Raw genomic sequence first — 55,024 nt, forward strand, 5'->3', positions numbered from 1 at the left:
CGTTGTCGATCTCCACGCCCGCCGCTTCGGCCAGGGCCGTGCCCGGCGCGATACCGACACCCACGATCACGAAATCCACATCAAGCGTGCTGCCATCCGACAATTCGGCCCCCGTCACAGCCGCCTCGCCCGTCAGGCGCGACAGGCCAATGCACTCGCGGATGTCCACGCCATGATCCGTATGCAGCGCGCGGAAGTAATCGCTGGTCTCTGGCGCAGCGACCCGTTGCAGGATGCGGTCCGCCATCTCGACCAGCACAACGTCCAGCCCCAGCTTGGACGCGACCGAGGCCGCTTCGAGCCCGATGTAACCGCCCCCCACGATCAGCACCCGCGCGCCTTTGACAAAACGCGGGGCCATCGCATCCACGTCCGCCAGATCGCGTACGACAAACACGCCGTCCAGATCACCGCCAATGGCGGCAGGCAGGTGGCGCGGGACAGAGCCTGTGGCAAAGACGAGATCGCTGTACTCCAGCACCTCATCGCCCACCGTCACGCTCTGCGCGCCTGTGTCCACCGCGCTCACCTCGACGCCAAGGCGCAGATCGATGTCATGCTCAGCATAAAAACTCTCGGGGCGCAGGAACAGACGCTCAAGCGGCATGTCCCCCATCAGGTACGCCTTGGACAAGGGCGGGCGCTGGTATGGCGGCGCAGGTTCGGCCCCGATCAGCGTCACACGCCCCGCAAACCCACCATTGCGCAGCTTGGCCACACAGGAGGACCCCGCCTGCCCTGCGCCGATAACCACCACGTGACTCATCTGAATTGACCTTTGTTCTCGCCCTTTGCCAAAGCAAAGCCTATATCGCAGGGCAAGGCGCATGCAATTCCAAGAAAGGCCCAATCACATGGCAATTTCCCAAGGCGACACCCTTCCCGACGCAACCCTGTCCTATCTCGGCGACGAGGGCCCCGCGACCGTCAAGCTGAGCGACAAGACAAACGGGCGCAAGGTCGTGATCTTTGCCCTGCCCGGCGCCTATACCGGCACATGCAGCACGGCCCACGTGCCCAGCTTTATCCGCACCAAGGATCAGTTCGCCGAAAAGGGCGTGGACGAGATCATCTGCGTCTCGGTCAACGACCCGTTCGTGATGGGCGCCTGGGGTGAGGCGACGGGCGCAACGGCGGCAGGCATCACCATGCTGGGCGATCCAGAGGCGGCGTTCACCAAGGCGATGGGCCGCGCATTCTCCGCCCCACCCGCAGGCCTGATCGACCGCTCCACCCGCTACGCGATGGTGGTCGAGGACGGCAAGGTCACGCTGCTGCAGGAAGAGGAAAACCCCGGCGTCTGCGACGTTTCCGGCGGTGAGGGTCTGCTCGCCTCGATGTGAGGCACGCGCCAAATCAAGAATGTCGTAAAAGGCCCCCGTGTTCGGGGGCCTTTTTCCGTTGGATCAGTCCGTGGCCTGAACAATGGTGCGGGTCGGGAACGGGATATCGACGCCCGCCGCATCCAACGCTTCCTTCACCTTACGCTTCATGTCCGCCTGGTACTGGAAATAGACGCTGCTGTCGCACCACACGCGCACTAGGAAATCCACCGAACTGTCGCCCAGATTGTTGACCTGGATGAACGGCTCTGGGTCCGATTTTGACCGTTCGTCCGCCATGATCGTGTCCAGAATCACCCCCTCGGCCTGTTTCAGGTTCACACCGTACCCGACGCCAAAGGTCCATTCGGCCCGGCGGGTGGGGTAGACCGAGTAATTCTCGATCACGTTGCCCCAGACCTCGGAATTGGGGATGATCACCTGCACATTGCCGACGCTCGCCAGCTCGGTGAAGTTCAGCGTGATGTCCTTGACCGTGCCCATCTTGCCCCCGACATCCACGAAATCCCCGATCTTGAGGGGGCGGAACAGGATCAGCATCACGCCCGCCGCCACATTCGACAGCGTGCCCTGCAACGCAAGGCCAATGGCCAGACCCGCCGCACCGATAGCCGCCACGACAGACGTTGTCTGCACACCAAAGGTGTTCAGCACGATCAAAACGGTAAAGGCCAGAATGGTGTAGCGGACAATCGAGCCGAGGAAGTTGAACAGCGTGTCGTCCAGATGCTTGTGGTTCAGCCCGATCCGCTTGACCCGGCGGCCCAGCCAGGCGGCGATCATCCAGCCGATGAACAGGATCGCGATGGCCGCCAGCACCGACCCGACAAAGGTCGCCATCAACTCGAGCGACAGAAAATCGCTCAAAGGTTTTCCCTGCCACACGGGGGCGGCCATAATGTCTTGAAAGAAGTCCATGGTTCAGTCCGCCAGGCTGTCCATCTTGCGCGCCAGTTTGGCGTCCAGCGTGCTCAGCCCGCCCACATCATGGGTTGTCAGCGTCACGTCCACAGTCTTGTAGACGTTGAACCATTCGGGGTGGTGGTCCCATTTCTCGGCCCAGATCGCAACGCGCGTCATCCAGCCGAAAGCCTCGACAAAGTTGGCGAATTGGAAGGACTTGTGGATCGCGTCCCGCCCTTCGGTCATGGCCCATCCGGTTTGGAAAAGCGGTTCCAGCAGGGTGTCCCGTGTCTCGTCGCTCAAGCGTTCAGTCATTCCTGTTCCTCGATCTGGACCCGTTTGAAGGGTCCGTAATCCGTGAGAATTTCAATCTCCTCTTCCACCGCCTCACGTTCGGCTTGGAGGTAGTTGGCGATCGCATCGGCAAAGCCCGCGTCGCCCACCCAGTGCAGGCTGTGGATCTGCGTCGGCAGGTATCCCCGCGCCAGCTTGTGTTCGCCCTGCGCCCCCGCCTCGACCCGGTCCAGCCCTTGGGCGATGGCGATGTCGATGGCCCTGTAATAGCACAGCTCGAAATGCAGGCACGGATGATGCTCGATGCAGCCCCAGTATCGGCCATACAACGCCTGCGCACCCATAAAGTTCAACGCGCCCGCAACATAACGTCCGTCCCGTTCCGCCAGAACGAGGGCCATGTCATCGCGCAGTGTCTCCTGGGCGATGCGAAAGAACTTGCGGGTGAGGTAGGGTGTGCCCCATTTGCGCGCGCCGGTGTCCTGGTAGAACTCCCAGAACGCATCCCAATGCTCGGGCCGCAGATCGTCACCTGTGAACGTGTGGATCGTCCCGCCAAAATCCTGCGCCCGACTGCGTTCCTTGCGGATGTTCTTGCGCTTGCGGCTGCTGAGTGTGGCAAGGAAATCGTCAAAGCTGGCATAACCGTCGTTCAGCCAGTGAAACTGCTGCGTGGTGCGCGGCATCAGGCCCAGCGCCGCGCCCGCTTCGCGTTCGTCTTCGGTGCAAAAGGTCACGTGCAGCGAACTGAGCTTGTTGTTTGCGCCCAGTTGCACCGCACCCTGCACCAATGCGGACAGGCCCGTTTCGGTGAAATCGGGATGGGTCAGGAACCGCCGCCCGGTGGCAGGCGTGTGCGGCACCGCGATTTGCAGCTTGGGGTAATACCGCCCCCCGCCCGCTCGTAGGCGTGGGCCCAGTTGTGATCAAAGATGTATTCGCCCTGGCTGTGCCCCTTGGCGTACATGGGCGCGACCCCGATGGTGGTGCCGTTCAGGGTCGCTTGCAGATATTGCGGCTGCCAGCCCGTGCCCGGCCCGACCGAGTTGCTGTCTTCCAGCGCCTTCAGGAACCGGTAGGTGGTAAAGGGATCGTTGGGCCGCCCGCCTGTTGCCGCTTCGGGGCAGGCACAGGCATCCCACGTCTCGGCGTCGATCTCGCTGAGGCTGGGCAGCACACGGATTTCGATTTCTTGCTCGGACACGCGGCCTTCCCTTGGGTTGCGGTGATGAATGTGTGGCGCGATGGCCCGGCTTCAACCGGGATGGGCGGCCAGATAGCCCTCAAAGGTCACATTCTCGGCAACCTTGCGTGCCTCTGCCTCCGCTTCAGGCGACTTGACCGTCCAGCACAGGATATGCGCGCCCGCCGCCTTGAGGTCCGCCACCCGGGCACGCCCGAGGTCTGCGGCCTCGTGACTGATAAAGGACGCCCCCACCCGGTCATAGTCGGGTATGTCGCGCAGGTGCGCGCAGGTCTGTGCATTCAGCGGCCAGTGGGCGGGGTCATAGGCGCTGGTCACCAGCCCGCGCGGGATGTCGGGGCACAGCTCCGCCATGCGGGCGATGGCATGGGGGTTGAAGGACATGCAGGCAACCGGGCCCTTGTAACTGCTCAGCGCCGCCGCCGTCGCCGCCTCAAGCGGGCCAATGGCCGGGCCCATGCCGCCATCCTGATCCTTGATCTCGATCAGCAGGGGGACTTGCCCGGCGACCAGATCCAGCACCTCATCTAGTGTCGGGATACCTTCATCCCCGCCAAGTAACGGTGTGCGCACAAGTGTCCCCGCGGGGACAGCCCGCACAGGGCCGGTGCCATCGGCCAGCCGGTCCAGCGCATAGTCGTGAAACACCATGGCCTGATCGTCAGCGCTCAGTTGCACATCAATCTCGATCCCGTAGCCATGGGCGATGGCCGCGCGGATCGCAGCGCGGCTGTTTTCCGGGCGCCCGTCCGTCACATCGTGCAGGGCGCGATGGGCCAGCGGGGCCTTCAGGAACACATCAGGCAGGCGCGGGGTCATTTGATCTGAAAGATACCTTCGATCTCGACCGCCACGCCAAGGGGAAGGGCGGCGGCAGACACGGCCGAGCGGCTGTGGCGACCTGCATCGCCCAGCGCTTCGACCAGAAAGTCGGAGGCGCCGTTGATGACCTGCGGCTGGTTGGTGAAATCGGCGGTGGAGTTCACAAAACCGGTCAGCTTTACCACCCGCACGAGGCGGTCGATGTCGCCGCCACAGGCGGCCTTGACTTGAGCCAGAAGGCTGATGGCGCAGGTCTTGGCCGCTGCCGCACCGGCCTCGACCTCCATGTCCTGCCCCAGCTTGCCGGTGATCAGCCCGTCGAGGCCGTTCGAGATCTGGCCAGAGACGTAGACGATGTCGCCCACCTGCACGAAGGGCACGTAGTTGGCCGCAGGCGCGGGGGCATCGGGCAGGGTGACACCCAGTTCGGCAAGACGGGATTCGATGGACATGGCGCTACTCCTGTTCGGCTGGGTTTGCGCGAACGCTAGACCGCCCGCGCGCGCGGCGAAAGGGCCAAGATCAGGATTCGCGGAACGCCCGGTTGAAATAGTCCGCCATGGGTTTGATCAGATATGCCATGGGCGAGCGGTCGGCGGTGCGAATGAACGCCTCGACCGGCATGCCGGGGATCAACACCTGATCGTCAGCCAGCTTGTCCAGCTCACCGGGGTTCAGCACGATCTCTGCCCGGTAATAGCTGGCGCCGAGCGACTCGTCCTCGAACGCATCCGCCGACACAAGCGCCACCTCTCCGATCAGTTCCGGCGTCGTCCGCTGGTCGAGCGCGGAAAAGCGCAGGTTCACCTGCTGGCCCGCCACGATCTGGTCGATGTGGATGGGATCAACGCGCGCCGCGATCACCAGGGGGCGGTCCTGCGGGATCAGGAACAACACAGGATCCGCGCCACGAATGACCGACCGCATGGTCTGAACCCGCATGTTGTAAACAATGCCCGAGACAGGCGCGCGGATTTCCATCCGCTCGATATCCGTCAGCAGGGCCAGACGCTGTTCGATCAACTCCAACTCGCGCGCACGCAGATCGCGCAGACGGCTGATCGCCTCTTCGCGGCGGGTCGAGGTCAGGCGCAGCACCTCGATCTCGATCTCGGTGATGCGCTGTTCGGATTGCGCCTTGGATGCCGCCAACTCGCCCAACTGGCCGTCCAGCGATGCGGACTGGCGCTGCAGGGCAAGCACGCCAGAGGCCTGGGTCAGGCCCCGGTCCAGCAGGCTTTGCTGGGCTTCGAGTTCGGATTCGATCAGCTCGAGCTGACGCGCGAGAGAGCGTTCCTGCGCCTCGATCCCGATGATCTGGTTCTGGGTCTGCCCCGAACGTTTTTCCAGCTGTTCGGTCTGACGGTCGACGGAATCGCGGCGGGCGTAGAACAGGTTGCGCTGCCCCTCGACCAGTTCCATGATTTCCGGGCGGTCCTGCGCGATCAGCAGCAGTTCTTCTTCGAAGGTGATGGTGTCGTTTTCATCCCGCTCGGCCTCAAGTCGACCACGGCGGGCCATGAATTCATAAAGCTGACTTTCGACAATGGCGAGGCTGGATTCCATCTGCTGGACGTCCAGTTGCAACAGCAGATCACCGGCGAGTACGGAATCCCCTTCCTTGACCGCGATGTCGGTTACGACGCCACCCGTCGGGTGCTGGACAATCTGGCGGTTCTGATCCACCTCGATCCGCCCGGATGCGATGATCGCGCCTGCGATCTCCGAGTAGACCGCCCAGGCAAGGAACCCGCCCAGAAGGCCGAACAGGCCGAAGAAGCCAAAGATTACCGGCTTGGTTGCCGACCAACGCTTGTCGCTCATGTCACACCTCCTGCGCCTGCGGGCGCGTTCTGGATTTGCTCGTGGTTCTTGACCATGGATTTCATCACCTCGTCCTTCGGTCCAAAGGCGGTGCGCACACCGCCATCCACGACCAAAAGCAGGTCACATTCCTGAATGGCCGCCGGTCGGTGCGCCATGATGATGACGGACCGCCCCTCGGCCTTGGCCGCACGGATGGCCTGGTTGAGGGCCATGTTCCCCTCGTTGTCGAGGTTCGAGTTGGGTTCGTCGAGCACCAGAATGACCGGATCGTCATAAAGCGCGCGGGCCAGGCCGATCCGCTGGATCTGTCCGCCCGACAGGCGCTGCTGGCCCGAATTGATCCGCGTGTCATACCCTTCGGGCAGTTCGAGGATCATCTTGTGGGCATCGGCCTTTTGCGCGGCAGCCACGACCTTTTTGGCGTCGGGCTGGGCCGACAGGCGGGCGATGTTTTCGGCGATGGTGCCATCAAACAATTGCACGCGCTGCGGCAGATAGCCGATGTGCTGGCCCAGAACGTCGGGCGCATATTGGTCAAGGGCCGCCGCATCAAGCCGGATGGAGCCGCCCGCAGGACGCCACACGCCCGTCAGACAGCGGGCCAGCGTCGACTTGCCCGCCCCCGAGGGCCCGATGACCCCCATGGCGTGACCGGGTGGCAGTTCAAAGCTGAGACCGCGCAGCGCCGCCGTCTTGTCGCCCGGCGGCACCACGGTCAGCGATTTTGCGATCAGTTGCGCCTTGGGCTTGGGCAGGGCCGTGCGTTCAGGTTCGGGCGGGACCGCGCCCAGCAGTTCGGACAGTGCGCCCCAGCCCTTGCTGGCGCGCTGTACGGTGGGCCACTGGGTCAGCATCAGTTCAATCGGGGCGAGGGCGCGACCCAAAAGGATGGACCCCGCGATCATCGCACCCGCCGTCATCTCGTTTTGCAGCACCATGTAGGCGCCAAGGCCCAGCATCGCGCTTTGCAGAAACAGGCGCAGAGTTTTGGTGAGCGACGAGAAACCGCCCCCCACATCCGTCGCCTTGATCTGTTCCTCGAGCGCGGAGCCGCGCGCGGTTTGCCACCTGTCAAAGGCGGCACCACGCATGCCCATGGCCTGCACCATCTCGGCCTCGATCCGCAACTGGTCGGACATGCCCGCCGCCACCTGGCCAGCGCGCCCGGCCCGCAATTGCGGCTGGCGCGACAACAGCTGGTTGGCCAGCGCGATCAGGATCAACACGGCGCCACCGCCCACAGCCAGCCAGCCCAGCATCGGGTGGAAGATAAAGATCCCGGCGATAAAGATCGGAGTCCAGGGCAGGTCGAAAAAGGCCATCAGAACGGGCGATGTCATGAACCGCTGCACCGATTCCAGATCGGCAAGGCCCGACTGCGTGCGCAAATCGGGGGCAACGGCGGATTTGCGCACAACCGCGTCAAAGACCCGCCGATCCATGGCCGATTGGAACCGCGCCCCGACGCGCGCCATGATGCGGCCGCGTGTGAAATCGAGAATGCCCATGACACCGTAAAGGAACACGACCAGCAGGGAGAGCGCGATCAGCGTCTCTTCGCTGCGGCTGCCCAGAACCCGGTCGTAGACCTGCAACATGTACATCGGTCCGGTCAACATCAATAGGTTTGCAAACAGGCTGAACAGGCCGACTGTCCAGTAGAGCCCACGGCTTTGGGCGCGCGCGGCGCGCAGCTCGGCCAACCCAACTTTTGTAATATCGTTTTGCATCGGCACCTTTTCGCTTGCTCGCTCGAGCTTATCTGGGTTTCTCGCAGCTATGGCGTACTTTGCGTGTCACGCAAGTGCCACATGCCGCCAATTGAATTACTTAGACTATGGGCATTTTGAACTTACACATTAGGTACTTGATACGTATACTGACCGGAGAATTCTATTGTCACTTTCTGCCCGCTTGCAACGTGCTGCATTTTTGTTGTGTGCCGTGCTTACCGTGTCGGCTTGTGCCGGCGGCAACACGAGCGGGCTGACACCGGATGGTGTGAACGACCCCTATGAAAAACAGAACCGCAAGGTGCACGCGTTCAACCGTGGCCTTGACCGCGCCGTCGTGCGCCCGGCGGCCATCGGCTACACCACCATCCTGCCGGACGAGATCGAAACCAGCATCGGGCATTTTGCCAGCAACCTTGGCGAACCCTCTGTTGCGGTGAACAGCGTCTTGCAGGGCGATTTGCGTGGGGCGGGCATTTCCACCGTGCGCTTTCTGACCAACTCGGTTCTGGGCCTGTTTGGCCTGTTCGATGCGGCATCGGACTTTGGCATCCCGGATCATGACACGGATTTCGGCGAGACGCTGTATGTCTGGGGTGTGGGCGAAGGCGCCTACCTCGAATTGCCCGTGCTTGGCCCCTCGACCCAGCGCAACACCGCCGGGAAGGTGGTCGATCTGTTCACGAACCCGCTGAGCTACACGCTCGACAGCCCGGAATCCTACTATGGCACCGTGGCTGGCGTTGCCTCTGGCTTGGGGACGCGGGGACGCTTTTCTGATACGGTGGACTCAATTCTCTATGAAAGCGCCGACAGCTATGCGCAGGCGCGGCTTATCTACCTGCAGAACCGCAGGTTTGAACTTGGATATGGCGAGGCAGAGGCGGAAATCGATCCCTTTGCGCTCGATACGGAGGGTTTTTGATCATGCAACGTCGTCACTTTCTTGCGGCTGCCGGTGCGGCGGCGCTTATGCCTGCATTGCCGGCCTTTGCCCTGACTGAGTCTTCGGCAGAGCGGCTGGTGAGCGCCCTTGTCGGCGACATCAACTCAGTCATTGCCTCGGGCAAGGGCGAGAACGCGATGTTCCGCGATTTCGAGCGTATCTTTGCGCGCTACAGCGACACGTCCTACATCGCGGCCTACACGATGGGTGTGGATGGCCGCCGTGCATCGGGGGCGCAAAAGCGTGCGTTCAGCGACGCGTTCCAGGGCTACATCTCGCGCAAATACGGCAAGCGGTTCCGCGAATTCATCGGCGGCCGTCTTGAGGTCAAGCGCGTGCGGCAGGTCAAGAACTGGTACGAGGTCGAAACCACGGCGTTCCTGCGCAACGAGGCCCCGTTCACCGTCACTTTCCATGTGTCGGACCGGTCGGGCAAGGACCTGTTTTTCAACATGTTCATCGAAGGTGTGAACCTGCTGTTGACCGAGCGCACCGAGGTCGGTGCCCTGATTGACCGCAATGGTGGCAACATCGACGCGATGATTTCCGACCTCAAGAAAGCCGGGTAACACCGGCTAGCGGTCTGACTCGGGCGGCTTTTGGCGGGTCGATGGCTGGCCGCCGCCCAGGATGTCCTTGATCAGCATTTCGATCAGACCCTCGGTCGTGCGGGGCACGTCGCGCTGGCGTTGTTGCGGCTGTGGCGCGGGCTGCGGTTGCGGCGCTGCCGGGGCCACCATCGGCAAGGGCCGCGCGGGCACGCCCTCGTGCACACGCACCATCGTTTCGCGCCAAATTTCCGCAGGAAGCCCACCGCCGGTGACACCTGTCAGCGGTGTGTTATCGTCATAGCCCATCCAGACACCGGCCACATAATCGGCCGTGAACCCGATGAACCACGCATCGCGCGCCGCCTGGGTCGTGCCCGTCTTGCCCGCGATTTCGCGCCCGCCGAACTGCGCGCGCTGACCGGTGCCCTGGCTCACGACTTTCTCCATCATCCAGATCAACTGCGCCGCCGCACCGTCCTGGATCACCCGCTCGCGGATACCGCCCCCGGTGCCCATCAGCGGCTCCTGATCGCCCTGCAACCGCAGGTCTATCAGCCCGTAGGGCGTAACAGAGGAGCCGCCGTTGAGGATGCCCGCATAGGCGCCGGTCATTTCCAGCAGCGTGCTTTCGGACGCCCCGAGCGCAAGGGCCGGACCGGCGGCGAGATCGCTGTCGATGCCAAAGTCGCTGGCCACGCGGCGCACCAGATCGCGCCCCACGCTTTCGGACACTTTCACCGCCGGGATGTTCAGCGATTGCGCCAGCGCCTCGGTCAACGTCACCCGGCCGCGGTACTTGTTGTCGTAGTTGCGCGGTGACCATGGGCCGGACCCGGGGATGTCGATGGTCATCGGCGCGTCGTCGACCGAGTCATAGGGCGAATAGCCGAGTTCGAGCGCGGCAGCATAGGCGAAGGGTTTGAAGGCCGACCCGGTTTGCCGTTCGGCCTGAATGGCGCGGTTGAACACGCCGGAGACACGGGTTTCCCGCCCGCCGACCATGGCGCGGACGGCACCATCGGCCCCCATCACCACAATGGCGGCCTGCGCCTTGGACCCTTCGCGCACCTTGTTTTCAAACACGAATTGCAACGCTTCTTCGGCGGCGCGTTGCAGGCGTTGATCAAGCGTGGTGCGAATGATGACGTCTTCGGTCGTGTTGCGGGTAAAGAATTCGGGGCCCGTCGACATGACCCAATCGGCAAAGTAGCCCCCCGCCTTGCGCCGGGCTGCGGGCGACAGCGTGGCCGGGTTCTGCTGCCACTTGGCGACCTCTGCGTTGCTGAGATACCCCTGTTCGCCCATCAGGCGCAGCACGGTGGCGGCCCGGTCTTGGGAGCGTTGCAGATCAGAGGTGGGAGCCATGCGCGACGGGGCCGTCAGAAGGCCCGCGATCATCGCGCCCTCGGACGGGTTCAGCTCGGTCGCGGATTTGCCGAAATAACGCTGTGCCGCCGCCTCGGCCCCGTAGGCACCGCCGCCCATATAGGCGCGGTTCATGTAGATCGACAGGATCTCGTCCTTGGAATACTTGGTCTCCATCGCGAGGGCATAGATCGCCTCTTTGGCCTTGCGCTGGAGCGAGCCACGGCGGCAGTCGGCCACATAGGCGGCTTCGGATTCCCATTCATTCGGGTCATAGATAACGCCCAGGCACAGCAGTTTGGCCGTTTGCTGCGTGATGGTTGATCCACCATGGCCCTGCAACGCACCGCGCCCTTCGGTCAGGTTGATCCGCACGGCGCTGGCGATGCCCCGCGGGCTGACGCCGAAATGGCGGTAGAACCGCTTGTCCTCGGTCGCAACGACCGCGTTCTTGAGGGCAGGAGACACGGTTTGCGCGGTTACCACGCCCCCGAATTGATCGCCGCGCCAGGCAAACACCTTGCCCTCTTGATCAAGCAGGGTGACAGAGCCGCGCGCACGCCCGTCCAGCAATGTTTCCAGGTCGGGCAACGTGGTCCAGGTGTATCCGACGGCCAGAGCCAGCACGAGGCAGGCCACGGCGGTCACACGCCACGTGATTGTCCACACCAGCCGCAAGACCCAGCGCAAGGCGCGGGTCAGAATATTGCCTTTGGCCTTGGGTTTGGCCCGTTTGCGACGCACCGGCTTTGCCTTTTTCGGCGCCGCCTTGGTCGGCTTTTTCGGATAGCGTCGGTCCGCCACCAAAGGCCGTTTGCCTTTTCTTGAATCACTCATTTACGACCCCTGCCCGGCCTTTTGTTTGAGGCTATCATATCGGCTTTGACTGGGTTTGCCATGTGTTGAGAGACCGCACGCACGATTCATATTTGATTAATTTTTAGACAGACTGGGCAAATTGCGCATTTTTTATGCACAGGCCAGCATCCCAAGTCGGTGAATCCAACACCCATTCTTTGCCCCACCGGCACGATACTTTCTGTTGCCCGTCATATCGCAGGGCGACCTGCCAAACGAAGGGGACATGTGGTGAAACTCATCATTGCAACGATCAAGCCGTTCAAGCTGGAGGAGGTGCGCGAAGCGCTGACCGAAGCCGGTGTGCGCGGTATGATGGTCACGGAAATCAAGGGCTTCGGCTCTCAATCCGGGCACACGGAAATCTATCGCGGCGCGGAATACGCGGTGAATTTCGTGCCCAAGGTCAAAATCGAGATCGTGGTCGCCGAAGGCATGGCCGACCAGATCGTGCAGACCATCACCAAAACCGCCCAGACGGGCAAGATCGGCGACGGCAAGATTTTTGTCCTCGACGTCGAACAGGCCGTGCGCGTGCGCACCGGCGAAACCAACGAAGACGCCATCTAAGCGCACCAACATAGGGAAAACACGGACAATGAAACTCAAGAACTCTCTGCTCGTTGGCGCGGCTCTGACCGTCTTGCCGACGTTTGCACTGGCGCAGGATGCTGCGCCGGGCTTCGATGAAATCGGGCCCTATATCATGACCACCCTGCTGTTCTGTATGGCTGGGTTTCTCGTCTTTTTCATGGCCGCAGGCTTTGCGATGCTCGAGGGCGGCCTTGTGCGGTCCAAGAACGTCACGATGCAGATGACCAAGAACATCGCGCTCTTCTCGATCGCGGCGATCATGTACTGGCTGATCGGCTTCAACCTGATGTATCCGGGCGATTTCAACGGCTATGTCGGCGGCTTCTTCAACGTCACCGTTCTGGATCCCGTCGGTGTTGCCGCCGCGGACGCAGCGCTTGATTACGCGTCGGTCGGCTCGGACTTCTTCTTCCAGCTGGTGTTTGTCGCCGCCACCGCGTCCATCGTGTCCGGTGCTGTCGCAGAGCGCATCAAACTGTGGCCCTTCCTGATATTCGTCGTTGTCCTGACCGGTGTTATGTACCCGATTTCAGGGTCTTGGCAGTGGGGCGGCGGCTGGCTGTCCGAAGCCGGCTTCTCCGACTTTGCCGGTTCGACAGTCGTGCACTCCGTGGGTGGCTGGGCCGCTCTGGCCGGTGTCATCGTGCTGGGCCCGCGTCTGGGCAAGTATAAGGACGGCAACGTCAACCCGATGCCCGGTTCGAACCTGGCCCTCGCCACACTGGGGACATTCATCCTGTGGCTGGGTTGGTTCGGCTTTAACGGTGGTTCGCAGCTGGCGATGGGCACCGTGGGTGACGTTTCCGACGTGAGCCGCATCTTTGCCAACACCAACATGGCGGCGGCAGCCGGTGCTGTGACAGCGCTGATCCTGACGCAGATCATGTACAAGAAGCCTGACCTGACCATGGTGCTGAACGGCGCGCTGGCGGGCCTCGTGTCGATCACGGCCGAACCCCTTGCCCCCTCGCTGTTCGGTGCACTGTGGATCGGTGCCGTGGGCGGTATCATCGTGGTCCTGACCGTGCCGATGCTGGACAAGTTCAAGCTGGACGACGTTGTCGGCGCCATCCCGGTTCACCTGTTTGCAGGCATCTGGGGCACCATCGCGGTGGCTATCCACACACGCACTGAGATCAGTGAAGGCGTTGACCGTACGTTTGGTCAGCAACTCGGCGTACAGTTCACAGGTATCATCGCCTACGGTGTGTTCACCTTTGTCGCCTCGCTGATCGTGTGGTTCATCCTCAAGGCTGTCATGGGCATCCGTGTCAGCGAAGAGGACGAGATCAACGGCCTCGATATGTCCGAACTGGGCATGGAAGCCTATCCGGAATTCTCGAAAGGCTGAGCATCTCCTTCCTCTCAGTTAGAGAACCGACTGACCGGGCGTTCGCGCCCGGTCTTTTTGTTTTGTGAACCTGGCGTGCGCTGCGTTTACCGGTGCTCCGCAACACCCGGATGCAGCGCCCTTGCCCCACCCAAATGTGCAGATAAGCATCGAAACTGTACGTTTTCCGGCACCCGATTCAGCCCAAAGCCGAGCCCGTTTTGAAAGATTGCGCAGATTTCCCCGCAAACTGTACGTTTTGCATCCGAGCCCTGCGAGGTCAGATTAACGGCGTGCAAAAAGCCTGAATTTTCAGCGTGCTTTACCATTTGGCAAGGGACAGAGCCGGAACACCGCCCCCCTACGTCTATATGTCGTCAGATACGTTTGATGTTCACGCCGCAAACGGACCTGGGATGGAAAACGGGATATCTGGGCAGGTCGCGGCGAATGGCGGGTTTGAGCCCATACCTACCAAGTTGCTGCGAGATAGCGAAGGTCCGCTACCGCCGCCTTGCCAATTCTCGATAAAGCGCGGGCGGCGAAACACCGATCTGATCTGCGATTGTGATCCATTCCCCTTTTTTCGGTTCCCCATACAACTCAAGCCATGCGTCGAGCCGATCAGACACCCGACGTAGCCGCAGTATCTCAATTCGCGCCCTTTGCGCCTGAACGGTTTTGGCATGAGTTTCGATCAGGCTGATGGCCGCGTTAGATCGTTGTCTGAGGGCTTGGGCGAATGCGGGTCGCGACAAGAAAGCGACAAAAGCGTTGGAACGCGCGACGGCGTCGCAATGGTAGTGTTCTGCGAACAAAGATGCCTCGGCCAGCGCCGTGCCCGAGGTCGCAACATGCAGGGCCAGATACCCGCCATCTGCAAGCGAACGCTCCATTGCCACTTCACCTGATCTGACCAAGAACATCGATTGCACGGGGTCGTCGCGCCGAAACAGAATATCTCCCTTCGCCAGTTCACAAATAGGGGCATCCTCGAAAATCTGTATCCACTCCGACATGATAGAAATCATACAGTGGAATATCGTTGCTTGATAGGTTCCCGATACAAAAGGGGAGATAACATGCGACTTGGTATCGGTATCGCTGTTCTTGTGCTGGTCGGTGCAGGAGCTAACGCGATTGCTCAAACGGATCATTCTAGGCACGGTGATGGAATGGATCACAATATGCATAATCAAACGAACAACATGGCTGTGACGGCGCTGGTTGAGCCGGGGCAAGGTGCGTTCGCCGCGCTTGCCGAGGTGGTGCGCGTGCTGGAGACGGACCCGAACACGGATTGGTCAAGTGTCGATCTGGCTGGCCTCAGAGCGCATCTGGTCGATATGGACAGGTTGGTAACGTCTGCTGTCATAACACAAGATGTCTTGCCGACTGGTATAGTGGCCATGGCTACTGGTGATGCGGTGACGGTCGCGGCGCTGCAAAGGATGGTTCCCGCCCACGCCGCTCAACTCGCGCAAGATGACCGCTGGCAGGTCGTGGCGTCCAATACAGACGAGGGCGTGACCCTACATGTGACCAGTGACGACCCAGCAGTTGCTCGGCGCATCCGTGGTCTTGGCTTCTTCGGGCTGATGGCGAGCCAGGATCACCATCGCGAACATCATCTTATGATGGCGCTTGGAAAGGATGCCCATGCGCATTGAGGCCTCACACTAGCGGACATTGGCGCAGGCGCAGCGAATTGGTGCTTTGTCCACCTCACTAGCGATGATCCACGCAGACGCGCGGGTCTGAGCCGGGTCAGCAATCCGCGATCTTTGGGTCAGCGCGTCGGTGACATCTGTTCAATTCTCATCGGCAATCCATGATGTCAGAGCGCCGAGTGTAGGGTGGGCAATACTGCCCACCGATGATCAGACCCCGGCGGCCACGATTGCATCCGCAAGCACCGGCACCGTTTGTGCGTTGAGGCCTGCGATGTTCATGCGGCTGTCGCCCACCATGTAGATGCCGTGATCGTCCCGCATTTTCTTGACCAGTTCGGGCGTGGTGCCGAGCCGGGAGAACATGCCGCGATGTTCGGCGAGAAAGCCGAAGCGGTTGGAGCCCGAGCGCGCCTGCAATTCCTGTGCGAGTTGTTCGCGTAAGGACAGCATGGACAGCCGCACCTCTTCCAGTTCGGCCTGCCAGTCGGTGCGCAGGGCGTCGTCGTTCAGGATCATCGTGACCAGCCGTGCGCCGTGATCAGGCGGGAAGGAAAAGTTCTGCCGGTTGAGGAAGGCGAGCGTGCCCTGGGCGATGCCTTTGTCGGTGCCGTTGGCCACCATCATCAGGATGCCGGTGCGTTCGCGGTAGATGCCGAAGTTTTTCGAGCAGGAGGCCGCGATCAGGCATTCGGGCATGGCGGATGCTACCGCGCGTGTGCCTGCGGCGTCCGCTTCCAGCCCGTCGCCAAAGCCCTGATAGGCGATATCGATCATCGGGGTCGCGCCGGTGTCTTGCAGCACTTTGATGACCTCGTGCCATTGCGGCAGGGTCAGGTTGGCGCCGGTGGGGTTGTGGCAGCAGCCATGCAGCAGAACCACGTCGCCCTTTTGCGCGGTCTTGAGGTCCGTGATCATGCCGTCGAAATCGACGCCGCGCGTGTCGTCATCGAAATAGCGGTAGAGCACTTTTTCCATGCCCAGGTAGTCGAGGATCGACAGGTGGTTGGGCCATGTCGGGTTGGACACGAATACCCGCGCGTTCGGGTTGGACAGCCGGATCAGCTCGAACGCCTGGCGCACGGCACCGGTGCCGCCCGGTGTGGCTGCCGCCGCGACCTTGTCACGCGCCACCGCATCGCCCAGCACCAGTTTGATCATCGCGTCGGAAAATCCGGGATCACCCGCCAGTCCCACATAGGTCTTGGTCGTTTCGGCCTGCCAGAGCTGCTGTTCCGCCGCCTTGATCGCGCGCATCACGGGCGTGTTGCCCGTTGCGTCCTTGTAGACGCCGACGCCGAGGTCGACCTTTTGGTCGCGCGGGTCGTCGCGGAACATCTGCACCAGTTGCAGGATGGCATCGGGTCTTTGAGCTTGGAGGGTTTCGAACATCAGGCGTCTCCTGTGGCGATGGGCACGGTGGGGAACATCCCCCATTCCACCCAGCTTCCGTCGTAAAGGGACCAGCTGTCGTGGCCCATGCGGTCGAGCGCGAGGGCGAGGACGGCGGCGGTTACGCCGGATCCGCAGCTGGTGATGATGGGTTTGGCGAGGTCAACGCCCGCGGCCTCGAAGATGGCCTTGGTCTCGGCGGGCGATTTCATGGTCTGGTCGTCGTTCAGCAGGGTGCCAAAGGGCACGTTGCGCGCCCCCGGGATGTGACCGGCGCGCAGCCCTTCGCGCGGTTCGGGCGCATCGCCACGGAACCGGGCAGCGGCGCGGGCATCCACGATCTGGGTTTGCCCGAGTTTGGAGGCCTGGCTGACTTGGGTCACGTCCCGCACGAGGTGATTTTGGAAGCGCACTGTCAAGTGACGATCCTTGATCACGGGCGCGAGGTCTTCGACTGGGCGGGATTCGGCCTGCCATTTGAGGAAACCGCCATCCAGCACGGCAACATCACGGTGCCCCATCAGACGAAACAGCCACCACACGCGCGCGGCACTGAACAGGCCCGCGCCGTCATAGACCACGATCTGGTGCCCGTCGCCCACGCCCATCGCGCGCATCCGCGACATGAACTTTTCCACCGGGGGCGCCATATGGGGCAAGTCCGAGCGGGCATCGCTGATCTCGTCGATGTCAAAGAAGCGCGCGCCGGGGATGTGGGCCGCGTCATATTCCGCGCGCCCGTTCCGGCCCGCGTCGGGCAGATACCAGGACGCATCCAGCACCCGCAGGTCGGGATCCTTGAGATGCGTGGCAAGCCAGTCGGTGGACACAAGCGTTTTGGGATCGTCAGACATGGGGTGCACTCCCTCCGGGCGGCGACAAAAACGCCTTTGACTAACGCCGGAGGGCCGGTGTTGGCAAGGGTGTCCATGTGCTGGCGTAGGGCGCGGTCAGCCTTGTTTGAGCAGCCGCTGTTTCTGGCGACCCCAGTCGCGTTTGGCGGATGTGTCGCGCTTGTCGTGCAGCTTTTTGCCCTTGGCGATGCCCAGCTTGAGCTTGGCCATCCCCTTGTGGTTGAAATAGAGCACGATGGGCACAAGCGTCATGCCCTTGCGCTGCGTCTCGTTCCAGAGGTTGGACAGCTGTTTGCGACTGACCAGCAGCTTGCGCTTGCGCCGTTCCTCATGCTTGAACGATTTGGCCTGATCGTAGGGCGCGATGTAGGAGTTCACGAGCCACAACTCGCCATCCTCGACCGCCGCATAGCTTTCGGCGATGTTTGCCCCGCCCGCGCGCAGCGCCTTGACCTCGGACCCTTCGAGCATGATGCCGCATTCGAGGTCATCCTCGATCGCATAGTCAAACCGCGCCCGCCGATTTTCGGCAGCGATCTTGTAGTTGGGATCTGATTTACCTTGGGCCATGGGATGGGGATGTAGGCGGTGGCGCGGGCCCGTGCAAGGGGCGGCAATTTTCATAGAATTGCCAATGTTGTGGTTCAGACTGGGCCGAACGCGACTCGAGGGGATACGCAAAATGCGGGTTTGGATGGTTTTGCTGGCAGCATGGTTCGTCGTCGGCTGTATTGAAACGGCGCCACGGGATGGCAAGGCGCGCATCCTTGCGATGGGCGACAGCATGTTCGCCGTGCATGGTGCCACGGGCCGGTCGATGTCCCACCAGCTTGAGGCGCGTCTGAAGCGGTCCATCGTGGACCGGTCTGTTCTGGGGGCGCGGTTTCTTTATCCCCTGCCCGTCTCGGGCAGCCTGGGCCTGCGCATCGGCAGCCAGTACGTAGAGCGCGACTGGGACTGGGTGATCCTGAATGGCGGCGGCAACGATCTGTGGCTGGCGTGTGGTTGTCTGCGCTGTGATGCCAAGCTGGATCGGCTGGTGTCGGCAGATGGCACGGAGGGTGCGATCGTCGATGTGGTGAACCGCGCGCGGGCGGGCGGGGCGCGCGTGCTGTTTGTCGGGTATCTGCGCAGCCCGGGTGTTCCGTCGCTGATCGATCATTGCGCGGCTTACGGAGATGCGCTTGAGGATCGTTTGATCCGCATGGCAGAGCGGGACAGCGGTGTGTCCTACCTGTCGCTGAAGGATCTGGTGCCTGAAGGGGATCGCAGCTTTCATGCCCCCGACCTTATTCATCCGTCCTACAAGGGCAGTGCCGCCATTGCGGCGCGGGTCGCCAAGGTGATGGCAGAAGACGGATAAGGCGTACCTGAGGTACGCCTTACGACAGATGGATCAGCGCGCTGAGCGGCCATACCTGTGTGGCGCAGGACACCTGCGCCTTACGCGTTGATGTAAGGCGCAGCTTGGTGCGCCTGCGCTGTCAGAGGTCAGTCGCCCAGTTTCTTGTGCACTTCATCCAGGTCGATCTCGGCGATGGGCATCTTGTTGCCCGGATTCTCGAAATCGTATTTGAACAGGTCAAAGTCGCGTTTGTAGATCTCGCGCACCAGGTGCATCGACAGATCGTCAAAGTAATCCTCAACCGGATGTGCCCGCTTGGGCCCGTGCCCTTCGCTTTCGTTGAAGCGGGGGATGTCGGTGATGTTGACCGCATGCTGCGTGTCAATCGCCTGCATCACGTCTTCCATCCCCTCGTTGAACTTTTCGGTCCATATGATCTTGTCATAGCGCCCGCCGTTGACGATGAACGTGGACACGTGGCCCGACATGGCCGACCAGTGAATGTCAGGCTCCATCGGGCGGCGCCAGCGAATGGTGTCGCGTGCAAACAGCAGAAAGCGGCGGAACGACTGGATCTGGTCGAACTCCTGCTTGCCATCGTCGCCCCCGACTTCGATCCCGTATTTCTGGATCAACAGCGGGACGAGGTTGCCCCGATACCGCTTGCCGTTGCGCTGGATGCCGCAAATCTTGTCAAAGAAGGACGACAGGATGCGGGTGTAGGGATTGCGCACGCAGGTGAAGGCGTAGCTGTTATGCGATTTGACGTTGTCGGTGATGATGGGCTGGCTGGTTTCGAGCGCCCATTTGTGAATCCCGCCCTGTGCATCGTGGATATCGCCATCGAAAAACTCGCCATGGTCGGAGTAGAACATGATCTGACCGATCGTCGAACAGGCGCACTTGGGCACCACGCGATAGACCACGCTCTCGCTTTCCGTCATCCAGGTGCCGGGAAACCCCATACCACTCGTCCCTCATATCTGCGCGGCATTATTATGCACCGCGTTACCGATGAACAAAAAAGCAAAGAAATCTTGTTTATTCAATCACTCCTTAGCTCTATCTACGTAAACAATCACCGGTAAAGAGGCAGTTAAGTTTCCAGAATGGCAAAAATCGCCTACATTCTACTGTGCCACAAGGATCCGAACGCCATCATCAAACAGGCGGAACGGCTGACGGCTGCTGGCGATTACATGTCCATCCACTTTGATGCGCGCGCCAACCCGGCACATTTTGCCCAGATTCGCGCCGCCCTGAAGGACAACCCCAACGTCACCTATGCCCATCGCCGGATCAAATGCGGCTGGGGCGAGTGGAGCCTGGTTCAGGCCACCCTTTATGCCGTCGAGTCCGCAGTCGAGGCGTTTCCGCGCGCCACGCATTTCTACATGCTGTCGGGCGACTGCATGGCCATCAAATCGGCCGAGTACACGCACCGGTTCCTCGATGAAAACGACGCGGATTTCATCGAAAGCTTTGACTATTTCGAAAGCGACTGGATCAAGACCGGGATGAAGGAAGAGCGGCTGATCTACCGCCATTTCTTTAACGAACGCACCCAGAAGCGGCGGTTTTACACCAGCTACCATTTGCAACAACGCTTTGGTATCACACGCGAAATTCCGGCAGACATCCAGGTACAGATCGGCAGCCAGTGGTGGTGCCTGCGCCGCCGCACGATCGAGTGGGTTCTGGATTTCACCCGCCAGCGCAAGGACGTGATGCGCTTCTTTCGCACCACATGGATTCCGGACGAGACATTCTTTCAGACCGTCGTGCGCCATGTCGTGCCCGAAGACGAAATCCGCACCCGCACGCTGACCTTCCTGATGTTCACCGACTACGGCATGCCGGTGACCTTTTATGACGACCACTATGACCTGTTGCTGAGCCAGGATTTCCTGTTTGCCCGCAAGATCAGTGCCGAGGCCAAGGACCTCAAGCGCCGTTTGGGTCTGCTTTACGCCGCCGAGAACGTACCGTTCCAGATTTCGAACGAGGGGGCGAGCCTGTTCAAGTTCCTGACTGGCCGCGGCCGGATTGGCCGCCGGTTCGCGACCCGGTTCTGGGAAACCGAAAGCACGCTGGGCCGCAACCGCGAGCTGCTGATCATCGTGTGCAAGAAGTGGCATGTGGCCAAGCGCCTGCTGGAGCGTATCCGCGTGCTGACCAATGTGCCGGCCATCGAGTATCTGTTCAACGAAGAGCACACGCCCCTGCCCGATCTGGGCGGCATCCAGAACACGCTGGAAAAACGCACGCGCCACCGTCGTGCCCTGATGCGCATGCTGTTTGACTATTATGAGACCGACCGGTTGATCGTGTGCATGGACCCCGGCAACCTCGACCTGTTGCAGGACTTTGCGGGCGACCGGTCGATCACCCGGATGCTGGAAATCCAGTGCGAGTTTACGGATGACTACATGGTCGGCCATGCCATGCGCGTGGGCCTCGCGGGGGAGCAGACCGCGCCCGAAACGCTGGAGCGTCTGCTGCCCACCATTCGCAATGATATGACGTTCGAATCCGACCGCATTCGCGATGCGGAATTCGAGCATCTGGACCGCATCCGCGAGGCCGCCGACCTGGACGACAACGCCCGTGCCTTGGCGAGGTTTCTCACCGTCCCCGAAGACAAGGCGCGCGAGATCGCGTCCATCGACTACCTGTTTGCGGACTGAGGGCGGCGCGCGCCGCTGATCGAGGGTATTTCACTGGTGCCACCCGAACATCTGGACCCGCGCACGGCCTGGCTGCCCTTTCTGGTTGCGGCGGGCCTTGTGCTGAGCGTGGCCTTTGTGCTGATCAATCCGGCCAGTGCGGCGACGCTGCCTGTCTGGCCCCGCACCCTGTTTTGGGCCCTGCACATCTTTCCCGCGTTGCTGTTCCTGCAAGCGGCGCAAACCGGTCTGACCCATGTACCCGGCTATGGGCGCCCGTCGATCTGGGTTTGGGTGGCGGGGGCCGGATTGCTGGGCGCGGCCCTGTTCACCCCTTGGGCGCTGTGGCTCGATGCGGCCTTTGGCCTGGACACCTTCGATCTGGATGAGGGCGCGCCGGAAGAGGGCCTGTTATCGGAATTCGCCAACCTGGCCCCGATCCTCGTGATCCTGTGGCTGGCCCTGAATGCGGGCCGGGTGTTGCGCCTGCAGCCGCCGCCCCAACCGCAGAACGGCACAGCCCCCGACCGGCCCGCCCCCGCCATCTGGGGCCGGGTGCCCGCGGCCCTGGGTCGGGACCTGATCGCCCTGTCGGCCGAGTTGCATTACGTGCGGGTGCGCACCACGCGCGGCTCTGACCTGATCCTATATCCTTTCGGGACGGCGCTGACCGATCTGGCAGTGCTGGACGGGATGCAGGTCCACCGCTCGCATTGGGTCGTGCTGCGCCATGTGGTGCAGGTTGAACGGATTGGTCAGCGCGCCCAGTGCCACCTGTCGGATGGCAGCAGCGTGCCGGTCAGCCGGTCCTATCGCGCGGCGCTGGAGCGCGCCGTGGCCGATCAAGGGTCAACTCGTGCATAGCCTGGGTTCATTCGTGCATCCGCACTGGCCCGGATAGGCCGCGCATCGCAGGTGTGGGCCGACAATCCACACCCTGACGAGGCACATCATGACCCGACCCCACATTCCCGTTCTTTGCATCGCCATGACACTGGCCGCCCCCGCATTGGCGGATGGCGATGTCTACTTCAAGGCCTTTGGCGGCCTGTCCGACCTGCGCAGCGACAGCCTGACATTCGGCGGCGCTGGCAGCACCGCAGACTACGACACCGGTGCCATTTTCGGCGGCGCCCTGGGCTATGACTATGCGGGCAGCCCTTGGCGCAGCGAGATCGAGTTTGCCTATCGCTCGTCAGATGCCACGCTTGGCGCGACCCTTGGCACGGGGGGCGATTTCGCCTCGACCTCGGTCATGATCAACGGGATTTATGCCTTTCCCACCGCAGGCGCGCTTGCACCTTATGTCGGTGTCGGCCTTGGCGTGATGACCGAGGTTGATTTCGACATCGATGCCGGGCCTGCTGCGGGCGAGTATAACGACACCGGCGTTTTTGCCGCGCAACTGATGGTCGGTGCGGACTATGCCGTGTCCGAGCGGGTCGGGCTGTTTGGCGAGTTGCGCTATTTCACCGCCGGGGCCCAAACGCTGGAGGCTCCGGGCGGCGCAGTGCTGGACGCGGACTATGACAGCATCGACGCGCTTGTCGGCCTCTCGATCCGCTTCTAGGGGCGCAAAAACCGCTCGAACCCCGGGCGGGGACACTTTATGCACGGGCAATGCCTGTTGATCCTGCCCTGACCCTGTTTGCCATCACCTTGCCCGGCCTCGAAACCGCCCTGGCCGACGAGGCGCGCGAGGCGGGTTTTGATGTTACCGACGTTCAGCCCGGTGGCGTGAGCATGGCGGGTAACTGGGCAGAGGTGTACCGCGCCAACCTTGAGTTGCGCGGGGCCACGCGGGTGCTGGTGCGGATCGGCACGTTCATGGCCTTTCATCTCGCCCAGTTGGATAAACGCGCGCGCAAGTTTCCCTGGGGCGAGGTGCTGCGCCCCGATGTGCCTGTGCGGGTGGACGTGGCCACCTCGCGCAAGTCCAAGATCTACCATGCAGGTGCTGCGACCAAGCGGATCGAGGCCGCATTGATCGAAAGCGCGGGCATGACCGTCGCGGCGGATGCCCCTGTCATCCTCAAGGTGCGCATCGACGACAACCGCGTCACGATCAGCGTCGATACTTCGGGGGAGATGCTGCACAAACGAGGCCACAAGGTGGCCGTGGGCAAAGCCCCGATGCGCGAAACGCTGGCCGCCCTATTCCTGCGCCAGTGCGGATTTGACGGCACCCAGCCCGTATTCGACCCGATGTGCGGGTCGGGCACCTTCGTGATCGAAGCGGCAGAGATTGCGGCGGGCCTGCAAGCGGGGCGCGACCGTCCTTTCGCATTCGAACAGCTGGCCGGGTTCGATGCAGACTGTGCCGCCAACCTGCGCACCGACGCACGGCGGCGCGCACCGCAGGTGCGTCTGACCGGGTCAGACCGGGATCGCGGCGTGATCGAGATGGCAGTGGCCAATGCCACGCGTGCTGGCGTTGCGGACATCTGCGATTTTGCGCAAGCCAATGCGGGCGATGTCACGCCGCCGGACGGCCCTGCCGGTATCGTGATCGTGAACCCGCCCTATGGGGCCCGGATCGGTGACAAAAAGGCGCTCTATCCCGTTTATGGCCGTCTGGGCGAGGTGCTACGCACTCGTTTTGCCGGGTGGCGCGTGGGGATCGTCACCAGCGAGGGGGGTCTCGCCAAGGCGACCGGCCTGCCGTTTCTGCCCGATGGGCCCAGTATCGCCCATGGCGGCCTGCGCGTGCGCCTCTATCGTACCGAGGTTTTGACGTAAGGCGGAGGTGTCCTCCGCCCCGCGACGCCTGAGCGATGTGCCGGAAACCGGAGGTGTAAGGCGGAGTTCACTCCGCCCCTACTTGGCCTTCCACGTATCCAGCCACCGCCGGATGCGCCCGCGCCGTTGCTGCACCGCATCGCCTGCGGCTTCCCAGTTGTCCTGCAACTCTTCCAGCTTCGGGTCGATCCGCGCGCGGCGGAACCGCCGCCAGCGCACCCAGATGCCGTAAAACAGCGCCGCAAGCAGCGTCAGGACGAGGATGTTCACCCAAGGAATGCCCTTGGACGCATCCGGCCCCTCCACCTGCTTGATCGAAATGGCGTTGGGAAAGGCCGTCCAGAATTCGTTGCGCCATCCGTAATGCGTGATCCTGTACCATTCGGGCGCGGCGCGGGTCGAAATCCCGTCATTGGCCTCGGTATAGAGGTTCGCTGTGTCGAACTTGAAATAGGGCGGCCAGCTCCAGCCCGTATCCTCATTCCGGTACACGATCGGTTTGCCGTTCGCGCGCACGCCTTGGATGAACTGCACGTCGCGGGTGATCTGGGCGTCTGACTGTTCATCCGGGCGCGACCAGAAGATGCGGGTCCAGTCGTTCAGCTCTTGCCGCTCTTCATAGGTGTTCACGATCCGCACGATGTCGCGCTGGGGCAGCGTGTAGTGCAGGAACGCGGCCAGAAAGACCCAGAAGGCGATCAGAATGGTCCAGCCGATATAGCGCATGGGGGTCCCTTTCAGGCGAAATTCACAAGGTAGATGATGAGGCCGACAAGCGACATGGGCACGATATAGACGCCCAGGATCAGTTTGCGACGCAGCGAGCGGTCATAGGTGCTGAGCCCCTGGCTCACGTAGGTGTCGCGGGGGATGTCAATGCCCCCTGCGTCCCACTCGCCCTCAAGCCGGTCGCGCGCCCGCGCGCGGGAGTAGAGCGACAGCGACAGATAGACCACGCTGAGCACCACGAAGGCGAAGAACAACAATCGGACAAGAGCCATCTTTTACCTCCTCACGGCGCCCCAGGGACCCACCCGCGCGATCAGGTCCTGGGGTTTGGGTTGTGGCGTTTCCATGGGCGCATCATGCCCGAACAGGGCTGCGCGCGCGCCGACCTTGTCGGCCTTGTACTCGGCCTCGAGATATTGCGCGACATATTCCTTTTTCGCCTCGGGCCATGTGGCATAGGCGGCATAAAAGGCCTGCTTGTGGCAGATGAACAACTGGCGCACATCGCGCGGGCTGAGTTCGCTCAGCAGCATGTTGACCAGATCGGCCTCGGGCGTGTCGGCCGCGCGCAGCGTGTAGAAATAGGCCGGATGGTCCGAGGTGATGCGTGGCCACTTGCCGCCGTTCTCAGCCCAGTTCACCAGATCGGCCAGCGCGTGGAATTCATCCGGCAGCAGATGCGCGTGACGCCGCGCCAGCATCCGCATGTCGCGCCGCGTGGTCCCGGCAAGATCCACGCCCGCCTCGGTCACCGCCGAGACAAGAATGAAGTCCATCTTTTGCCGCAGGATCGCGGCCCCGTCGATGCCGCGCGCCTTGACGATGGTTTCGGTAAGGTCGTTGTATTCGAGGAACTTGGCGATCTGGTTCCGGTTGCCCAGATCAAAGCAATACTTGGTCGCCACATCTTCGGGCTTGTCCCCGCTGGCGATGGTCGCCGGGTGATCCAGCGTCTGAAAAATGTAGAGCCCACCGAAATGCGCCGTCCAGAAGTTGCCCTTTTCCACCCGCAGCGGCGTCAGCTTGACCGGATTGCGCGTCACGTCGCCCGTCTGGCCTGCGAGGTCGATCATCTCGGCGATCAGCACATCGTCAAACCACGCATCCTCTTCGCTGAGGAACGTGTCGACCTTTTGCGCAAGGGTTGCGGCATTGCGCACCGTACCTTGCGTCGTGTCCGCCTCGACCGTGATGGCGCGGATGTCGAACAGGCGTTTGGGGTGGCTGATATCGTAGACCGAGTTCACCAGTTCCCCCGCCACGGCATCGCGGGCGGTGAGGGCAAAGAGCGCCGCCTCGTTCTCGGCGATGAAGCGTTTGAGGATGCCGTGCGAGGTCGAGAATTTCGTATCCAGCAGCGGGCATTTGCGCTGTTCGGTAGAGAGCAGGATGAACTGCCGGTTCACCCCATTGTGGTTGAGGTAGAGCGGGTCATTGAGCTGATCCCCCACCTCCGGAGAGAAGCCGGAGATGTCGATGTAGAAGTCGGTGAGCGTGGTGGTGTGCCCCGTCAGATGCTGGAGTGCGCGGTTATAGCGGTCGACCAGCGCGGGGCTCGCGACGTGGAACAGGTTGCCATACATCAGGCCGCGTTGGATGAGGCGGATCATGAGCGGTCCCTCGACAGGCGGAAGATCAGCGGTGTCGCAAGCGCCAGCAATGGCAGGGCGAAGCTGCGGAATGTGATCTGGAGGTTGTAGCCGATATAGGCGGGCCAGGAGTTGTTGAAGAGCAGCATGGTTTCAGAGAGCGGCGTGCCCTCGAAACCCATGGCGGTGCGGATCGCGGCTTGGGTGAGGAACAGGAGGGCAGCGGCGGCGAGGAAGCCGAAGACGCCCCAGCGGAGGGGGAGGAGGGCGCCGAGGAGGAAGGCGGCGAGGGTTGTGGCGAGGAGGAGGGTCATTAACTGTGCTCCGCCGAAGCCTTCCAGAACTTCCGATTATTGATCAAATATCCCAAAGCATCGCGAGCTCGCTCTACCTTCCATTGGCGAACGCTTCTTCTTTCTGGCTCAGGAAGCTGCGCTGAAAGCAAATGTAAGTCTCCTAAATTTAGCAATAGCTTTGTGTAAGCATCCGAACAGATTGGCTTGTCGACCAATGTTTCTCGATGAATTTCTTGCAGGGTCAGTGCATTCAAAACCGCACTGGTGACAAAAGGCATAAATTCATCTGGTTCGTCTTGCTTAATGGAGCGTGCGCGCAGAACGTGGAAATTTTCGATATTGTGTGAACCATGAGTTCTGTAACGCCACCCGCCATACATCGACTCACCATCGGTAAGGGAAAAGAAACAGTCTCGAATTTTTTCAAGAACGACAGGCAGTCTCTTAAGGGCATCTCGCTGCTGCTCAATATGCTTTGCTTCCCGCAGCTCGTCTACGGTAGCGAAGAGTTCATTTCGCTGAACTATTACCGAAACAACGATCCAAGACAAAACCAACAGGCTCGCGAAGCCAGCCAAAGTGTCCCCAATTTCGTTCATCGGAGAACGCCAAAAAGCCAAGTATCGTGGCTCGCATTTCTCGATGATGTAAAGAAAACGCGCGCATGTTTCCGTAAACAATGTAGCCACGAAAATGCCGACCACAACGAAACTCAATGCAGTGGCTACCCAAAAGAGGCGAGACGAGTATTTCTTCGCAGCAGTGTAGTCGCTAATCACCCCTCCCCTCCCAAATACCGCTTCTTCGCCTCTTCCTGCCGCCCGAAGTCTCTTACCATTGCGTCAATCGCCACCTCATCCGACTTGTCCGCGTACCGGAATTCACTATCCGCGTACCGGTTGATCTCCTGCACCACCATGTCGACCGTGATCGGCACACGCAGCTCTGAAATCATCGCCTTCTTCGTGTCGTAATCCTTGAACAGGAACAGCTCGGGCGTCTCCATCCACTCATCGGGCAGTTCGAAATCCATGGCGCGCACCTTGACCGCGTCGGTGATGTTCTTGATCGCGCGGCCCGTGAACCGCTCGTCCGCCTCCTGGATCGCTTTGAGGTACGTGCCCAGCTTGGCGATGGTGTCGAGTGTGCCGATCTGGCTGTCCACCCGGTCGAACACTTCCAGCAACCCGGCCTCGTGCGGGCGCGAATGGCTCTCGAAACTGGCCGCCACCGCCTTTTTGATCTCTTGCGCGGAAAACACCTCGTGCTGGCCCACGGGGATGTCGTGGTTCTTGCCCATCAGCAGGTACAGGATGTCGATGTAATCCTCGCGCGTTTGCGGGCCGTCGACGAGGAAGCGGGCCCCGGCGCGCTGGCGCAGGGCGTCGTCCACATTCTCGGGGTAGTTCGAGAACATGCCGAAGGTGCAGTTGCCGCGCACAACGGTGTTGGCGCCGGCAAAGCTCTCCATCAGCACGGCGGTGATTTCGAGTTGCCCGGCGGAGGATTGGCGGTCGCCCCGCTTGCCCGCCAACTGATCGATATCGTCGATGGTGCCGAAACCGATGACGCCAGGATCAAGCACGGTGTTGATGAACGCCTTGGCATTCTGGCCCGATTTGCCCTGGTAGCTGTCGATATTGTCGGTGCTCAGGTTCTGGTAGCGAAAGGGGTAGCCCGCGACCTGGCAGTAGTCATTGACCAGCCCGGCCATCATCTGGATCAGCGTGGTTTTCCCTGTGCCCGGCTTGCCGTCGCCCATGAAGGTAAAGATGAAGCCGCCGAGTTCGGCAAAGGGGTTGAGCCGTCGGTCGAAGTCATAGGCCATCAGCATCTTGGCCAGCTTCATGGCCTGGTACTTGGCGATATGGTTGCCCACGACCTCGTGCGGTTTCTTGAAGGTCATGGTGAGGGTTTGCGTCTTGGCCTTGGTCGCGGGGGTGAAGCCCTGGATGGTGAAATCGTCCGCCTCCACATGCCAGCTGGCGCCGGTGAAGGCCGCGAGGCGCGGGGCGGTCTGGGCGCGCAAGGACACCTTTTCCATCAGCGCCTCGGCAAAGGCGGTGATCGTGGCGACAAGGTGGGTGTCGTCGGCGGCGTGAGCGGCGATGTCCTGATCGAGTTCCCAGAGGCAGCCGTGCAGGGCGGTCTGGCCGTTGTCAGTCAGGATCTCCTCGACCTCGCCCACCTCGACCGTGACTTCGCTTTGGTGCGCCGAAAGCAGATAGGCGGTGGCGTTGCCAAAGACATAGAGCGTGATCAGCGCCTCGGCGGCGAGCAGTTCGGCGAATTCGGTCTTGCGGGCGGCGGGCAAGGCCCCTTCGAGGTTGGCGCGTTTCAGATCGCCAAGGCCGGAGACTGCGGCATAGTTCTCGGCCACGGCCAGCGCGATGGAGATGGCACGGCGCAAGGCGTTGAGCGTGGTGGCCTGCACGGGCGACATCAGCGCGTCATCGTCATCCGCGCCCTCGATGGTGGCCATCAACTGCACGGCCCCGGTGGGCGTGGTGCGGCGGGTCACAAGGCCGGGCGTGGTGGTGCGGAACCGGCGGCGGGTGCCGATACCGGCGGAGCGTTCGGCTTGCGGTACCTCCTTGCCCTTGCCGATGCGCGGCGCGTGATCGAACCCCTGCAACATGGCCAGCGCCATGGGATAATGCGCCGTGATCTCGGCCTCGCGCAGTTCCATTTGGTCCGATGTTTCACTCATGCCCTAGTCCTCTTCATTGTTCCGGCAAATATGCCCGCCGGAGGCTCCCGTCCCAACAAGCGACACCACCTTCAATATCTCAGCACCCGGCCCGCCGGGCTGACCACGAATTTGCGCACAGACCGAAAACCGGGCGGGTTCAGTTCCTCGAGTGCCTGGTAGGGGCGTTGGGGCAGGACGATGCTGCGCTCCATCCGTGTGGTGCCCGTCTCGGCCCCGCGTCCGGCGAAGGGGTCGAGCGCGAACACCTCGCGTTCGACATTCGAAAACCAGCCTGCGCGTTCCTCGATCACGCGTTCGGACTGCAAGTCCTCTTCGGTCCAGACCAGTGACCAATCCTGCCCTTCCGGCGCGCGCGCGGCCTCGAGCACTTGGGAGATCGGCCCGGATTGTTTGGTGAAGGCCGAGGAGTACATCGGCCCCAGGTGGAACCGGCGCAGGCGTTTGGGGTGCAGATCGTTGAAATCCTCATCAAACCCCTTGGCAATCGTCACCAGTTTCAACCCGCTCAGCGCTTGCGCCATCAGATGCGCCTGTGCCTCCGGCCAGCGGCGCTGATCCTTGGGCAGGGCGGTGCTGCCCGAATCCTCGACCTCCATCATGTAGATGATCGGCAGGTTCACCTGGCTGTCATAAACGGCCCAGTGGATGCGGAAGATGCGGCGGTTGTCGTCCTTGTTGCCCGTCCACACGATCTGCGGATCGTTGCGGGGCCAGAACAGTTGCCCGCGCAACAACTCTTCGTAATAGAGCCGTTGGGACAGGGCGAATTGCAGCTTGGTCGGCACCTGGCGCTCGCCCACGATCACCTCGACCATCTGCTTTTTCAACTCATCCGCCGAGGCCATACCCGCCAGATGCCGGTCGGCCTGCTGGGCGTCGGAGGCCATTGTGATCAACTCTTCGGCAGCCGGAAAGCCGGATTCGTGTGCGTCGATGGCGAGCGAGCCAAAGAACCGGCCCGTGTCGCGGCCCACCAGAAGGTACTTTTGCGAGAGCGCGCGGAAGGTGAAGGTGAGTTCGGTGATGTAGCGGGTGAGGATCTTGACCTCGTCCCGGTTCAAATCCCCCTCAGCCTCCATCACACCTGCGACGCGGCCCAGATGGGACGTGATCGTCTCGAACTTCTTGAAGTAGCGGCGCGAAGCGAAAAGGTCGGTGAGGCCTATGGTGTCGGGTTTGCTTTGGTTCATCGGTCATGCCCACCAAGTCCGGACCTGTCCGCGTCCATATCGAAAGCACCCAACAGAAGTAGCCCTATCAACACCAGAGCAATAAACGGAACAAAGGCCCACCATGCAGCACCAAGTTTACTGGCAGCGAGAATACCCAGAACACCCACAACGATAGATGCGATCTTCAAAATCATGGACGAGGCTCGGCATGTAGAAAAGCTAGGGCAAGGTGCCCGGTGATCGTCTCGAGCTTCTTGAAGTAGCGGCGCGAGGCGAAAAGGTCAGTGAGCCCTATGGTGTCGGGTTTGGTCATAGTGCTTTGGCTCAGCCGCGCTTGCGGCTGAGCAGATAAAGCCCTGCGATCCCGCAGAAAAACCCGACGGCGTTGACCCAGACGGGTGCGCCGAAGGCCATGGAGGCGATGAGGCTGACGATGGAGACCGCGATGGCGGCGAGGCCGAGTTTCATGGCCTAGCCCCCATACGCGTTGCTGTCGTGTTTTTCGACGATCTGGGCGAAGCGGCGGGCAAAGCGTTCGTCGGCTTTGGCCTTTTGCTCCAGCACGTCGCGGGCGAAGACCATGTGGTCTTCGTGTGCTTCGAGCATGTCGGCCATCCGCTTGTTCGTGGCGGCCCCGATCCCGGCCATGGCGGTTTGCGCCTCTTGATCCGTCTGTACGCCGATCTCGTTGATGCGGTGGGCGACGTCCTGTTGCTGGGCGGTTTTCAGCGACTTGGTGAGCGCGTCATAGAGCACGACGCGCTGCTTGGTGTCGGTTTGCAGCTTGTTGATCAGCACCATCTGGGTCGCGGCCTGGTTTTGCAGGGAGTCGATCCAGGTCTTGCCCTTTTCGATATAGCGTTCGAGCGTCTGGGACTTGGCGAGTTTGACCTGTTCGTCCTGCACCATCTGGTTGTACTGGCTGTTCAACTCGGCCAGTTCGGTTTCCAGCGCGGTGCGCGCGGCGGCGTCGGTTTCGGACGCAATCTTGTTTTCCAGCGTGATGATCTTGGGGTCCATGCCCTGAATTTCACCTTGCAGGGCCGAGAGTTCCTGCACCGTGAATTCGCGTTCGTCCAGTGTCTCGGTCAGGTTGCCCTCGACCTTGACCTTTTGCTCTTCGAGCATGGTCAACTGCCCTTGCAGCAGCTGCACGATCACATCCGATTTCGAAATCAGGTCTTGCAGCTTGTCATCAATAGAGGCTGTGCGCACGCGTTCCTGACGCATCGATTCCGCCTTGGCCTTGGCGAAGACACCGACAAAGCTTTCCCAGCCCGTCTTGGTCCGCATCTCGTCAAAGTCCTTGGAGAAGGCGGCGGTGACGTCATCCAGCCCCATGATCAGCTCGGCGATGTTGGCATTCATCACGTCCGTATGGGCGTGCACGTCCTCGAGCGTGGCGTTTTCGATGTCCATGGCGATGTCATCGCCCGACTTCATCTTGGCGCGCGCCGTCTCGATCCGGCTGGTCAATTCAGCGATCTTGGTTTGCGCTTCGGCCACCTGGGCCTGGGATTCTTGCACTTGGCTCGCGAAATCCGCCATCAAATTCTCCGATCTATCAATGTGTTGAGACACATATAGGCAATGTTACGTCGATTTACATCCACAAGCGTGGAAGTTTGACCCGATAGTTGCAAAAAGCCCGCGCCAAAGGAAGGCGCGGGCCGGACATAGGGTGCAGAAAATTTGAGGGGCTCAGCCGACCACGTTGTGCTCCGGGCCGTAAGGAAAGCCGGTGATGTTTTCGTTGCCGTCCTCGGTGATGATCAGGATGTCATGTTCGCGGTAGCCGCCCGCGCCCGGCTTGCCGTCGGGGATCGTCAGCATCGGTTCCATCGAGATGACCATGCCGGGTTCGAGCACCGTGTCGATATCCTCACGCAGTTCCAGCCCCGCCTCGCGCCCGTAATAGTGGCTGAGCACGCCAAAGGAGTGGCCGTACCCAAAGCTGCGATATTGCAGCAGGTCGTGTTCGCGGAAATAGGCGTTCACGCCCTCGGTCACCTCGGCGCAGGTGGCCCCCGGTTTCAGCAGGGACATACCGAGTTCATGCGCGGCAACGTTGTGGTTCCAGAGCGCGAGGCTTCGTTCGTCCACGGTTTCGACAAACAGGGTCCGTTCCAGCGCGGTGTAGTAGCCCGAGATCATGGGAAAGGTGTTGAGCGACAGGATATCGCCGGGTTCCAGCACGCGGCCCGTGACCGGGTTGTGCGCCCCGTCGGTGTTGATCCCTGACTGGAACCAGACCCAGGTGTCGCGGTATTCGGCATCGGGAAAGCGTTTGGCGATCTCCAACTCCATCGCGTCGCGCCCGGCCATGGCCACGTCAATCTCGCGCGTGCCCGCCTTGATCGCGTCGCGGATGGCGTAGCCGCCCACATCCGCGACCTGGGCACCGTGCCGGATCAGGGCGATCTCGGCCTCGGACTTGTGCATGCGCTGGCGCATTGTGGTTTCATAAAGGTCCACGGTGGCGACGGGTTTCAGGAAATCCTCCATCTTGGCCTGTTGCAGCAAGGTCAGGTGGTCGGATTCCACCCCGATCACGGCCCCCTCGCCCGTGACCTCGCGCAGCGCGCGCCAGAAATTGTCGCGCTGCCAGTCGGTATAGGTGATGTTGTCGCCGTGGCAGCGCCGCCAGGGCTGACCCGCGTCGATCCCTGCCGAGATCGTGACGCAGGCGTCTTCGGTCACGACGCAGGCATAGGGACGGCCAAAGGCGCAATAGAGAAAGCCCGAGTAGTAGGCGACGTTGTGCATCGAGGTGAAGACAGCGGCAGAGGCGCCTTGCGCGTCCATCCGGTCGCGCAACTCGGCCAGCCGGGCGTCATATTCAGCGGCCTCGAACGGCAAGACGGCCTGCTGGCCATTGTGAAAGCGGTAGTAATCGGGGCGAGCGGTCATCGCGACCCTCCTTTTCAGAAAGGTCCCGGCGTGCAGGACGGTGTTGGCAGAGATTTGCGCGCGACGCCATCGCCCGCAGCCGCGCACATGTTGCGCGTCACGGGGCGGTCGTCAAGCGCCGGATCAAGTCGCTGTCGGGGTCGGCCAGCGCGTCGATCACGTTGAAGTGGTGTTCGCCCTCGGTCACGGCATGCGCGCAACCCCAGGCCTCGGCCAGCACCTGCGCCTGATCCAGAAATGCGGGCCGTTCCGCCGCCCCGACCCAGACGGTGACGGGCACGTCCGGCGCTGGCTGATAGATCGGGCTTTCGGCGCGGGCCATGCCCGTATCCATCCCGAAATCCGTGTTCATCGCCGTCTGCAACAGCGGTTCGAGGTCGGCAACGGGCGAGATTGGCACCACATGGGAAATGCGCGCCAGCACCGCTTCGGGCAGCATGCCAGGTGCCAGCATCCGCGCGACCAGATGCCCGCCGGCAGAGTGACCGGCAAGACTGATGGGGCCCGCGGAGGCGTTGGCAATTTCCGCCACCGCCTGCGCAATCTGCTGGGTGATCCCGGCGATCCGGACAGTGGGGCACAGATCGTATGACGGCATGGCGACCGCCCACCCCTGGGCCAGCGCACCGGCAGCCAGATGCGACCAGTAGGAGCGGTCGAATTTCAGCCAGTAGCCGCCATGCACAAAGATCAGCGTACCCTTGGCCACCCCGTCGGGCAGGAAATGATCGATGGCCATGCGCTCGGACGGACCATAGGACAGGCCCAGCCGCGCACGTGCCCCAAGCGCGGTGCGAAAGGCCTCGGCCGCCTCGGACCAGCGGGGCGGATAGTCGGCTGCACCCTCGATATAGGCGCCGTTTGCATAGGCATCGTCCATGTCTGGCATCACCGCCCCTCCGTGTTTGGAACTGGACAATGCTAGCGCGGGTTGGTTGAGATGCACCAGACCCGAAAGGATGCCCCATGCTAGACCAGACTACCGACCTCAAATCCATGCTCAGCGACCCCGCCCTGCTGGAACCCCGCGCCTATGTGAACGGCGCATTCGTTGACGGGGACGATGGGACCTTTGACGTGACGAACCCCGCACGCGGCGATGTACTGGCCCAGGTGTCTGACCTCAGCCGGGTGCAAGTCGCTGATGCCATTGCGGGTGCTGAGGCCGCGCAAAAGGCGTGGGCGACCTGGACCGGCAAGGAACGCGCCGCCGTGTTGCGCAAGTGGTTCGAGTTGATGATGGAGCATCAGGACGATCTGGGCACCATCCTGACCGCCGAACAGGGCAAGCCCCTGGCCGAGGCCAAGGGCGAGATCGCCTATGGCGCGTCATTCGTCGAGTTCTTTGCCGAAGAGGCCAAGCGTATTTACGGCGAGACGATCCCCGGCCACCAACGTGACAAGCGCATCACCGTGATGAAGCAGCCCATCGGCGTCGCCGCCTCGATCACGCCCTGGAATTTCCCCAACGCCATGATCACCCGCAAGGCCGCGCCTGCGCTGGCCGCTGGCTGCGCCTTTGTCGCGCGTCCGGCAGAACTAACACCGCTGTCGGCCACCGCCATGGGAGTGCTGGCCAAGCGCGCGGGCATTCCGGACGGGGTGTTCCAGGTGGTCACAACCTCGGATGCCTCGGGCACGGGCAAGGAGTTTTGCGAGAACCCCGCCGTGCGCAAGCTGACCTTTACCGGCTCGACCCAGGTGGGGCGTATCCTGCTGAAACAGGCCGCCGATCAGGTCATGAAATGCTCGATGGAGTTGGGGGGCAATGCCCCGTTCATCGTCTTTGACGACGCCGATCTGGATGCTGCCGTCGAGGGCGCGATGATCTGCAAGTTCCGCAATGCGGGCCAGACCTGTGTCTGCGCCAACCGGATCTATGTGCAGGCGGGGGTCTATGACGCCTTTGCCGCCAAGCTGAAAGATGCGGTCGAGGCGTTGAAGGTCGGCGACGGGCTGGAGGACGGCGTCACCACAGGCCCGCTGATCACCGACAAGGCGGTCGAAAAGGTGCAGGATCATCTGGCGGATGTGGTGGACAATGGCGGCGCGATCCTGACCGGGGGCAAGGCGCACCCGTTGGGCGGCACGTTCCTGGAACCCACCATCGTGACCGGCGTCACGCAGGACATGAAGGTCGCACATGAGGAAACCTTTGGCCCCCTCGCCCCGCTGTTCAAGTTCGAGGATGAGGACGACGTGATCGCCATGGCCAACGACACGATCTTTGGCCTTGCCGCCTACTTCTATGCCAACGATCTGAGCCGCGTTTACAAGGTGGCTGAGGCGCTGGAATACGGGATGGTCGGGGTCAACACCGGCATCATCTCGACCGAGGTGGCCCCCTTTGGCGGGGTCAAGCAATCGGGTCTGGGCCGCGAGGGATCGCATCACGGGATCGAGGAATTCCTCGAGATGAAATACATCTGCATGAGTGTGTAAGGCATTGGCCCGCCCCTGATATGGGCGGGCCGCGTTGCTTAGTTAGCGACAAGCCGCAGCTTGGCCAGATCCGTTCCGACGACAACATTGCCCTCAAACCCACCGTCCCGCACGGCGGCGTCGTAATCGTCTGTCGTCAGCCCGCCATCGGGCAGCGGATAGGGCCCCTGACGCGGTGAGCCCACAGGCGGGATCAGGTGCGTCAGCATCAAATGCGCCACGCCCGCGCGCTGCGACAGTGACCCCAGATCGGTGGCCGTCGATTGGCGATAGTAGATGGGTGGGGGAAAGCCCGTGGTCCCGTCCGGGCCCATCACCGGGTGGATAACCGAATGCACGACGACATCCGCGCCATTGGCCAGCATCTCAACCTGTGCCGAGGTCGAACTGTCGCGCGGTGGGGCCGCTGTGTCATTGCCCGCATCCCCGCCGATCACGACGCTGCCCGCTGGCGTGTCGACCCGGTACGAGGCGTGGCCCGCGACATGGCGGCTCGCAATGGCTGACACCGATACATCCCCTTTGGACCAGACCACTTGCGGGGTCTGCGCGGGCGCGAACGTTGCGACATTCAAAAGCTCTGACGGACCACCCGGCAGGCGCTTGGGGTTCTCGGCAAGCCGCTGCGCCATCTCACCGGAATTGATCAGCGCATCCCCGATGTGATTGGCGAATTTCTCGCAGCTGAGGGTGTGACCCGCCGGGGATTTCACATCCGTGCTGCACACCACATCCACCTTTGGCCCGGCCGAGTTGAAGTGCCAGCGCAGTTGCATGAGGTCCGGGAACCCCTCGGCATGATCCGAATGGATGTGGGTGAAGAACACCGCCGTCAGGCGCCCTGCGGGCACGCCGATCTTGGACAACTGCTGTGTCGTTCCGCGCCCCGTGTCGAATTGGAGGAGAGTGTCGCGGCATCCATTTTCTTCATCGCCAAATGTCACAAGTGTGCCTGACCCGGCCTGCCCCTGAAACACGGGCGGGCCGCCTTGCGTGCCGGTGAGGGTCACTTCCAGACATGCCGCTGCGAATGCGGATGTGCCGCACAGAGCCAGAACGGCGGCAGCGAGACCTTGTGTCAGTTTCATAATTTCCCTCCCGAAGTTATATCGATTTTCTATAACTATTCACATTTTGCCGATTTTTTCAACGTTGCGTAAAAAGAGAGCGCAGCCAACGGTCTGTCGGCTGCGCTCTTTGCATGTCTATTTTATTGGGTCGCTTACTCGGCAGCGCGCCGTGGCAGCACCCAATCGGGGCGGATGAAATGGCAGGTATAGCCGTGCGGAATACGTTCGAGGTAGTCCTGATGCTCGGGCTCGGCCTCCCAGAAATCGCCGACGGGTTCGACTTCGGTCACCACTTTGCCCGGCCAGAGGCCCGAGGCATCCACATCCGCAATCGTGTCCAGGGCGACGGCCTTTTGATCCTCGTCCACGTAGTAGATGGCCGAGCGGTAGCTGAGCCCCCGATCATTGCCCTGCCGGTTCAGCGTGGTGGGATCGTGGATCTGAAAGAAGAATTCCAGGATATCGCGAAAGGAGATGATCGCCGGGTCATAGATGATCTCGATCCCCTCGGCATGGGTGCCGTGGTTGCGATAGGTCGCATTGGGCACATCGCCGCCCGTATACCCTACGCGAGTGGATTTCACGCCGGGCTTTTTGCGGATCAGATCCTGTATACCCCAGAAACATCCCCCCGCCAAAACTGCGCGTGCATCGCTCATGCCACATCCTCCACTTGGTTCAGGTATTCGCCGTAGCCCTCGGCATCCATGTCGTCGCGGTGGACAAAGCGCAGCGAGGCCGAGTTGATGCAATAGCGCAGGCCGCCGCGATCCCGCGGGCCATCGGGAAACACGTGGCCCAGATGGCTGTCGCCGTGTTTGCTGCGCACTTCGGTGCGGATCATGCCAAGCGAGGCGTCGCGGAATTCCTCGACATGGGCAGGCTCGATCGGCTTGGTGAACGAGGGCCAGCCGCATCCGCTTTCGTATTTGTCGGACGAGGCGAACAGCGGCTCGCCCGACACGATGTCGACGTAAATGCCGGGTTCCTTGTTGGCGAGCAGTTTGCCCGTGCCGGGGCGTTCCGTGCCACTTTCCTGCGTGACATAGAACTCTTCGGGCGACAGGGTCGCAATCACGTCCGGGTCTTTGGTGTATTTGGTCATGTGGTGCCTTTCCCATATGGGCCGGGTTCTACCCATATTTGGGGCAATCGCATGCAAATGAAAGAGGGTGACTGCGACACCCCGCGCCCTAGGTTAGGTGGCACGAACAGATAGGAATGCGATATGCGACGTCTATTGGCCATCTGTGTGGGCATTTTCACGGCGACTGTGGCCTGGGCCGGGATGCCCAATGTCACCTTTCCGTCCATCGACGGTGGCACGCTGGACATGGCGGACTGGTCGGGGCGGCCTGTGCTGGTGGTCAACACCGCGTCGCGCTGCGCCTTTACCGACCAGTATGAAGCCTTGCAGGACCTTTATGACACCTATCGGGACGCGGGCCTTGTCGTGCTGGCGGTGCCGTCAAATGACTTTCGCCAGGAGCTCGGCAGTGCGGAAGAGGTAAGGGAATTCTGCGAGATGACCTATGGGATCGATATGCCGATGACGGATATCACCGCTGTCACAGGGGCGAAGGCCCATCCCCTTTATCGTCATGTAAAATCGGAAACCGGTTTTGTCCCGCGCTGGAACTTCAACAAGATCCTGTTTGCGCCGGATGGATCGGTTGTCGACACGTGGGGGTCCAAAACAACCCCGATGTCGCGCCCCCTGAGGGACGCGATCGAGGCGGCGTTGTCAGGCGACTGACGCCATTACGGCCCGGTGCCGGTTGTGGTGGTGGTGCCATTGCTGCCGTCCGAGGCGATGATGGCGATACCGACACCGACCGCAAGCGCGATGGCCCCGACCTCTGGCGTCAGCGTGCCACCCAAAAGAGCACCGTCCGTGGTGGCAGGTGCCGCACCTTCCGGCGGAACCTCGGTTGTCGGAGTGGTGCCTGTTTGTTGTGCGTTCGCAGTTGCAGCAAACGCGATCACAGCCACCGTGCCTAAAAAGAATCGAATCATTGGGAGTACCCCGTTTTGTTCCTGTACAGGGCATCACTTTGACCAAGGCACACGGCGCAACAACGTCACGGCGCGCCAGAGCCGGGAAAGAGAGGAAGGCCGCTTGTTCCAATGCTGCAGGGCAGCGAAAAACAGCGAGTGCCAAAAATTTGCGCGCGTCATTTGGGACGCGATCCGGGATCGGCTGATACCGCACAAGAAAAGGGCCTGCAAAAATTTGCAGGCCCTTCCGATTTCCCGAAGGAAATGAGTAGCTTAGTTGGTGGTTGTCGTGCTGGACGAGGACCCACCAAGCAGAACGATAGCTGTCAGGCCCAGCAGTGTGCCGGTCGCTGTCAGTGTCAGTGTGCCTGCTTCGCCTTGGCCGCTGACTTGCTCAGCGCCCGTGCCACCGGCAACAGTTGTGTTCAAAGGAACGTCCTGTGCCAGAGCGGCTGTGGATGTAGCGGCAACCAGAGCGGCTGCAGAAATCAGTTTCAATGTTTTGGTCATGATATGACTCCTTTACGAACTATTACGGATGTATTCCAACTTCGCCGAAAATACAATCGGGATCAGACGATTGTGTACGAAACTCTTACTTTGTTGCCGCGGTGCAGCAACGCGATCATTTTTTGAGCAGACGTGTCCGGATATACCCTAGCTTGGGCCCGCCCCACTGGCGTGATTGCCACACGGTCGAGTCTCGGCGATCCACCCAGTAATCATAGGTGATGATCCCACGCGTGCCCGTGCAGTTTTCCTGCAGGTGGACAACGCTGAACTGGCGCTGGACGATCTCGATCGTCTCGTTCCCGACGGTGCGCATCTCGCACAGCAGATCGATCTGGTCGACGCCATTGTCCGAGTTGGTGAAGTAGATCGTATGCGGGCCGGAGACCGGCACACGGCGCTGGATACCCTGCACTGCAGAATCCGCGTTCGTGGACCCCAGATCGTTGCCCAGACCGCGCGTCGTCACCAACACACCGTCGCGCAGGACAACCATCGCATCGCCCGCCGTCCGCCATGTGCGCAAGGCACCGGGGCGGCTGTCACGGCGATCCGAAAACGGGATGAGGAACGCGGTTGTGCCGCGATTTTCCACCGTCACCTCGAGAGAGGGCACTGTCAGGCTGTCGATCAATGCGGGGGTGAGCGTGGGCAAAGGCGCGGGATCCTGTCTTTGCGCACGGAACACTTCGTAGATGTTGCGCAACTGCGATGCCTGGGTCGAGGACGTGTCCGTCCCCCCCGAACAGCCTGCCAGAAACAGGACCGACGTCACGAGTGCGGTTGAAAGCGCGCGCATCATTCCCAAACCCTTCCCCAGTCGCCCGACAGGTCATCGAGATGACCGTCGCGCACTTGCTCATACAACCGGCCCGACACGTTCAGGCGCGCACCGCCATCGCGTTGGATGGGACGGATTGTCGTGGTCTGGAACTGTTTGGACGGACGCCCTGTGAACCAGCTGACCGGGACCGTGATGTTGATGCCCTTGTCAAACGACCCTTCGCCAAAGTCTTCGGCAGACACGTCCGTCAGCGTAAAGAACCCGCCGACCCGCCAGCCGTTATCAAAGTGGCGCTCGACCGTGAGGGTCGCGCCGTAATCGCCCGCGAGATAGCGGCCCACATCCAACTGGCCGAAATAGCCCTGGCCGAACTGGTAGTAGGCCGACGCGTGACCCGTCACGACATCGTAGTCCTGAAAGCCGAGGGCCTGATCAAAGTCGCGCTGGCGTGCATAGTTGGCTTCGATTCCGAGGGCCAGGCGGCTCGCGGCAGGCTTCCACAACAGTTCGGCAGAAACGCCGCCGAACATCTGTTCCAGATACCCCGCAGTGAAACGCGCATAGGTGTTCTTGCCCGCTTTCCACTGCTTGGCAATCGTCAGGTTCTCGAGCGTTGTATCCGCGGCGCGGGCATACAGGATCGCATCCGTGCGGACCCGTGGCAGAACCGAGTTCGACAGGCGATCACTGTCCGCAATCGTACCCGTCAGGCGGTGCCGTATCTCGCCGCTGAGCAACCAGCCCGGACCAAAGCGGTAACGCGCCTCTGCGGAAATCCCGAAGTCATAACGCAACGGTTCATCGGGGTCGAAATAGCTGGGTCGGAAATAGGGGCCAAGCGACCAGCTGAACCGTGGGTATATGCTTTGGACGACGGCGGCGTTGTCAGGTGCGGAAGGCGCGGCGTCGCTGACTGTCACCTTGGACAGCAGCGCCTGGCTGGCATCTGGCTGGAACTCGAGGCTTTCGAGATCGCTGCGGGCGATCGTCACGTTAGACAGGGCCAGCCCGTTGTTCACGAGCACGATGTCAAAGGCCTCGACAGAGGGTGGCAGAACACGCGCCATGGCGCGGGCCGTGCGGCCGACCACGATGGCGAGGTTGTCATAGTCAATACTCGACACGCGCGCCTCGGCCCGGGTTGCCGTGACCGAGATCGATTCAAGGCGGATGCCGCTGGCTTCCAGCTCGGGGCCGATGGCATCGCGGATGACCAGAGGCGCGGTTTGCGACGATGACCATGCGGTGTCATAGGCGGCTGGGTTCGACCGGCGGTCGGGGCGCACGATGATCGGGCGTGGGCCTGCGATCGTGTAGGGCGTTGCCGCGTTCTTGGGGTTGAACTGGATTTGCGCGTTGATCCCGATTTCGGAACCGTACAGCCAGTAGCCACCAATACGCACAGCGTTATTCAGCTGATACTCGGCACCGAAATTCAATCGCGAGTCACGGCTGAACACGCCCCGCGACGTTTCGGCCTCGTATGCGTCCGTCGAGTACTCTGCCTTGAGCCCAAGGCGGTCGTTCACCTGCCACTCGATCCCGCCAAAGGGCGACACCGGGCCACGGAACCATTGATCTGTGGCCGGTTCACCACCACGGTCCTGCGCGTCAAAAGAGGGGCGGTCAGCGCCAAGCGGCGATCCGATGTCTCCAACACCGGCCAGACGGCCCCAGCCCAGCCCGGCCGTCACCTTGACCTTGCCGGGCAGGCGGAACGGGCGGCGGAAATTCTTGGTCGCGACCAGGTATTCGCCGGCGTAGATGCCGGTGCCCGCAAAATCCTGCAAACCAACGGTCACGGCGGGTTTGTACCGCCCCTCGCGCAGCAGCAGGTAGCGGACATCGAAGCTGCGGTCGCGATAGGTGTCGAACCCGTCGGAGTTCCAGTCCTGAATGCCGATGTAACGGAAGGTGGCCGAGATGCGCGGCGAAAACTGGAAGGTCAGGTTGGTGCGTGTCTGACCGCCAAAGCTCGACACGCCGACGGCCAGCTGCCCGCTTGGCAGCGCCTCACCCGTGGGCATGTCGATCAGGCCGGGGACACCGTAAAAGTTGAGCGTCGGCGCGGATGTGACGACGGCCGGTTTGTCAGCTTTCTGCCCCTGAGCGGTGGCCGAAGCGGCTGCGATGCACAACGCCAAACTGCTGACACCCGTCAGCACATATGCTTGAAAAGTCTTGGGCATTTCTGTCACTGTCCGGTTCAAAGTCTTTGCGATGTTTGGCCAGTTTAGATCACGGCCACGTGTTTGAAATCAACGCAAAGCACGCAGATCAGGCCGGACAGGCGGCAAAGCGCGTCTTTCAGGATACAGGGTGAACACTTCGCGATCTTCTTCGGGTGTCGCGTCCACGGTGCTGTAGCCTTCGACCCACCGTTTGGCGATATCGCGCGCTGCATCCTCGTCGCTCGCCGCCAAGGCCTGGCGCAACGAACGTACGGCCGAGGCCACCTCGATTTCGCTCAGGCTTTTCTCGACGGTAAAGAAGATTTTCTTGTGTCCGGTGCCGATCAGCGCGCCGTTCAGCGTCAGCTCTTCGGTCATCTTTTCGCCCGGGCGCAGACCGGTGAACTCAATCTCGATATCGCCCTCGGGGTTCTGCAAGTCACGCACGGTAAAGCCTGCGCTTTCAATGACTTGCCGCGCAAGCTGTTCGATCTTGACCGGTTTGCCCATGTCCAGAACAAACACCTCGCCCCCTTTCGCCAGCGACCCGGCGCGCAGCACGAGGTGCACAGCCTCTTGCACGGTCATGAAGTAGCGCGACACATCCGGATGCGTCACGGTCAGCGGGCCACCCCGGCGCAGCTGTTCCTGAAACAGCGGCACGACCGATCCGGACGAGCCAAGCACATTGCCAAAGCGCACGATCGAAAAGACGAGGCCGCGTTTGGCCGCTATACGGTGGGCCACGTCCTGCACCACCAGTTCCGCCAGCCGCTTGGATGCGCCCATGATGTTTGTGGGACGCACAGCCTTGTCCGACGAGATAAGAACAAACCGCTCGACCCCGGCACTGGCGGCCTCGGTCACCAGCGTCTGGGTGCCCAGCACGTTGTTGGCCAGACCGGCGAGCGGGTTGAATTCGACCAGCGGCACATGTTTGTAGGCGGCCGCATGGAGGACTACCTGAATGTCGTAGTCCTGCAGCACGCGCCTAACCTGGCGCCCGTCTGTCACGGACCCCAGCAGCGGAATGATCTCGATATCGCTGCCTTCAACCAGTTGCATCAGTTCCTGATGGATTTGGTACAGCGCCAGCTCGCTCAATTCATACAGCACGATCCGGGACGGATGGCATTCCAGCACCTGACGGCTGAGTTCCGAACCGATGGAGCCGCCTGCGCCGGAAATGAGAACACGACGCCCCTCATAGGCTTCGGCGGCTTCGCCCTGGCGGCGGTCGACTTCGTCGCGCCCCAGGAAGTTCCGCGGGTTCACAGGCGTCAGTTTCTCAACCAGCGCCTCTTCTCCGATCAGTTGCGAGAACGAGGGCAGCGTTTGCACCTCAAGCCCCATCTTTTGCAGGCGGCGGGCGATTTGCATCTGTTTGGGGTGGCTTTGGGACGGGATGGCAAGCAGAACACGATCAATGTTCCGCTCTGCCACGATCTCGGCGATGCGCACGGGGCTGTAGACCGGCAGGCGCAGGACGCTCACCCCTTGCAGCGCCTGATTGTCGTCCACAAACGCTACAGGTTCGATCATTTCGTGGTTTCGCAGGGCCGACACCAGCTGCATCCCCGTGGTCCCCGCACCATAGATCAGCACGCGATAGCGGTTTGTCCCGTTGCGATAGATGGCCAGCACGACCTGTAGCAATACGGCCCGGCTGATGATGGAAAAGACGAAGAAGGTGATGCCAAAAACGATATGCGTGCTGAGCGACAGGGGCATGTTCGATGCCGCCGTCAGCAGGGTCGATGTCATCGCCAGCAAGGACGCGAACACAGCCGTCCGACCAATCGAGCCGGATTCGTATTCGTTGAGCGTGGTGGAACAAATGCCAAGCCAGACGGACAGTGCGGCCGACACGATCAGCATGTAGGGAAGGATGGGCAGGTACGACTGCGTCATCTCCCACGCATTTGCCGTGGACAATTGCAGGCTGAAGGCAAAAAACAGCGCCGCAGGGATCAACATCGAGTCAATTGCGATCAGCAAATTGCGCTTTTGTGTCCGTGACAACGATTTCAACAGGCTTATCATCGCGTCCTCTTAATCGACTGGGTCACGCACCCTGGGGGACGTATAAATCAGCCAAGTATCAAATTTGTGCTAACTTGTAGCACCACTAGAAAAACTCACCTCAAATTGGCAACTTTATGCTTCGGCTCTCCGATGTAATAAGCATCGGGTGCACATTTTTTGCACATTTGAAGTGATTCGGTAAGTCAATCGCGCAATTCAAGTCCCGGTTGAGCGGTTGCGACGAAAGAGATTACCGATGGTTTGGAACACAAGATCAAAGTCATAGCAGGTTGACTGGTTGCGTTGGTAGATCAGATCCAGCCGTGCTTTGCGCGGGACGCAGATGCGGGTGTAGACGTCGTCCGTTTCTTCGGGTGTGCGGCACCGGGCCAGCAATCTGTCCTCGTGTTTGTGAAAGCGGATTGTCGCCAGCCCCGTCACACCCGGGCGCGATTGCAGCACTTTTTCGTAGATATCCGGGAACCGCTCGACATATTCGCGCAAGGGCGGGCGCGGCCCGACAAAGCTGAGGTCGCCGCGCAGGATGTTCCAGAGCTGCGGAAACTCGTCCAACCGCTTGGCGCGCAGCTTCGCCCCCAGGGGCGTGATGCGGGACACCTTGTCGCCGCCCGACACACCCGCATCCGCATCCACCACGGTCATGGTCCGAAACTTCCATAGCCCGAAACTCTGCTCGGGCGTCTTCATCCGTTCGGCCACATAAAACAGCGGGCGGCCCTGTTTACGCCAGATCACCCAGATCAGGTAGAGGATGATCGGCCCAAGGATCAGGACCAGCAGACTGGCAAAGAACAGATCGAAAATGCGCTTGCGCCATGTCATGTGTTCAACCCTCGCTGCCAATCGGCCACAATACCTGCGGGCGTGCTGTCCGTCGGTGAAAACGCGACGATCGTCTCAAGAACCCGCGTGTCGAGCCACACTTCGCCAATCGTTTCATCCGTCGCCGGCCTGTGTGCCCAAGCCAGGCCAGCCGCATCCAGAAGCGCACCCATTTCAACGCATCCCGGCGCGCAAAGGTTCAATATCGCAGGCAAATCGTGTTGCCCGGTCAATGTGCGCAAGGCCCGGACAAGCGTGTTGGGGCCAATATAACTGCGTTTGGGCGTCGAGCCGTCTGGAAATGTGTCGAGCGCAAAGCCCGGACGCCACCGATCAAGGATGGCGTCCGCTCCGGCCACGTTGCCGAGCCGCAGCACCGTTGAGGGATGAGGATGGGTGGCCGCCATCTCTTCCATCGCAATCTTGGCCTCGCCATAGTCGGACGTGGCGGCGGTGGGCCCGTCCTCGGACAGACGACCGCCCTGCGCGCCATAGACGGCTGCGGATGAGAACAGGAACACTCGCCCCGCCTGCGCCCGGGCCGCAGCGTCAAGCGCAGCGCGCGCCAAAGTGGTGTTCAGCGACATCGCGCGATCCGTGCCGTTGGTGACGCCCGAAAGGCACAGGACCGCGCTTGCGCCCGTCAGCGCATGTGCCAGCGCATCCGCATCCAGAACATCGACATCCGCGCGCGTCAGCCAGCGGGCCCCATCAGACCAACGCGGGGCCAGAAGTCGGCCCAATCGCCCGCCTGCACCTAGGACAACAACGCTCATGATCTATGGCATCGCGATTTGTTTGTCGGCGGGCACCAGCGCGTTGATCTGGCGGATATGTTCGGGCAGGCAAATGGTGTGGAAATCGTAGGTATCGACGACATGCTGGCGTGCGGCGATGCCGAGATGCGCGAAATCCTTTGGGCGGGCCAGCACATCGACGACCTGCGCCGCGATGGCTTCGGGATCAAAGAAGTCGACAAGCAGACCGGTTTCGCCATGGGTCATCGCCTCGCGCACCGGGGGCACGTCACTGGCCACGATGGTGGCCCCCATGGACATGCTTTCCAGCAGAGACCACGACAGGACAAAGGGCATGGTCAGATAGATGTGACACGTGCTGATCTGGATGATCTGCTGGTAGTTCTCGTATGGCACCTGCCCAAGAAAGTGCAGCCTGTCCCAATCGAGAAGATGCCCCACCTCGGCCTCCATCTGCCCGCGCAGGCCGCCAGGATGTTTGGATTTCCCGCCATAGGACGCATCATTGCCACCAATCACCAATATCCGCGCATTGGGGCGCGCTTTTTGTATCCGGGGCACGGCCCGCATGAACTGGTGATAGCCGCGCGTCGTCTCGAGGTTGCGGGCCATGTAGGTCACGACCTCGTCCTTGCGGGTCAGGGGGCGGCCAATCCGGCCAAGGGTCACGCTCGCCTTCTTGTTGGGCACCAGCTTGTCCGTGCGGATGCCGTCATGGCAAACGTAGATCTTGTCGTGGAAGCTTTTGGGGAAACGATTCCGCTGCCACATGGTCGGGCTGTGGCCGACATCCACCACCCCGATATTCATCTGGGGAACCACGTTGTGGCCATACATGATGTAGGGTGCGTGCGCGCTGACCGGGCTTTCGGGATCGAACCCGACCGGGCCGCCGTGGACCGAGTAGTAGTATTCAAAGAACCCGATCATCGGCGTTTCTGGCAACACCTCGCGGAAGAACGTCATTTCGCCCCACCCCACGTGGCCGATCACGATGTCAGGCTGAAAGCCGCTGTCCACCAGATCCCTCAGCGCGTTCACGGCGCCGAACCCGCTGCCTGACGCGGTTTCCCACGTACGGGACAGGCCATACCCATCCTCGGGTGCGGTGTGGTGCGAGTTGTACTGGACCGTGCGCACCCCCTCGAAGACCGGGGGTTTCTTGCGCTGGGTCAGAAAGACGATCTCGTGCCCGCCTTGTGCTGCCAGCCACTGGATCAATTCGCGGTACTGGCCCGGCATGTTCTGGTGCACAAACAATAGCTTCATGAAATCCTCACCGTGCTGGCATTTGGATAGCCGCCTCAGACGCCGGGCGCAATCATGGTTGCGCGGGCCAAATTGCCCCAGTGCCACGTTTTTCCTGCCCCGGGCTGAGGCCAAAGGTGCCCCGGTAGCTTTTGGAAAAGTGCGACAGGGATCGGAAACCGCAGGCCACGCAGATGTCCGTGACGCTCAGGCTGGTCTGGCGCAGCAGTCCCCGGGCCTTTTCCAGCCGCAATTGCAGGTAGTGACGCTTGGGCGACATGCCGAGATGTTTGGCGAACAACCGTTCGAGCTGGCGGGTGCTGAGTTCGATCACTTGCGCGATCTCGTCCGGGCGCAGCGGGTCTTCGAGGTTGTTTTCCATGATCTGCAAGGCGATCCCCAGCTTGCCATGCACCATTCCGGGCCGGGCCCGCCGCGACAGGCGTTGCCCATGTGTGGCCGCGCGCGGGTCGGTGTAGACCATCTGATCCGCGACCCATGTGGCGAGGTCGGTGCCGTAATCCTGTCTGATCCGGTCCAGCATCATGTCCATCGACGCCGCACCGCCCGCCGTCGTGAACACCCGGCCATCAACAGCAAACAGGCTGGAATCGATGATGACATCCGGCAGCAGCTCGGTCAGGGCCTCGCGATACTCCCAATGTGTCGTCACCCGTTTGCCCGACAGCAGGCCCGCCAATGCCAGCGTGTAGGTCCCCGAGGACAGCGCCCCGAAATCCATGCCCTTGCGGGTCTCGCGCCGGATCCAGTTGAGCACTGCCTTGGTGCTGCCAAGGGCCGCGTCATTGCCCGCACAGACCACGAGCGTTTCGTCCCGGCCCAGTTCAGGCAGCGCCGTATCAACCGCCGCCGTCACGCCGTTGTATGCGGGCACGGGGTCGCCCGTCTCTCCGATCAGGCGCCACGTGTAAAACTCGCGCCCCGACGGGTGGATGTTGGCAAGGCTCAGCGCTTCGAGCGCGCAGGCAAAGCCCAGTTGGGAATAACCCGGTATCAGTAGAAAGGCATAGCGTTTGGGGCCAGTGGCGTCAGGCTGCAAGGGCAGTGTCCAGAAGGGCCCGCACCCGGCGGGCATAGGGTTCGTTGACGAGGCGGGCAACTTCCTTGCCGTTCTTCATCACCAACAGGGTCGAGCGCCGCTTGACCTTCAGCCGCTCGGTCAGTTGAGAGCGCCCGAATGTATCCCAATCAACGTCCACGAACAGCAGCTGCCCGTAATTCGGGTTTTCGGCCAGTGCCTCTGCGATCAGGTCGGCCTTGATCTGGCAGGTCAGCGACCATGTTGCCCGGTAGTTCAGGATCACGGTCTGGTCTGTGTCACGCAGATCGCTCCAGACGGCGGGGGAAAATTCCTGGGCCGGATAGGCAAATGCCGTCCCCGGGATCAGGGCGGCAGTGGACAGTAACAAAAATGCGCGGCGGTGCATAAACAGGCTCCGGGAATTGAAATCAGGGCGCAGAATATGACGGGCGCGCGTTGGCGCAAGAGTCTTGCGTCAGGTTTTGGCCTGACGTGACAATTGCACCGCAAGAATGCCCGCGGCGATGATGATCACGCCGACCACATCCAGCGGGCCCAACCGTTCGCCCAGCAGCAGCGCCGCAATCGCCACCCCGAAGAACGGGTTGAGAAAGTGGAATGTGGCCGCCTTGACCGCCCCGATGCGCGCCACCAGCGAAAACCAGATCCACGTTGCCACCAAGCCGGGGACAAAAACGGTGTAGGCAAAGGCCGCATAGAACGCCGGTGTGGGGGTCACCACGATTGTCTCGGTCAGGGCCGACGCGATGCCAAGCACCACGGCCCCCACGAACATCTGCAAGCCCACCACCATCATCAGGTTTCCACCCGACGACATGGTGCGCATCGACAGTGTCGCGACGGTCAACGCAACCGCGGCCACCACGCACAGCCCGATGCCATAGAGGTCAACGCCCGCCTGCAACCGCGCCGACATGATCATGATCACCCCGGCGATCCCAAGCACGAGGCCAACGACCCCAAGGGTCGGCAAGCGGTCGCGAAACACGACCCACCCGGCAAAGGCCACCATGAGCGGCATGGTCGAGGCGATGATCGAGGCCAGCGATGCCTCGATCGTTTGCATCGCGACGAAGTTGAGGCCCAGGTAAATCGCGTTCTGGCACAGCCCGAAAACAAATGTCGCGCGCCATTGGTCGCGCGTCAGCCGCCACGACTGCCCAAGTGCGCGCGCAACGGCGACACCGATGATGCCAGCGATGAAAAAGCGCAGCGAAGATGCCGCAAGCGGTGGCGCATGGGTGACGATGATGCGCGCAGAGGTAAAGGCAGAGGACCAGATCAGCGCGAATGTCAGCCCCATCAAAATCGCGCGAAAATCCATGAGCCTGCCCTTGCCGTTCCGCGCGGACGTTCTGGCAATTCGGTACGGGATGCAAGCGGGCTGATCACGACCCTTTGCGGTGCATGTGATCACTCGACCGTGCACAGTGCGCGCAGGTAACGGGAGGTGATCCATGAAACTATCGCGCCGCAGATTCGGTGGGCTGGCCTTGTCCGGGGTCGCCCTGCCCCACGCTGCCATGGCACAGGAGATGTCGATCCTGGAGGCGATGCACGCCCCGTTGTCCGCCCCCACATCCGAGTTCGAGGCGGCAATGGCGCAGCTGAGGGCGCGCAACAATCCCGATGTCGTGGCCAGCCTGATCAACTCGTTGCGGTTTTCCCGCTCGCGCGGCCCGCAGATCGCCGAAACGCTCACCGCGCTGACGGGCGAGGATCACTTTACCGACTGGTTCGCGTGGATGCTGTGGCAGGAGCAAAATCCGCAGATCACGCCGCATGCCGATTTTCCCGCCTTCAAACGCGAATTGATGGTGCGGATCGACGAGAATTTCTCGGACTTCCTGCGCCCCGAACATATCCAGCCCGAGCAAATGCGCATCCGGCTGGAAGAGATTGCATGGGGCGGCGTGGTCAAGGACGGCATTCCATCGCTCGACAATCCCGATCTTCTGGAAGCGGCGGCGGCCGATTACCTGCGCGACGACGACCTCGTCTTTGGTGTGTCGATCAATGGCGATGCCCGTGCCTATCCGCTGCGCATCATGGGCTGGCACGAGATGTTCAACGAGGTGATCGGCGGCGTGCCTTTGGCGCTGGCCTATTGCACGCTGTGCGGGTCGGGCATTCTGTTCGAGACGCAAGTGGAGGGGCGCGCGAAGCCGCTGGTCTTTGGTTCGTCCGGTTTCCTATACCGGTCCAACAAGCTGATGTTCGACCGCGAGACAAATTCACTGTGGAACCAGTACACCGGTGAACCGGTGGTTGGCCCGCTGGTAGGCAGCGGCATCGCTCTCAGACAGCGCCCGGTGGTCATCACCACATGGGACAAATGGAAAATGTCCAATCCCGGAACCAAGGTGCTGAGCCTCGAGACCGGGCACCGCCGCAACTATGGGTCAGGTGTCGTTTACAACGACTACTTCGCCTCTCCCGACCTGATGTTCCCCGCGCAGGTCGATCAGCGTGTGCATCAGCAAAAGGACTATGTTTTCACGGTCCGGCAGTTCGGCGCGGCGCGCGCATGGCCGCTGGCGGCCTTTGACGGGCAGGCGGTGATCAATGACGGGATCGCGAACACGCCGCTTTTGCTGATCGGGGATACGGAGACGCGCACCGTGCGGGCCTATGAGCGACAAGCGCGGACGTTCACGCCAAAGGGTGGGCGGCTGAGCGATCAAGATGGCGCCGAGTGGCGTGTGACCGAAGACGCCTTGCTGGGTCCGGACGGGACAAGACTGCCGCGCGTGGCCGGGCATATCTCGTACTGGTTTGCGTGGGACAACTACATGGGCGATGCGGCCACGGTGTTTGAGGGGTGAAACGCAAAAGGGCCGCCCAAGCGGGCGACCCTTTCGTATCAGTCTGACTGCAGACTTAGCCGTTCACGCTGTCTTTCAGCGCTTTGGCGATGGTCATCTTGACCACTTTGTCCGCTTCTTTCTTGAACTGCTCACCGGTCGCAGGGTTGCGCACCATACGCTCGGGGCGCTCGCGGCAATAGATCTTGCCAACGCCGGGCAGAGTGACAGCACCACCGCCGGACACTTCCTTGGTGATCAGGGCGCACATTGCGTCCAGCGCACCGCCGGCGGATTTCTTGTCTGTTCCCATTTCTTCGGCCAATGCGGCGACGAGCTGGGTCTTTGTCATAGGTTTTGCCATTTTCTGGTCTCCTTCGTCTGCCCGACAATTTGGGCCTCATGTCCGTTTTGTAACGGTATGTGGTGGCAAAACACAACGAATAGTGGCCGCGCGCAAGGGAAAAACCGGTGTTTTCGGCGGTTTTCGCCCCGTCAGGCCCCCATCACAGGAACGCAGTCTCGTCAAATGACCGCAATTTCCGACTGTGGATGCGTTCCAGCGGCATGCCGCGCAGGTGCTCCATCGCCCGGATTCCGATCATCAGATGGCGTGCGACCTGCTCTTTGTAGAAGTTCGAGGCCATGCCGGGCAGCTTCAATTCACCATGCAACGGCTTGTCCGAGACACAGAGCAACGTGCCATAGGGCACGCGGAACCGGTAGCCATTTGCGGCAATCGTGGCGCTTTCCATGTCCAGCGCGATGGCGCGCGATTGCGACAGGCGCTGTACCGGGCCGCGCTGGTCGCGCAGTTCCCAGTTGCGGTCATCATGCGTCGCAACCGTGCCGGTGCGCATGATCCGCTTCAACTCGTACCCTTTCAACTTGGTCACACCAGCCACCGCCTCTTCCAGCGCGATCTGGATTTCGGCCAACGCGGGGATCGGCACCCAGGGCGGCAGGTCGTTGTCGAGCACGTGATCCTCGCGCAAGTACCCGTGCGCCAGAACGAAATCGCCCAGCGCCTGAGAGTTCCGCAGACCCGCACAGTGCCCGACCATCAGCCAGGCATGCGGGCGTAGCACGGCAATGTGGTCGGTCGCGGTTTTGGCGTTGGACGGGCCAACACCGATGTTGACGAGGGTGATCCCGGACCCATCCGCACGCTTGAGGTGGTAGGTCGGCATTTGCGGTGTCTTGGGGCTGTCGGGCAGGGGTTGGTCGCCCGCCGTAATCTCGGCATTCCCGGTCGACACAAAAGACGTGTAGCCGCTGTCGGGATCATCGAGTTGCGCGCGGGCATAGCCCTCGAACTCGGACACGTAGAACTGGTAGTTCGTGAACAACACATGGTTCTGGAAATGCGACGGGTCGGTCGCGGTGTAATGCGACAGGCGGGCCAGCGAATAGTCGATCCTCTGGGCGGTAAACGGGGCAAGCGGCCCGATGCCATCGATCGGCGTGTAGGTGCCGTTGGCGATGTCATCATTGGTATTGCTCAGGTCTGGCACGTCGAACACATCCCGCAGGGGGAAAGACGCAGCCCCCTGTTGCGGGACTGTGATGTCGGGATCATTTGCCACCGCGAAATGCACCGGCATAGGCGTCGTCGAATACCCGATCTCGACCGGTTGGTCGTGGTTGGTGATCAGCAGCCCGATCTGCTGCGTGAGGTAGTTCGCGAACAGATCGGGGCGTGTGACGGTTGTGGAATAGGTGCCGGGGTCTGACACGTGACCAAAGCTGAGGCGCGTATCGACGCGCGCATAGCTGGACGTGGTAAAGCGGATTTCGGGATAGTAGGCCCGAATGCGCCCCTCTGGCGGGCCATTTTCCATTGCGGCGAGGAACTGTGTGCACAGGAACTCGGACGCTTCGCTGTAGAGGGTTTTCAGCTGTTCCACCGCCGCCGCAGCGTCGTGAAACTCGGTGTGGGCATGGGTGCCCTGACTAAGTGTTTTCATGTTGTTGGCTCGAGTATGGGTATGAATTCAAATGTGCGCACATCGACCAACCCAAGGTCGGAAATCCGCAGTTCGGGAATGACCACAAGGGCCAGCAGCGAGTGCTGCATATAGGCATTGTTGAGGGTGCAGCCGCAGGCTTCCATCGCCTGCACCATCTTGTCGGCCTTGGCCGCCACCTCGTGGGCAGGGCTGTCGGACATCAGGCCCGCAATGGGCAGTTCGACCAGCGCCAGTTCTTCGCCGTCGCGGTAGATCGTGATGCCACCCCCCACCTCCGCCAGCCGGTTGGCCGCCAGCGCCATCTGATCGCGATCCGTACCCACCACGATCATGTGGTGGCTGTCATGCGCCACGGTCGAAGCCATGGCCATCTTGCCCGTATAGTTAAAGCCCGCAACCAGCGCATTCACCACGCCCCCCGTCGCTCGGTGCCGTTCGACCAGCGCGATCTGGCAGGTGTCGCCGTGGCTTTCGACCTTGCCATCGCTGACAGGCATATCCCGTTTCAGCGCCTTGGTAGGGGCCTGGTTTTCCACCACACCGATGACATTTGCCGTGACGGAGTTGCGTCCTTCGGGGGCTTTGATCTCGAAATCCGATGCTGCGAGGGTCTTGCCCAGATGCACCGTTTGTCGGGCCGTGTTCGGCCAGTCGAGATGCGGGCAGTCGGCCGTCAGTTTCCCGTTCATCGCGACGGTCTTTCCGCGCGCGATCACCTGTTCGATGGGCAGTGTCGTCAGATCGGATGTCAGGATCACATCGGCCCGTCGTCCCGGAGTTAGCGACCCGATCTCGCGTTCCAGCCCGAAATGGGTGGCCGTGTTGATCGTTGCCATCTGCAATGCCACCAACGGGTCACAGCCGCAGGCAATCGCATGGCGCACCACGCGGTTCATGTGCCCGTCATTCACTAACGTGCCAGAATGGCAGTCATCCGTGCACAGGATCATGTTGCGCGGGTCCAGCCCCTTTTCCGTGATCGCGGTGATCTGCGTTTCCACGTCGTACCAGGCGCTGCCCAGCCGGATCATCGACCGCATGCCTTGCCGCATCCGGGCAATGGCGTCGGCCTCGACCGTGCCTTCGTGATCATCCGCAGGTCCACCTGCGACATAGGCCGCAAAATCTGGCCCCAGATCGGGCGAGGCATAGTGCCCGCCCACCGTCTTGCCCGCGCGCTGGGTTGCCGCGACCTCGGCCAGCATCTGTGGATCGGCGGCCGCCATGCCGGGAAAGTTCATCATCTCACCAAGACCAATGATGCCCGGCCACGCCATGGCCTCGGCCACGTCCTCGGCGCTGATCTCGTACCCGGTGGTTTCCATGCCCGGTGCCGAGGGCGCGCAAGACGGCATCTGCGTCCAGATGTTGACGGGCTGCATCAGCGCTTCGTCATGCATGAGGCGCACGCCGGCAAGACCCAGCACATTGGCGATCTCGTGGGGGTCGGTGAACATCGTGGTCGTGCCGTGCGGAATGACGGCAGCAGCGAA

Annotated in this window: 56 protein-coding genes and 1 pseudogene (2 of these 57 cut by a window edge); 14 read left to right on the forward strand and 43 right to left on the reverse strand. The window is 61.7% G+C overall.

Annotated elements, in window-relative coordinates:
• Nucleotides 1-766, reverse strand: partial view of an NAD(P)/FAD-dependent oxidoreductase gene (locus tag ACMHLQ_RS10310; RefSeq protein ID WP_415404691.1) — the 5' portion only. The gene continues 437 nt to the left of window position 1, outside the view; only the first 766 of its 1,203 coding nucleotides appear in the window; the start codon lies at nt 764-766; its stop codon lies off the left edge, out of view.
• A gap of 88 nt (nt 767-854) precedes the next feature.
• Between ACMHLQ_RS10310 and ACMHLQ_RS10315 the strand changes: the two genes are divergently transcribed.
• Complete coding sequence (locus ACMHLQ_RS10315) at nt 855-1,343, forward strand: peroxiredoxin (protein WP_415404692.1); 489 nt, start codon at nt 855-857, stop codon at nt 1,341-1,343.
• 63 nt (nt 1,344-1,406) lie between these two features.
• Here ACMHLQ_RS10315 and ACMHLQ_RS10320 read toward each other — a convergent pair whose 3' ends face one another.
• The 7 genes and pseudogenes from ACMHLQ_RS10320 to ACMHLQ_RS10350 form a co-directional block, all read right to left on the reverse strand.
• Nucleotides 1,407-2,261 (reverse strand): mechanosensitive ion channel family protein, encoded by an 855-nt coding sequence (locus tag ACMHLQ_RS10320; protein ID WP_415404693.1) that lies wholly within the window; start codon nt 2,259-2,261, stop codon nt 1,407-1,409.
• 3 nt (nt 2,262-2,264) lie between these two features.
• On the reverse strand, nt 2,265-2,561 hold the full coding sequence (locus tag ACMHLQ_RS10325; protein WP_415404695.1) for a 4a-hydroxytetrahydrobiopterin dehydratase: 297 nt from the start codon (nt 2,559-2,561) through the stop codon (nt 2,265-2,267).
• A pseudogene (locus ACMHLQ_RS10330) lies at nt 2,558-3,744 on the reverse strand (GNAT family N-acetyltransferase). The gene ACMHLQ_RS10325 and the pseudogene ACMHLQ_RS10330 overlap by 4 nt, the downstream one beginning before the upstream one ends.
• Nucleotides 3,745-3,795: 51 nt before the next feature.
• Entirely contained in the window at nt 3,796-4,563 is a 768-nt protein-coding gene (locus tag ACMHLQ_RS10335; RefSeq protein WP_415404696.1) for a glycerophosphodiester phosphodiesterase family protein, read from the reverse strand.
• On the reverse strand, nt 4,560-5,018 hold the full coding sequence (locus ACMHLQ_RS10340) for a RidA family protein (RefSeq protein WP_415404697.1): 459 nt from the start codon (nt 5,016-5,018) through the stop codon (nt 4,560-4,562). Before ACMHLQ_RS10340 ends, ACMHLQ_RS10335 begins: the two co-directional genes overlap by 4 nt.
• A gap of 70 nt (nt 5,019-5,088) precedes the next feature.
• Entirely contained in the window at nt 5,089-6,390 is a 1,302-nt protein-coding gene (locus ACMHLQ_RS10345; protein WP_415404698.1) for an HlyD family type I secretion periplasmic adaptor subunit, read from the reverse strand.
• The gene (locus ACMHLQ_RS10350; protein WP_415404699.1) at nt 6,387-8,123 is read right to left on the reverse strand and encodes a type I secretion system permease/ATPase; all 1,737 of its coding nucleotides are present in this window, start codon (nt 8,121-8,123) and stop codon (nt 6,387-6,389) included. Before ACMHLQ_RS10350 ends, ACMHLQ_RS10345 begins: the two co-directional genes overlap by 4 nt.
• A 214-nt stretch (nt 8,124-8,337) precedes the next feature.
• Between ACMHLQ_RS10350 and ACMHLQ_RS10355 the strand changes: the two genes are divergently transcribed.
• Nucleotides 8,338-9,051 (forward strand): VacJ family lipoprotein, encoded by a 714-nt coding sequence (locus ACMHLQ_RS10355; protein WP_415405266.1) that lies wholly within the window; start codon nt 8,338-8,340, stop codon nt 9,049-9,051.
• A gap of 2 nt (nt 9,052-9,053) precedes the next feature.
• A complete protein-coding gene (locus ACMHLQ_RS10360) occupies nt 9,054-9,641 on the forward strand; it encodes an MlaC/ttg2D family ABC transporter substrate-binding protein (protein ID WP_415404700.1) in 588 nt (195 codons plus the stop codon).
• A 6-nt stretch (nt 9,642-9,647) separates the two neighbouring features.
• Here the strand turns inward: ACMHLQ_RS10360 and ACMHLQ_RS10365 are convergent, their stop codons facing one another.
• Nucleotides 9,648-11,825: a transglycosylase domain-containing protein gene (locus ACMHLQ_RS10365; protein WP_415404701.1), complete on the reverse strand. Its 2,178-nt coding sequence runs from the start codon at nt 11,823-11,825 to the stop codon at nt 9,648-9,650.
• 252 nt (nt 11,826-12,077) lie between these two features.
• Here ACMHLQ_RS10365 and ACMHLQ_RS10370 point away from each other — a divergent pair, with 252 nt between their 5' ends.
• Nucleotides 12,078-12,416 carry a P-II family nitrogen regulator gene (locus ACMHLQ_RS10370; RefSeq protein WP_415404702.1) on the forward strand — a complete coding sequence of 113 codons (339 nt, stop codon included), beginning with the start codon at nt 12,078-12,080 and terminating at the stop codon, nt 12,414-12,416.
• A gap of 28 nt (nt 12,417-12,444) precedes the next feature.
• A complete protein-coding gene (locus tag ACMHLQ_RS10375) occupies nt 12,445-13,791 on the forward strand; it encodes an ammonium transporter (RefSeq protein ID WP_415404703.1) in 1,347 nt (448 codons plus the stop codon).
• Nucleotides 13,792-14,273: 482 nt separating this feature from the next.
• Here the strand turns inward: ACMHLQ_RS10375 and ACMHLQ_RS10380 are convergent, their stop codons facing one another.
• Nucleotides 14,274-14,927 carry a Crp/Fnr family transcriptional regulator gene (locus tag ACMHLQ_RS10380; RefSeq protein ID WP_415404704.1) on the reverse strand — a complete coding sequence of 218 codons (654 nt, stop codon included), beginning with the start codon at nt 14,925-14,927 and terminating at the stop codon, nt 14,274-14,276.
• An 18-nt stretch (nt 14,928-14,945) separates the two neighbouring features.
• Between ACMHLQ_RS10380 and ACMHLQ_RS10385 the strand changes: the two genes are divergently transcribed.
• Nucleotides 14,946-15,440 (forward strand): hypothetical protein, encoded by a 495-nt coding sequence (locus tag ACMHLQ_RS10385; RefSeq protein WP_415404705.1) that lies wholly within the window; start codon nt 14,946-14,948, stop codon nt 15,438-15,440.
• A gap of 210 nt (nt 15,441-15,650) precedes the next feature.
• On the opposite strand, the gene ACMHLQ_RS10390 is transcribed toward ACMHLQ_RS10385, so the two are convergent.
• The 3 genes from ACMHLQ_RS10390 to smpB all read right to left on the reverse strand — a co-directional run bounded on the left by ACMHLQ_RS10390 (nt 15,651) and on the right by smpB (nt 18,256).
• Nucleotides 15,651-16,832 carry an aromatic amino acid transaminase gene (locus tag ACMHLQ_RS10390; protein WP_415404706.1) on the reverse strand — a complete coding sequence of 394 codons (1,182 nt, stop codon included), beginning with the start codon at nt 16,830-16,832 and terminating at the stop codon, nt 15,651-15,653.
• Entirely contained in the window at nt 16,832-17,686 is an 855-nt protein-coding gene (gene sseA / locus ACMHLQ_RS10395; RefSeq protein WP_415404707.1) for a 3-mercaptopyruvate sulfurtransferase, read from the reverse strand. Before sseA ends, ACMHLQ_RS10390 begins: the two co-directional genes overlap by 1 nt.
• A 96-nt stretch (nt 17,687-17,782) precedes the next feature.
• Nucleotides 17,783-18,256, reverse strand: coding sequence for an SsrA-binding protein SmpB (gene smpB, locus ACMHLQ_RS10400; protein WP_415405267.1), 474 nt, complete (start codon nt 18,254-18,256; stop codon nt 17,783-17,785).
• Between the two features lie 112 nt (nt 18,257-18,368).
• Here smpB and ACMHLQ_RS10405 point away from each other — a divergent pair, with 112 nt between their 5' ends.
• Complete coding sequence (locus tag ACMHLQ_RS10405; RefSeq protein WP_415404708.1) at nt 18,369-19,049, forward strand: SGNH/GDSL hydrolase family protein; 681 nt, start codon at nt 18,369-18,371, stop codon at nt 19,047-19,049.
• 128 nt (nt 19,050-19,177) lie between these two features.
• Here the strand turns inward: ACMHLQ_RS10405 and ACMHLQ_RS10410 are convergent, their stop codons facing one another.
• A complete protein-coding gene (locus ACMHLQ_RS10410; protein ID WP_415404709.1) occupies nt 19,178-19,996 on the reverse strand; it encodes a sulfotransferase family protein in 819 nt (272 codons plus the stop codon).
• Between the two features lie 144 nt (nt 19,997-20,140).
• Between ACMHLQ_RS10410 and ACMHLQ_RS10415 the strand changes: the two genes are divergently transcribed.
• From ACMHLQ_RS10415 to ACMHLQ_RS10430, 4 genes are all read left to right on the forward strand, one after another.
• On the forward strand, nt 20,141-21,718 hold the full coding sequence (locus tag ACMHLQ_RS10415; protein ID WP_415404710.1) for a DUF5928 domain-containing protein: 1,578 nt from the start codon (nt 20,141-20,143) through the stop codon (nt 21,716-21,718).
• Between the two features lie 36 nt (nt 21,719-21,754).
• A complete protein-coding gene (locus tag ACMHLQ_RS10420) occupies nt 21,755-22,561 on the forward strand; it encodes a LytTR family DNA-binding domain-containing protein (protein ID WP_415404711.1) in 807 nt (268 codons plus the stop codon).
• A gap of 88 nt (nt 22,562-22,649) precedes the next feature.
• Complete coding sequence (locus ACMHLQ_RS10425; RefSeq protein ID WP_415404712.1) at nt 22,650-23,267, forward strand: outer membrane protein; 618 nt, start codon at nt 22,650-22,652, stop codon at nt 23,265-23,267.
• Nucleotides 23,268-23,317: 50 nt separating this feature from the next.
• Nucleotides 23,318-24,436 carry a THUMP domain-containing class I SAM-dependent RNA methyltransferase gene (locus tag ACMHLQ_RS10430; RefSeq protein WP_415404713.1) on the forward strand — a complete coding sequence of 373 codons (1,119 nt, stop codon included), beginning with the start codon at nt 23,318-23,320 and terminating at the stop codon, nt 24,434-24,436.
• Nucleotides 24,437-24,514: 78 nt separating this feature from the next.
• Here the strand turns inward: ACMHLQ_RS10430 and ACMHLQ_RS10435 are convergent, their stop codons facing one another.
• The 12 genes from ACMHLQ_RS10435 to ACMHLQ_RS10490 all read right to left on the reverse strand — a co-directional run bounded on the left by ACMHLQ_RS10435 (nt 24,515) and on the right by ACMHLQ_RS10490 (nt 34,734).
• Nucleotides 24,515-25,162, reverse strand: a complete 648-nt coding sequence (locus ACMHLQ_RS10435; protein ID WP_415404714.1) for a DUF1523 family protein — start codon at nt 25,160-25,162, stop codon at nt 24,515-24,517.
• 11 nt (nt 25,163-25,173) lie between these two features.
• Nucleotides 25,174-25,437, reverse strand: coding sequence for a hypothetical protein (locus ACMHLQ_RS10440; RefSeq protein ID WP_415404715.1), 264 nt, complete (start codon nt 25,435-25,437; stop codon nt 25,174-25,176).
• A gap of 3 nt (nt 25,438-25,440) precedes the next feature.
• Nucleotides 25,441-26,775 carry a DUF6638 family protein gene (locus tag ACMHLQ_RS10445; RefSeq protein WP_415404716.1) on the reverse strand — a complete coding sequence of 445 codons (1,335 nt, stop codon included), beginning with the start codon at nt 26,773-26,775 and terminating at the stop codon, nt 25,441-25,443.
• Nucleotides 26,772-27,068, reverse strand: a complete 297-nt coding sequence (locus tag ACMHLQ_RS10450; RefSeq protein WP_415404717.1) for a hypothetical protein — start codon at nt 27,066-27,068, stop codon at nt 26,772-26,774. Before ACMHLQ_RS10450 ends, ACMHLQ_RS10445 begins: the two co-directional genes overlap by 4 nt.
• Complete coding sequence (locus tag ACMHLQ_RS10455; protein ID WP_415404719.1) at nt 27,068-27,829, reverse strand: hypothetical protein; 762 nt, start codon at nt 27,827-27,829, stop codon at nt 27,068-27,070. Before ACMHLQ_RS10455 ends, ACMHLQ_RS10450 begins: the two co-directional genes overlap by 1 nt.
• Entirely contained in the window at nt 27,826-29,760 is a 1,935-nt protein-coding gene (locus tag ACMHLQ_RS10460; protein ID WP_415404720.1) for an ATP-binding protein, read from the reverse strand. Before ACMHLQ_RS10460 ends, ACMHLQ_RS10455 begins: the two co-directional genes overlap by 4 nt.
• Nucleotides 29,761-29,831: 71 nt before the next feature.
• Nucleotides 29,832-30,953, reverse strand: a complete 1,122-nt coding sequence (locus ACMHLQ_RS10465; RefSeq protein WP_415404721.1) for a hypothetical protein — start codon at nt 30,951-30,953, stop codon at nt 29,832-29,834.
• The gene (locus ACMHLQ_RS10470; RefSeq protein ID WP_415404722.1) at nt 30,950-31,129 is read right to left on the reverse strand and encodes a hypothetical protein; all 180 of its coding nucleotides are present in this window, start codon (nt 31,127-31,129) and stop codon (nt 30,950-30,952) included. The genes ACMHLQ_RS10465 and ACMHLQ_RS10470 overlap by 4 nt, the downstream gene beginning before the upstream one ends.
• A 130-nt stretch (nt 31,130-31,259) precedes the next feature.
• On the reverse strand, nt 31,260-31,403 hold the full coding sequence (locus ACMHLQ_RS10475) for a hypothetical protein (RefSeq protein ID WP_415404723.1): 144 nt from the start codon (nt 31,401-31,403) through the stop codon (nt 31,260-31,262).
• A 3-nt stretch (nt 31,404-31,406) separates the two neighbouring features.
• Nucleotides 31,407-32,483, reverse strand: coding sequence for a hypothetical protein (locus tag ACMHLQ_RS10480; protein ID WP_415404724.1), 1,077 nt, complete (start codon nt 32,481-32,483; stop codon nt 31,407-31,409).
• Nucleotides 32,484-32,636: 153 nt separating this feature from the next.
• The gene (locus ACMHLQ_RS10485) at nt 32,637-33,845 is read right to left on the reverse strand and encodes an aminopeptidase P family protein (RefSeq protein WP_415404725.1); all 1,209 of its coding nucleotides are present in this window, start codon (nt 33,843-33,845) and stop codon (nt 32,637-32,639) included.
• A gap of 97 nt (nt 33,846-33,942) precedes the next feature.
• Nucleotides 33,943-34,734, reverse strand: coding sequence for an alpha/beta hydrolase (locus ACMHLQ_RS10490; protein WP_415404726.1), 792 nt, complete (start codon nt 34,732-34,734; stop codon nt 33,943-33,945).
• A gap of 77 nt (nt 34,735-34,811) precedes the next feature.
• Between ACMHLQ_RS10490 and ACMHLQ_RS10495 the strand changes: the two genes are divergently transcribed.
• Nucleotides 34,812-36,287 carry an NAD-dependent succinate-semialdehyde dehydrogenase gene (locus ACMHLQ_RS10495; RefSeq protein ID WP_415404727.1) on the forward strand — a complete coding sequence of 492 codons (1,476 nt, stop codon included), beginning with the start codon at nt 34,812-34,814 and terminating at the stop codon, nt 36,285-36,287.
• A gap of 38 nt (nt 36,288-36,325) precedes the next feature.
• Here the strand turns inward: ACMHLQ_RS10495 and ACMHLQ_RS10500 are convergent, their stop codons facing one another.
• The 3 genes from ACMHLQ_RS10500 to msrB all read right to left on the reverse strand — a co-directional run bounded on the left by ACMHLQ_RS10500 (nt 36,326) and on the right by msrB (nt 38,462).
• The gene (locus tag ACMHLQ_RS10500; RefSeq protein WP_415404728.1) at nt 36,326-37,375 is read right to left on the reverse strand and encodes an MBL fold metallo-hydrolase; all 1,050 of its coding nucleotides are present in this window, start codon (nt 37,373-37,375) and stop codon (nt 36,326-36,328) included.
• 134 nt (nt 37,376-37,509) lie between these two features.
• Nucleotides 37,510-38,016: a peptide-methionine (S)-S-oxide reductase MsrA gene (msrA, locus tag ACMHLQ_RS10505; protein WP_415404729.1), complete on the reverse strand. Its 507-nt coding sequence runs from the start codon at nt 38,014-38,016 to the stop codon at nt 37,510-37,512.
• Nucleotides 38,013-38,462: a peptide-methionine (R)-S-oxide reductase MsrB gene (gene msrB, locus ACMHLQ_RS10510; RefSeq protein WP_415404730.1), complete on the reverse strand. Its 450-nt coding sequence runs from the start codon at nt 38,460-38,462 to the stop codon at nt 38,013-38,015. Before msrB ends, msrA begins: the two co-directional genes overlap by 4 nt.
• A gap of 123 nt (nt 38,463-38,585) precedes the next feature.
• Here msrB and ACMHLQ_RS10515 point away from each other — a divergent pair, with 123 nt between their 5' ends.
• Nucleotides 38,586-39,113, forward strand: coding sequence for a glutathione peroxidase (locus tag ACMHLQ_RS10515; protein WP_415404731.1), 528 nt, complete (start codon nt 38,586-38,588; stop codon nt 39,111-39,113).
• A gap of 5 nt (nt 39,114-39,118) precedes the next feature.
• On the opposite strand, the gene ACMHLQ_RS10520 is transcribed toward ACMHLQ_RS10515, so the two are convergent.
• The 11 genes from ACMHLQ_RS10520 to ACMHLQ_RS10570 form a co-directional block, all read right to left on the reverse strand.
• The gene (locus ACMHLQ_RS10520; RefSeq protein ID WP_415404732.1) at nt 39,119-39,373 is read right to left on the reverse strand and encodes a hypothetical protein; all 255 of its coding nucleotides are present in this window, start codon (nt 39,371-39,373) and stop codon (nt 39,119-39,121) included.
• Nucleotides 39,374-39,628: 255 nt separating this feature from the next.
• The gene (locus ACMHLQ_RS10525) at nt 39,629-39,865 is read right to left on the reverse strand and encodes a hypothetical protein (RefSeq protein ID WP_415404733.1); all 237 of its coding nucleotides are present in this window, start codon (nt 39,863-39,865) and stop codon (nt 39,629-39,631) included.
• A 115-nt stretch (nt 39,866-39,980) separates the two neighbouring features.
• Nucleotides 39,981-40,667: a YjbF family lipoprotein gene (locus ACMHLQ_RS10530; RefSeq protein ID WP_415404734.1), complete on the reverse strand. Its 687-nt coding sequence runs from the start codon at nt 40,665-40,667 to the stop codon at nt 39,981-39,983.
• Nucleotides 40,664-42,838 (reverse strand): YjbH domain-containing protein, encoded by a 2,175-nt coding sequence (locus ACMHLQ_RS10535; protein WP_415404736.1) that lies wholly within the window; start codon nt 42,836-42,838, stop codon nt 40,664-40,666. Before ACMHLQ_RS10535 ends, ACMHLQ_RS10530 begins: the two co-directional genes overlap by 4 nt.
• A 69-nt stretch (nt 42,839-42,907) precedes the next feature.
• Entirely contained in the window at nt 42,908-44,863 is a 1,956-nt protein-coding gene (locus tag ACMHLQ_RS10540; protein WP_415404737.1) for a polysaccharide biosynthesis protein, read from the reverse strand.
• A gap of 198 nt (nt 44,864-45,061) precedes the next feature.
• A complete protein-coding gene (locus tag ACMHLQ_RS10545; RefSeq protein WP_415404738.1) occupies nt 45,062-45,688 on the reverse strand; it encodes a sugar transferase in 627 nt (208 codons plus the stop codon).
• Nucleotides 45,685-46,464 (reverse strand): NAD-dependent epimerase/dehydratase family protein, encoded by a 780-nt coding sequence (locus ACMHLQ_RS10550; RefSeq protein WP_415404739.1) that lies wholly within the window; start codon nt 46,462-46,464, stop codon nt 45,685-45,687. The genes ACMHLQ_RS10545 and ACMHLQ_RS10550 overlap by 4 nt, the downstream gene beginning before the upstream one ends.
• 3 nt (nt 46,465-46,467) lie before the next feature.
• A complete protein-coding gene (locus tag ACMHLQ_RS10555; RefSeq protein WP_415404740.1) occupies nt 46,468-47,715 on the reverse strand; it encodes a glycosyltransferase family 4 protein in 1,248 nt (415 codons plus the stop codon).
• Nucleotides 47,716-47,767: 52 nt separating this feature from the next.
• Nucleotides 47,768-48,790 carry a GlxA family transcriptional regulator gene (locus ACMHLQ_RS10560; protein ID WP_415404741.1) on the reverse strand — a complete coding sequence of 341 codons (1,023 nt, stop codon included), beginning with the start codon at nt 48,788-48,790 and terminating at the stop codon, nt 47,768-47,770.
• The gene (locus ACMHLQ_RS10565) at nt 48,744-49,142 is read right to left on the reverse strand and encodes a thioredoxin family protein (RefSeq protein WP_415404742.1); all 399 of its coding nucleotides are present in this window, start codon (nt 49,140-49,142) and stop codon (nt 48,744-48,746) included. Before ACMHLQ_RS10565 ends, ACMHLQ_RS10560 begins: the two co-directional genes overlap by 47 nt.
• Before the next feature lie 69 nt (nt 49,143-49,211).
• On the reverse strand, nt 49,212-50,081 hold the full coding sequence (locus tag ACMHLQ_RS10570; RefSeq protein WP_415404743.1) for a DMT family transporter: 870 nt from the start codon (nt 50,079-50,081) through the stop codon (nt 49,212-49,214).
• 133 nt (nt 50,082-50,214) lie between these two features.
• On the opposite strand from ACMHLQ_RS10570, the gene ACMHLQ_RS10575 reads away from it, so the two are divergent.
• Nucleotides 50,215-51,582: a DUF3179 domain-containing protein gene (locus tag ACMHLQ_RS10575; protein WP_415404744.1), complete on the forward strand. Its 1,368-nt coding sequence runs from the start codon at nt 50,215-50,217 to the stop codon at nt 51,580-51,582.
• A gap of 55 nt (nt 51,583-51,637) precedes the next feature.
• Here ACMHLQ_RS10575 and ACMHLQ_RS10580 read toward each other — a convergent pair whose 3' ends face one another.
• The 3 genes from ACMHLQ_RS10580 to ade form a co-directional block, all read right to left on the reverse strand.
• Nucleotides 51,638-51,925, reverse strand: coding sequence for an HU family DNA-binding protein (locus ACMHLQ_RS10580; RefSeq protein WP_415404745.1), 288 nt, complete (start codon nt 51,923-51,925; stop codon nt 51,638-51,640).
• A gap of 142 nt (nt 51,926-52,067) precedes the next feature.
• On the reverse strand, nt 52,068-53,528 hold the full coding sequence (locus ACMHLQ_RS10585) for an AMP nucleosidase (RefSeq protein ID WP_415404746.1): 1,461 nt from the start codon (nt 53,526-53,528) through the stop codon (nt 52,068-52,070).
• Nucleotides 53,525-55,024 carry the 3' portion of an adenine deaminase gene (ade, locus tag ACMHLQ_RS10590; RefSeq protein WP_415404747.1) on the reverse strand. It continues 303 nt past the right edge of the window, so the window shows 1,500 of its 1,803 coding nt (coding positions 304-1,803); its start codon lies off the right edge, out of view — the gene reads right to left on this strand; it ends in the stop codon at nt 53,525-53,527. The genes ACMHLQ_RS10585 and ade overlap by 4 nt, the downstream gene beginning before the upstream one ends.

This window comes from Tateyamaria algicola (assembly GCF_047715485.1).
Lineage (GTDB): Bacteria > Pseudomonadota > Alphaproteobacteria > Rhodobacterales > Rhodobacteraceae > Tateyamaria.

Coding starts and splice junctions, on each gene's coding strand:
- ACMHLQ_RS10450 (WP_415404717.1), bottom strand. CDS start 27,068: ATGACCCTCCTCCTCGCCACAACCCTCGCCGCCTTCCTCCTCGGCGCC.
- ACMHLQ_RS10475 (WP_415404723.1), bottom strand. CDS start 31,403: ATGAAACTCGGCCTCGCCGCCATCGCGGTCTCCATCGTCAGCCTCATC.
- ACMHLQ_RS10335 (WP_415404696.1), bottom strand. CDS start 4,563: ATGACCCCGCGCCTGCCTGATGTGTTCCTGAAGGCCCCGCTGGCCCAT.
- ACMHLQ_RS10560 (WP_415404741.1), bottom strand. CDS start 48,790: ATGCCCGCCGGGTGCGGGCCCTTCTGGACACTGCCCTTGCAGCCTGAC.
- sseA (WP_415404707.1), bottom strand. CDS start 17,686: ATGTCTGACGATCCCAAAACGCTTGTGTCCACCGACTGGCTTGCCACG.
- ACMHLQ_RS10410 (WP_415404709.1), bottom strand. CDS start 19,996: ATGGGGTTTCCCGGCACCTGGATGACGGAAAGCGAGAGCGTGGTCTAT.
- ACMHLQ_RS10545 (WP_415404738.1), bottom strand. CDS start 45,688: ATGACATGGCGCAAGCGCATTTTCGATCTGTTCTTTGCCAGTCTGCTG.
- ACMHLQ_RS10440 (WP_415404715.1), bottom strand. CDS start 25,437: ATGGCTCTTGTCCGATTGTTGTTCTTCGCCTTCGTGGTGCTCAGCGTG.
- ACMHLQ_RS10435 (WP_415404714.1), bottom strand. CDS start 25,162: ATGCGCTATATCGGCTGGACCATTCTGATCGCCTTCTGGGTCTTTCTG.
- ACMHLQ_RS10445 (WP_415404716.1), bottom strand. CDS start 26,775: ATGATCCGCCTCATCCAACGCGGCCTGATGTATGGCAACCTGTTCCAC.
- ACMHLQ_RS10430 (WP_415404713.1), top strand. CDS start 23,318: ATGCCTGTTGATCCTGCCCTGACCCTGTTTGCCATCACCTTGCCCGGC.
- ACMHLQ_RS10495 (WP_415404727.1), top strand. CDS start 34,812: ATGCTAGACCAGACTACCGACCTCAAATCCATGCTCAGCGACCCCGCC.
- ACMHLQ_RS10535 (WP_415404736.1), bottom strand. CDS start 42,838: ATGCCCAAGACTTTTCAAGCATATGTGCTGACGGGTGTCAGCAGTTTG.
- ACMHLQ_RS10575 (WP_415404744.1), top strand. CDS start 50,215: ATGAAACTATCGCGCCGCAGATTCGGTGGGCTGGCCTTGTCCGGGGTC.
- ACMHLQ_RS10365 (WP_415404701.1), bottom strand. CDS start 11,825: ATGAGTGATTCAAGAAAAGGCAAACGGCCTTTGGTGGCGGACCGACGC.
- ACMHLQ_RS10500 (WP_415404728.1), bottom strand. CDS start 37,375: ATGAAACTGACACAAGGTCTCGCTGCCGCCGTTCTGGCTCTGTGCGGC.
- ACMHLQ_RS10580 (WP_415404745.1), bottom strand. CDS start 51,925: ATGGCAAAACCTATGACAAAGACCCAGCTCGTCGCCGCATTGGCCGAA.
- ACMHLQ_RS10345 (WP_415404698.1), bottom strand. CDS start 6,390: ATGAGCGACAAGCGTTGGTCGGCAACCAAGCCGGTAATCTTTGGCTTC.
- ACMHLQ_RS10425 (WP_415404712.1), top strand. CDS start 22,650: ATGACCCGACCCCACATTCCCGTTCTTTGCATCGCCATGACACTGGCC.
- msrA (WP_415404729.1), bottom strand. CDS start 38,016: ATGAGCGATGCACGCGCAGTTTTGGCGGGGGGATGTTTCTGGGGTATA.
- ACMHLQ_RS10465 (WP_415404721.1), bottom strand. CDS start 30,953: ATGAACCAAAGCAAACCCGACACCATAGGCCTCACCGACCTTTTCGCT.
- ACMHLQ_RS10385 (WP_415404705.1), top strand. CDS start 14,946: ATGGATCACAATATGCATAATCAAACGAACAACATGGCTGTGACGGCG.
- ACMHLQ_RS10490 (WP_415404726.1), bottom strand. CDS start 34,734: ATGCCAGACATGGACGATGCCTATGCAAACGGCGCCTATATCGAGGGT.
- ACMHLQ_RS10470 (WP_415404722.1), bottom strand. CDS start 31,129: ATGATTTTGAAGATCGCATCTATCGTTGTGGGTGTTCTGGGTATTCTC.
- ACMHLQ_RS10530 (WP_415404734.1), bottom strand. CDS start 40,667: ATGATGCGCGCGCTTTCAACCGCACTCGTGACGTCGGTCCTGTTTCTG.
- smpB (WP_415405267.1), bottom strand. CDS start 18,256: ATGGCCCAAGGTAAATCAGATCCCAACTACAAGATCGCTGCCGAAAAT.
- ACMHLQ_RS10350 (WP_415404699.1), bottom strand. CDS start 8,123: ATGCAAAACGATATTACAAAAGTTGGGTTGGCCGAGCTGCGCGCCGCG.
- ACMHLQ_RS10565 (WP_415404742.1), bottom strand. CDS start 49,142: ATGCACCGCCGCGCATTTTTGTTACTGTCCACTGCCGCCCTGATCCCG.
- ACMHLQ_RS10315 (WP_415404692.1), top strand. CDS start 855: ATGGCAATTTCCCAAGGCGACACCCTTCCCGACGCAACCCTGTCCTAT.
- ACMHLQ_RS10360 (WP_415404700.1), top strand. CDS start 9,054: ATGCAACGTCGTCACTTTCTTGCGGCTGCCGGTGCGGCGGCGCTTATG.
- ACMHLQ_RS10525 (WP_415404733.1), bottom strand. CDS start 39,865: ATGACCAAAACATTGAAACTGATTTCTGCAGCCGCTCTGGTTGCCGCT.
- ACMHLQ_RS10485 (WP_415404725.1), bottom strand. CDS start 33,845: ATGACCGCTCGCCCCGATTACTACCGCTTTCACAATGGCCAGCAGGCC.
- ACMHLQ_RS10325 (WP_415404695.1), bottom strand. CDS start 2,561: ATGACTGAACGCTTGAGCGACGAGACACGGGACACCCTGCTGGAACCG.
- msrB (WP_415404730.1), bottom strand. CDS start 38,462: ATGACCAAATACACCAAAGACCCGGACGTGATTGCGACCCTGTCGCCC.
- ACMHLQ_RS10540 (WP_415404737.1), bottom strand. CDS start 44,863: ATGATAAGCCTGTTGAAATCGTTGTCACGGACACAAAAGCGCAATTTG.
- ACMHLQ_RS10570 (WP_415404743.1), bottom strand. CDS start 50,081: ATGGATTTTCGCGCGATTTTGATGGGGCTGACATTCGCGCTGATCTGG.
- ACMHLQ_RS10520 (WP_415404732.1), bottom strand. CDS start 39,373: ATGATTCGATTCTTTTTAGGCACGGTGGCTGTGATCGCGTTTGCTGCA.
- ACMHLQ_RS10405 (WP_415404708.1), top strand. CDS start 18,369: ATGCGGGTTTGGATGGTTTTGCTGGCAGCATGGTTCGTCGTCGGCTGT.
- ACMHLQ_RS10460 (WP_415404720.1), bottom strand. CDS start 29,760: ATGAGTGAAACATCGGACCAAATGGAACTGCGCGAGGCCGAGATCACG.
- ACMHLQ_RS10380 (WP_415404704.1), bottom strand. CDS start 14,927: ATGATCCGTTTGAGCAATCGCGTTAGCTCCTGCACCGACCAGCACAAG.
- ACMHLQ_RS10550 (WP_415404739.1), bottom strand. CDS start 46,464: ATGAGCGTTGTTGTCCTAGGTGCAGGCGGGCGATTGGGCCGACTTCTG.
- ACMHLQ_RS10480 (WP_415404724.1), bottom strand. CDS start 32,483: ATGGCGGATTTCGCGAGCCAAGTGCAAGAATCCCAGGCCCAGGTGGCC.
- ACMHLQ_RS10415 (WP_415404710.1), top strand. CDS start 20,141: ATGGCAAAAATCGCCTACATTCTACTGTGCCACAAGGATCCGAACGCC.
- ACMHLQ_RS10375 (WP_415404703.1), top strand. CDS start 12,445: ATGAAACTCAAGAACTCTCTGCTCGTTGGCGCGGCTCTGACCGTCTTG.
- ACMHLQ_RS10515 (WP_415404731.1), top strand. CDS start 38,586: ATGCGACGTCTATTGGCCATCTGTGTGGGCATTTTCACGGCGACTGTG.
- ACMHLQ_RS10320 (WP_415404693.1), bottom strand. CDS start 2,261: ATGGACTTCTTTCAAGACATTATGGCCGCCCCCGTGTGGCAGGGAAAA.
- ACMHLQ_RS10585 (WP_415404746.1), bottom strand. CDS start 53,528: ATGAAAACACTTAGTCAGGGCACCCATGCCCACACCGAGTTTCACGAC.
- ACMHLQ_RS10390 (WP_415404706.1), bottom strand. CDS start 16,832: ATGTTCGAAACCCTCCAAGCTCAAAGACCCGATGCCATCCTGCAACTG.
- ACMHLQ_RS10555 (WP_415404740.1), bottom strand. CDS start 47,715: ATGAAGCTATTGTTTGTGCACCAGAACATGCCGGGCCAGTACCGCGAA.
- ACMHLQ_RS10340 (WP_415404697.1), bottom strand. CDS start 5,018: ATGTCCATCGAATCCCGTCTTGCCGAACTGGGTGTCACCCTGCCCGAT.